Raw genomic sequence first — 54,901 nt, 5'->3', positions numbered from 1 at the left:
CGGCTTGGTTGACGCATGCTGCCAACGGCTCGGTTCACTGCCCCGATCGCCTCTGATAATCCCATCGACTTCTAATGGCATAGCTGCCCCTCTTCTGGCTGAAATGAAGAATATGCGCAAAGCCGGTGGCCCGGTTGGCATAAAAACGTCAGCTAAAATCGTAGCAGCTCAGGCTGAGATGGCAATAAAGCGCCAGGCACGCTCTGCTGCCGGCCGGCAACCGCAGAACGCGCCCGAAAACGGTGGGCTTAAGACGGATTATCTGACCACCATTACCGAAATATTGGCATGGCGAACGATAGCGGCGGCGTTAGATCCCAGCAGATAGGTTTTCACGCTCGGGCGACGCGAACCGATGATGATCAGATCGGCGTCGATCTCTTCCGCCAGTTCCAACACCTGATCGCGTGCAGAGCCGAAGCTGACGGTGTAATTGAGGCGATCCAACGGCAGATCGATTTCCGACATGATTTTCTTCAGTTTATCCACCGCCTTCACTTCCGCCTGATTCTCAAACTCCTTGAGACCGAACGAATAGGCAGTAACAAACGCCGAGGCATCCGGTAGCGCATGGAAGAAATGCACTTTAGCGCCGGACAGCTTCGCCAAATATTCCACATGCTTCAGCGCATGCTCGGTCAACAGATCCTCTTCAATATCGATCGGCACTAAAATAGTCTTGTACATATCACGTCCTTTCTATGTAAACCGGGTGCCTACAGAATACTGCCGCGCACGGCGGCGGTGAATCGCTTTATCACGCTTTTGTGATCGGGGGGTAAATACTGAATAAGGACAGTTCTTAATTTAACAAAATATAAACATCACGCCGATAACGGATAGGGACTTAATTATTTATTACTCAAGATTAAATCAGCTGCAAATAAACCGCTTTGGCGGTGGCGGCGGTCTTATTAGCGACAGAAAGTTTTTTAATCGAGTTGCCGATATGGAAATTGATCGTGCGCTCGCTCACCCCCATCAACAGCGCGATCTCTTCCGCCGTTTTCCCTTCGCTGCACCAGCGTAGGATGTCTTTTTCGCGCAGCGTCAGCACATCTTTTATCGCGTCGTCGTTCACCGAGATCAAGGCTTCACGCAGCGTTTTATGGGCGGTTTGCGCCAGCCAAAGGAAGAAGGTTTCATTTGCCGCCCGCGCTTGCGGCGTTTGCTCGGGTAGCGCTTTGCCGGCAAACGTCAGGATCCCCAGCCGGCCATAGCAATCCTTGACCGACTGCGACCAACCGGCGCACAGGCCGAACTGCGCCATATGCCGCCAAAGCAGCGGCCGCTCGTGATAAAAGCTTTCGTCCCACTGAAACTGCAGCGTGGAATGGTGAGCGCGCTCAATAACCGGATCCTGCAAATACACCCGCTGCCGCCGATAATCTTCGAGATAGTTCGCTGAAAAATTCCCTTCGATCAGCATCTTGGGGCGGCTGGCCGGATAACAGGAAAACACGATGTAGGAGAAATAATCAAACCCCAACGCCTCAGCGCAGGGCCCCAGCTGCGTCAGAAAACGTTCGCGATCGGCCAGGCTGCCAATCACCTCCGCCATGAGCCGTTGAGTGCGGGTATCCATAACGCAGGTTCTCCAGATAGCGATGCCGATTTATCGATAGGTCAGACTCACTATAGAATATCGCCGTCCGGCGTCAGTAGCCGTTTCATATAATAAAAAATACCAACGCTATAACGAAAACAGCTATTCCCCTTAAAATAAGCCTTTTTATTGCGCCGCACAGGAAAACTACGCGAATAGCATAATATCCTCGGCGCGTAAACCTGTCATTTCTACCGTTAGACAGCCAAGGCACCGCCAATTACTTTCCAGACAGGCACCCGGTGCCGCCGTAAATCCAAAGAGATAATAAGCATTTGCGAATTTCGCATGGCATACAGTGACGGGGATTTTCTATGGCAGAAAGTAATGCGGCAATTCAATCGGCTGCGATTATCGGCGCGGGAACGATGGGCAGAGGCATCGCTTATCTTTTCGCGCAAAAAGGCATTCGCACGGTGCTTTATAATCGCAACGGCAATACCCTCAATCAGGCTCGCGAATATATCGCGCAAGACCTGAACAAGAAAGTCGAACAGGGCAAGATCGCGCTGCAGGATAAAGGCGCAGTGCTGGCCAATCTGGTGTTCACCTCGGTGTTTGAGACTATCGCCGACAGCGATCTGGTGATAGAAACCATCGCCGAGCAAGAGCAAACCAAACTTGAGGTGCTGGCGGCCATCGCCGCGGCGGTCAAGCCCGACACGCTGATCGCCACCAATACCTCCTCACTGTCGCTTAACAAGCTGGCAACCGCGGTGACGCACAGCGAGCGGTTTATCGGTTTGCACTTTTTCAATCCCGCGCCGCTGATGAAACTGATTGAAATCATCCCGGCCTACTTTACCGCACGCGCCACCACCGAACGTTGCCGTCAGCTGGTGGCCGCGTTGGGGAAACGCGATGTCGTCTGCCAGGCCACGCCGGGGTTTATCGTCAACCGCATGGCCCGCCCCTACTACCTGGAAGGGTTCCGCCTGTTGGAAGAACACGTGGCGCGCGCCCCGCAGATCGACCGCGCCCTCAAGGCCGGCGGGCACTTTCGCATGGGGCCGCTCGAGCTGACCGATTTTATCGGCCAGGACATCAACTATCAGGTCAGCCGGCAAATCTGGCAGGACATGCAATACGATCCGCGCTATACCCCCGGCCATCTGCAGCGTTCGCTGGTCGATGCCGGTCTGTTGGGGAAAAAGAACGGCCGCTCCTATTTTGCCGCCGAAGAAAACGCCTTACCGGTAACGGCCGCCACCGATGCAGACGTCGAGACGCTGCGCGTTTACGGCGAACACCCTTTTTTTACCCTGTTGCAACAGCGGGCCGCGCTTCAGTGGCCACGGCTGCGCGTGGAGCAACGGCCGGCCTTACCGGGCCTGGGGCCGGCCGTCCAGATCAATGAGGCTTTCACCGTCAGCGTCACCGATGGCCGCACGGCGAGCCAGTTGGCGGAGCTGACGGCGGCGGATGCCTTTGTGGTCGATGTCGCCCTGAACTACGCCGACACGGCGTATCTGGTGGCAGCGCACAACCGCCACGCCTCTGCGGCCAATAAGGCGCTGTTTTTACGCCTGCTGCACACGGCAATCCCGCAGGTTGAATTTATCAAGGACTCCCCGGCGCTGATCGTCGCCCGCGTCCTCAGCAGCCTGATCAACGAGTCGGTGATCATGGTGGAAAGCGGCGTCTGCAGCCGGGAAGACATCGATGTCGCCGCCGTCGCCGGCGTTAACTACGCCGACGGCATTTTCGGCTGGCTCGATAGCCTGGGGGAGAAAAACGTCAGGACGACGCTGAGCAACCTGGCGCAGCTGCTGCACGCGGCACGCTATGCGCCGCATTACACCCTTCTACACGCCGCGCAACCGGCGCTGACGACCACGCCTTAAGGATCCATGATGAGCATTAACGATGACGGCGTTTATCTGATCGACGGCACGCGCACGGCGATTGGCGCCTATGGCGGCAGCCTGGCGCATACCCGCCCCGACGACATGGCGGCAACGATCATTCGCAGTCTGCTGCAGCGCAATCCGGCGGCGGAAGCGAAGCTGGACGAAGTGGTGCTGGGCTGCGCCAACCAGGCCGGCGAGGACAACCGCAACGTCGCCCGCATGGTGGCGCTGCTTTCCGGGCTGGATCCGTCGGTGCCGGCCATCACCCTCAACCGCCTTTGCGCCTCTGGGTTGGATGCGGTGATCTACGCCGCGGCGAAAATCCGCAGCGGCCTTAGCGAACTGATTCTGGCCGGCGGCGTGGAAAGCATGAGCCGCGCGCCCTATGTGCTGAGCAAGGGCGACACGCCGTTCGACAAGGGGGTGAAGCTGTACGACACCACGCTGGGATGGCGCTTTGTTAACCCGCGGCTGGCGGAGCGCTACGGCAGCGATCCGCTCGGCATCACGGCGGAAAACGTGGCCCAACGGCAGCACATCTCGCGCGAGGAACAGGATCTGTTCGCGCTGGCCTCACAGCAAAAGGCCCGCCGGGCGATCGACAGCGGTCGATTGGCGCGGGAAATCACGCCCGTGGACGTGCCGGCGGATCGCAAGACCACGCGTACATTCGCGCAGGATGAGTTCCCGCGCCTCAGCACGCTGCAGCAGCTGCAGGCGCTGAAACCGGCGTTCTCCGCCGGCGGTTCGGTCACGGCGGGCAACGCTTCCGGCATCAACGACGGCGCCGCCGCGCTGCTGCTGGCTTCCGGGCGCTACGTGAAACGCCAGGGGTGGCAGCCGCTGGCGGAGATCGGCGACAGCGCGGCCGCCGGCGTTGAACCGGCGCTGATGGGGCTGGGGCCGATCGCCTCCACCGAGCGCTTGCTGCAGCGCGGTGGGTTCACCTTGAACGACTTCGACATCATCGAGATTAACGAAGCCTTCGCCTCACAGGTTCTGGCGGCGCTGAAACACTGGCGCATCGACGCCCACGACGCGCGGGTCAACCCGAACGGCGGCGCCATCGCGCTCGGTCACCCGCTGGGGATGTCCGGCGCGCGCCTGGTGCTGTCGGCGGCGCTGGAACTACGCGATCGGCAGGCCGGCAACGCATTGGTGACGATGTGCGTCGGCGTCGGTCAGGGGCTGTCATTAAACCTTAAAGCCGTTTAACACAAGGAACATACGATGAGCGTACTGAACATTCTTGAAGAAAAGCTGGCGGAAACCAAAAAACAGGGGCGTTTTCGCGAGTTCCTCAACCTTGAACGCGGCGTGCAGGACAAACCCTGGGCCACCAGCCACGGGCACCACGGTGAGCGCCGCCTCAACGTCTGGTGCTCGAACGACTATCTGGCGATGAGCCACCACCCTAAAGTGCTGCTAGCCACCACCGAAGCGGTTAACCGGGTCGGGCTGGGCACCTGCGGCGCCCGCAGCATTTCCGGCACCTCGGTCTACCACAGTGAGCTGGAAACGCTGTTGGCCAGCGCCTACGGCAAAGAGTCGGCGCTGCTGTTCACCACCGGTTTCGGCGCCAACGACGCCACCTTGTCCACCCTGTGCGACGCCATTCCCGATCTGATCGTGTTCTCCGACGAGCTGAATCACGCCTCGATGATTTACGGTATCCGCTACAGCAAAGCGGAGAAAAAGATCTTCCGCCACAACGACGTGGCACACCTTGCCGAACTGCTGCAGGCCGCCGATCCGGCGCGGCCAAAGCTGATCGCCTTCGAGTCGCTGTATTCCATGGACGGTGACTTCGCCCCGCTGGCGCAGATCGTGGCGCTGGCGGAGCAATATCAGGCGCTGACCTATCTCGACGAGATCCACTCCGCCGGCGTCTATGGAGAACGGGGGCTGGGCTACGCCGAACAGCTGGGCCTGCTGGATAAAATCACCATTATTCAGGGCGGGTTCGGCAAATCTTACGGCGCGGCGGGCGGTTATATCGCCGCGCCCCGCTCGGTGGTGGAGGCGGTGCGCAGCTGGGCTCCGGCATTCGTCTTCAGCACCTCGTCGCCGGCGCCGGTGGTGGCCGCCGCGCTGGCCAGTTTTAAATACAACCTCGAGCATGACACCCAGCGCAAGCACCTGCTGGCGATCGTCGATCACCTGAAAACCGGCCTGCGCTCCGCCGGCATCCCGCTGGTGTCGGCCGACAGCCATATCCTGCCGCTGCGGGTCGGCGATCCGCACCGCAACAAACACATCAGCAAAGTGCTGCTCGATGAGCATGATATTTACGTGCAACCGGTCAATGCGCCGACGGTGCCCGCAGGCAGCGAGCGGCTGCGGGTGACGCCGACCTCGGCGCACTCCCATGCCGACGTGGAGACGTTCCTGGCCGCGCTGGGGCGGGTCTGGGCGGCGAACGATCTGCGGAGGGCGGGATGACGTTAGCGGATTATAACGGCCATCTGGTCACGCTCTGTCTGATGGCGACCGGCACGTTCGCCATCGGCACCGACGCCTTTATCGTCGCCGGCGTGCTCAGCGACATTTCCGACACCTTTGCCGTCAGCCCCGCGCAAGCGGGGCAGTTGATATCGGTATTCGCACTGGCTTATATGCTGTTCGCGCCGCTGACCGCCTGGCTGCTGGGCAACGTCAACCGCAAGCATATCCTGCAGCTGGCGCTGGTGCTGTTCATCGCCGGCAACCTGGCCTGCGCCTGGGCCACCAGCTACCTGCAGATCTCGCTCGGCAGAGTGCTGGCCGCATTGGGAGCAGCCTGTTATACGCCGCAGGCCGCCGCCGCCGCGGTGGGGCTGGTGGCGGAAAAACGCCGCGGCCTGGCCATTTCCATCGTCTATGGCGGCATGACGTTGGCTATTGCGCTCGGCATTCCGTTCGGTACTTTTCTCGCCAAACTGATCGGCTGGCGTGAAATCTTCCTGTTCATCGCCCTGCTGGGGGCGATTGCGCTGCTGGGCCTGTCGTTGGCGCTGCGCGCCATCGCGCCGCCGGGCAAACATTCGCTGAAAGAGCGGCTCGCCCCGCTGCGGCAAAAGGCGGTGCTGACCACGCTGCTGATCACCTTTTTCGCCGTTTGCTCGGAACACATCGTCTATAGCTACGTCAGCGTATTGCTGAAAAACACCCAGTTCGGCCCGCAGGCGATCCTGCCCCTCGCGCTGCTGGTGTTCGGCATTGGCGCGGTGATCGGCAACTTTGTCTCCGGCGCGTTAACCGATGCCCTCGGCAGCAAGTTCGTGCTGCTGTTTTCCGTGGCGATCCAGACGCTGTCCCTGTTTCTGCTGGCCTTTTATGTCACTTCCCCCTGGTGGGTGCTGGCCATCTTCCTGGTCTGGGGCATCACCGGCTGGATGTACCTGGTGCCGATCCAGCATCACCTGTTGTCGCTGTCGAAACGCTTTGGCGCGCTGACCGTGTCGCTCAACAGCTCGGTGCTGTACGCCGGCATCGCGGCGGGCGGCATGCTGGGCGGCCTGACGCTCTACGCGCTGCCGGCCTATTACCTGCCGCTGTTTTCGCTGCCGCTCGGCGCCATCGCCCTGCTGCTGACACTGCTGTTTTTCCGGGGAGAGACCGGCAATGAGTAAAGCCCTTCCGGTGCTTTATGAGCGCCATGGCGAGCAGGTTGCGGTCATCACCCTCAATCGGCCGGAAAAAAAGAACGCCATCAACCTGCAGATGGCCGAGCTGATCCGCACTTACCTGCGGCAGGCGGATAACGATGACTCGGTGCGCGCGATCGTTCTGGCCGGTCAACCGGCGGTATTTTCCGCCGGCATGGATGTCGACGCCTTCCGTCAGGGCGAACTGCCCATCGTCACGCCGGAGGGGTTTGGCGGGCTGATCCATGCGCAGATCGTCAAGGTGATCATCGCCGCCGTTGACGGCATCGCGTACGGAGGCGGCTTTGAGCTGGCGCTGGCGTGCGATCTGATCGTCGCCGGCCAGAACGCGCGCTTCAGTTTCCCCGAAACCGGGCTCGGGTTAGTCGCCGCACAAGGTGGATGCGCGCGCTTGCCGGCGCGCATTTCCCCCTATGTCGCACTCGACTGGCTGCTGACCGGCAGAACCGTCGGCGCACGGGAGGCGCTGTCACACGGCGCCATTTCCCGTATCAGCGAGGGGCGGCCCGGGAAGAGGCGCTGCGCATCGCCGAACAGATCGCCGCAAAAGATCTTGCCGCCAGCCAAACGGTGAAGGCCATCGTGCGCCAGGGGCTGGCACGGCAAGAAGCCCCCTCATTCGCTTTTCAACAAGGCCCGGTCGAGCGCCTGCGCCAGGCTGCCGCCCGCCGATAATTCTCCCGCCGGTTCGCCTGAACCGGCATTTCCCGCTTTTCCGCCACCGCTCATTTTACGCAGCCCGCCTCTTGGCGCTGGGCTACACTGCCGTTAGCCCTAATGCGCTGATAAGGAAAAACAATGCGCCTTTTGCCTCTGCAGACCCCCAGACTTCGCCTGCGCCCGTTCACCGCCGACGATCTGCCCCACTTTACCGCCTACCGCAGCCACCCGGACGTGGCGCGCTACCAAAGCTGGAGCGACTACAGCGCCGCCGATGCGCAGGCCTTTTTCGCACGGCAACGGCGGCTCGAATTCAACCGTGACGACAGCTGGTTTCAACTGGCGGTCGAGCGCCGCGAGGACGGCGCGTTGCTCGGCGATATCGCGGTGCATTTCTTCGATGAGGGGCGCCAGGCTGAACTGGGCGTGACCTTCGCGCCCAGCCACCAGCGTCAAGGGCTGGCGCGCGAGGCGCTGAACGCCGTCATCGCCCTGCTGTTCGGGCCGCTGGCGAAGCACCGTATTACCGCGGTGGTGGACGCGCGTAATCTTGCCGCCGCCACGCTGTTCGGCAAACTGGGTTTTCGGCGCGAGGCCCATTGGCGGCAAAACGTGTTTTTCAAAAGCGCGTGGGGCGACGAATTCGGTTTCGCTCTGCTGCAAAGCGAATGGCGGGAGAATGCAAAGCATGACGCTGCTGAATAAATACCTTGGGCAATACCAGTTCTCGGAGCGGCATGCGATCGCCATCGCCGCGCCACAGGCGCGGATCCTGGCGGCCGTGGCCGCTTACGATCCCAAGCACGACCGTTTTTTCCGCAGCATGATAGCGCTGCGCGAATTGCCCGCGCGGCTGATGCCCCGCAATAAACCCAGCCCGCCGCCGTTTGGCCTGCATAACTTTTGCCTGCTTGAGCAAGATGACAGCGCGTTGGTCTATGGCCTGATCGGCCGCTTTTGGCAGGCTGAATACGGTCTGGAGCAGGTCGCTGACGGGGCGGGCTTTCTGGCCTTCGTTAAGCCCGGCGTCGCCAAACTGGCGCTGGGTTATGTCGTGAGCCCTCTGCCGGACGGCCGCTGCCGCCTGGTGACGGAAACGCGCATCTTCTGCCCCGACGACGCCAGCCGGCGGCGGTTTACCCCCTATTGGTATGCGATTCGCCTGGTCAGCGGGCTGATACGCCGCCGTATGTTGCGCGCCATTAAAACAGTCAGCGAAAAGCCGACGGTGAATCATTCACCAGGCTGATTTATTTAAGAGCATTCTTAGAGAATGAAAATCATTATCAGCCTATTTTTTAATCACAACAAGATAGTAGTGAGAAGCCATTGACCCCGCCCCCTGCGGGGATTTTTTCGCCTATTTATCACCTGTTTCAGGAAATACCTGCATAAACAGGAAGGTGCAAGGCTTGCGCTGATGCTGGTTGATCTGCGGCACCAGTCGGGTGAAATGCTCGGTCTGGCAATGCGCATCCAGGGCGGCGCGATCCGGCCAGCTTTCGATAAAAATAAAATGCCCGGGATCCTGCTGGTCGATACACAGCTCATAACTGATGCACAAAGGTTCCTGCCGGGTTTTCTCCACCAGCTCGCGATACCATGGCATAACGGTTGCAATGTGTTCCGGGTGGATAAAATCTTCAGCGATGACCTTCAGCATGTAGCGCTCCTGTATTTTGTTTTGCCGCGTTTCACCTTATATCCCCCCCTCACGAGATGAAAGCGCCTTTCTCCGGGTCTACCACCGGGTTGCCAATTCGGTGATAGCGCACACAGATCGCGATCAAAGCGCTTGAACGCGCCATAGCCCTGTGTGAACTTTTAATTAACAAGAAAGCAACACACCATTCACCGTGGTGATGTCTGCACCAACCTGCCGACTCGATACGCGGCGCTTTTTTCGCCCCTAAAGGCCTGACCATTAGTCCTTTAGACCTTTAAGGCTCACGAAAAAATCCGTGGTTACCGCCGTGTTGCGGGCAACGGCATCAGGACGGTCCTGTGACCGACGTTTGTCATTCTCAGAAGAGAGGTTATCGCCAGTGAATCACGCCACCTATGCCGCTCCAGCGCTCAACGCCGCCATCCGCAAAACCTGGCGCAGACTGGTGCCCTTGATGTTCGCCATGTACTTCATCGCCTTTATCGACAGGGTTAACGTCGGCTTTGCCAAGGACGCGATGGCCATCGATATCGCGCTGTCGCAATCCGCCTTTGCCCTGGGCGCCGGGATATTTTTTGCCGCCTATGCGCTGTTCGGCATCCCGGCCAACCTGCTGATGAACCGCTGGGGCGCCAAACGCTGGCTCAGCGCCACCACCGCGCTGTGGGGGGCGCTGTCGGCCTGTACCGGGCTGGTGACCAACGAACAGCAGTTTATCGTCTTGCGCTTTCTGCTGGGGATCGCCGAAGCCGGCTTTTACCCCGGCATCCTGCTGCTCGCGTCGATCTATTTTCCCAATAAGGTACGCGCCTCGGTCATTGGCATTTTCGTGCTCGGCGTGCCGGCGGCCCTGACGCTCGGCTCGCCGCTGTCGGGAGCCTTGCTGGAGATGCACGGCGTGCTGGGCAAACCCGGCTGGTTCTGGATGTTCGTGCTGGAGGGGCTGCCGGCCGTCGCCCTCGGCGTCTTCGCCTTTTTCTATCTCGACGATAGCCCGCAGCAGGCCCGCTTTCTGACCGAGGAAGAGCGTGCGGCGCTGGTGGCACAGTTGGCCGCCGAACAGCAGCAGACCGAAACCAGCAGCGTCAAAGCGGCGATGAGAAGCGGCAAAGTTTGGCATCTGGCGTTGATCTACGGCACCCTGCAAATCGGCGTGTACGGCCTGATGTTTTTCCTGCCGTCGCAGGTCGCCTCGCTGATGGGCACCCATCTCGGCTTCAAAGCCTCGCTGGTGGCCGCCATTCCCTGGGCGTTCTCCGCGCTGGGCGTCTATTTCCTGCCGCGCTTTGCCGACAGAAACACCGCCAGAAGATTACCGATCGCCGTCGGCTGCATGATCGCGGCGGCGCTGGGGTTGGTGGTCTCTTCCTATGCCGGCCCTTTGCTCGCTATCGTCGCCCTGAGCTGTTGCGCAGTCAGTTTCCTGGCGGTACAGCCGATTTTCTGGACGTTTCCCGCTCAGGTGCTCACCGGCCCGGCGCTGGCGGCCGGCATCGGCTTTTGCACTACGCTCGGCGCCGCGTTCAGCTTTTTAGCCCCGCTGATCCGCACCGAGGCGGAACAGCGTTTTCACAGCCCGCATGCCGGGCCGCTGGTGCTGGCCGCTTTCTCGCTGCTGTGCGCCGCGCTGTTGTGGGCGCTCAGAAACCGGCGCGCCGAGGTGAGCAAGCAAGACGCAGAGATTGCCGGATAGCGGCGCGTTATTTAACCCTTATTGAACCTGCGGATGGGACACTGGCACTCAGTCCCCTCGCCCGCAGGTGTTAAATGGATGAATTGACGCACATTATCGCCAAATACAGTCCGGAGCCGGAGATGTTGCTGCTGCTGATTTTCCTGTTTGCGCTGGGTAAATCCGTGATCTTCGTTTCCTCCATCCTGCCGCCCGCTTCGGTCACGCTGCTGATGGGCATCGTTGCGGGCAAGCACGCGCTGCCCCTCGGCGCCGTTTGGGCGGCCATCGCCCTCGGCGCCGCGCTGGGATCGATCTTGTCGTTCCACTGTGGCGCGCTGCTATGCCGCCGCGATCTTGGCCGCCGGCTGCCGGCACGCTTTCACGCGCCGCTGCGCAAAGCCCAGCGCGCCTTGCAAAAGAGAGGGCTACCGCTGCTGTTCGCCTCGCGTTTTTTGGCGGTGATGCGCTATACCGTACCGCTGATGGCCGGCATGCTGAAACTGCCGCTGGGGCGCGTCTATGCCACCGCCGCGCTCTCGGCTACCGCCTGGGCGCTGATCTTGATGTCGGCTGCGCATATATTCCCCGTACCTTGACCTGAAAGATTCTTGGGCAAATGTTCGGCCCATGCGCCGACGTTGCGCCAGCGCACAGCCTCTCTTGCCGTATAAACTGCGGTGCAACATCGCAGTTTGCGCCAGATCACCTTTCTGAACATCAGTCGAAAAATGCGAATTTTTTTGCAGAATGCGCGCTTAAAACGGCGCAATGAGGAAACAAACAGAGAAAAGTCCGAGCGTAACACGCTGATTTGGTTGGCGGGTCGTACAGAGTTCGAACCTGTGACCCATTGATTAAAAGTCAACGGCTCTAGCGACTGATCGAACAACTCAACGCGCTAAACTGTCTTACTCGCCGGCGCCGCTGTCGAACGCTTACACCCATTACTTTTTCTCATGCGAATTTTACAACCCTTTGTTTAATCAACGAGATAAGCCGCATAAGGTCTGTTAATCCCACGTTTTGAAGAGTAATCTTCCGCTCCCTGAACGTCCGATTTGCCTCCTCCGTGTAAAGATTGATCGACTTTTATCCCGCGTATAAATGTTGTAAACATGTTGCACAAAGGTGGCGTTATTGCACTACCTTACTAAAGCCGGACCAACCGGATAAATGTATAAAAAAGAGCCACTTCAGAGCTCGCGACTTCACTAATGACAGGTAAAACAGGACATCATCAGATGGTAGATCACTCTAAAATAGCGACTGACGCGACGCCCGCTTCAGAAGATCATCTACGGCGAAACCTCACTAACCGACATATTCAACTGATCGCCATCGGCGGCGCCATCGGCACCGGTCTGTTTATGGGCTCCGGTAAAACCATCAGTCTGGCCGGCCCTTCGATCATCTTCGTGTACATGATCATCGGCTTTATGCTGTTCTTCGTGATGCGCGCCATGGGCGAGCTACTGCTGTCCAACCTGGAATACAAATCGTTCAGCGATTTCGCCGCGGACCTGCTCGGCCCGTGGGCCGGTTTCTTCACCGGCTGGACCTACTGGTTCTGCTGGGTGGTCACCGGCATCGCCGACGTCGTGGCGATCACCGCCTACGCCCAGTTCTGGTTCCCCGAGCTGTCGCAGTGGATCGCTTCGTTGCTGTGCGTGCTGTTGCTGCTCGGCCTTAACCTGGCGACGGTGAAAATGTTCGGTGAAATGGAGTTCTGGTTTGCGATGATCAAAATCGTCGCCATTGTCGGGCTGATCGTCGCCGGGTTGGTGATGATCGCCATGCAGTTCCAATCGCCGACCGGCACCGTGGCCTCATTCACCCATTTGTGGAATGACGGCGGCATGTTCCCGAAAGGCATCAGCGGCTTCTTCGCCGGCTTCCAGATTGCGGTATTCGCCTTCGTCGGCATTGAGCTGGTGGGCACCACCGCCGCGGAAACCAAGGATCCGGAGAAATCGCTGCCGCGCGCCATCAACTCGATTCCGATCCGCATCATCATGTTCTACGTGTTCGCCCTGATCGTCATCATGTCGGTGACGCCGTGGAGCTCCGTGGTGCCGGACAAGAGCCCGTTTGTTGAGCTGTTCGTGCTGATCGGCCTGCCGGCTGCGGCCAGCGTGATCAACTTTGTGGTGCTGACCTCAGCCGCCTCTTCCGCCAACAGCGGCGTATTCTCCACCAGCCGCATGCTGTTCGGGCTGGCGCAGGAAGGCGACGCGCCGAAATCGTTCGCCAACCTGTCCAAGCGCGCGGTGCCGGCCAACGGCCTCACCTTCTCCTGCATCTGCCTGCTGGGCGGCGTGGTGCTGATTTACCTGATCCCGAACGTGATGACGGTCTTCACCCTGGTGACCACCGTATCGGCGATTCTGTTCATGTTCGTCTGGACCATCATCCTGTGCTCGTACCTGGTCTACCGTAAACAGCGCCCGGCGCTGCACCAGAAATCGATCTACAAGATGCCGGCCGGCAAACTGATGTGCTGGGTGTGCATGGCGTTCTTCGTGTTCGTGCTGGTGCTGCTGTCGCTGCGCGAAGACACCCGCCAGGCGCTGATCGTCACCCCGCTGTGGTTCATCGTGCTCGGCCTGTCTTACGTGTTCCTGCGCAAGAAGAAAACCGCGTGATGCAAAAGGGGCGGATATCTCCGCCCCTTCCTGCTTTCTATGTCTCTGCGCTAATCCGCTTCCGTCGCCACCGCCGCTTTATCCCTGCGCCGCACGCGCAGCTCGCTGACCACCACCCCGATTACAATCAACGCGCCCCCCAATAACGCCACGCCCGGTAAACGCTCGCCGGCCAACCGCCCGACGATGCCCGCCCAGACCGGTTCGCCGGCGTAAATCACCGTGGCGCGTGTCGGCGAAACGCTGCGCTGCGCCCAGTTCATGGTCAGCTGAATCAAGGCGCTGGCCAGCCCCAGCCCAATAGCGCTGTACAGCAGGTAATCCGAATACGGCGGCGGCGACTCGCCGGTCGGCGCCATCATCAAAAAGGAGGCCAGCGAGGCGGTCGCCAGCTGCACAATGGTCACTCGGCGGATATTGACCTTGCCGGCGAAGGCGCCGATCAGAATGATCTCTGCCGCCATGCCCAGGGTGCCGGCCAGCGTCAGAATTTCACCGAGGCTCAGCGTCATGTCGGTGCTGCTCGGCGCCGCCAGCAGCATCAGGCCGGTGAAGGCCAGCAGAATGCCGATCCACGACATGATGCCGGGGAAGCGCCCCAGCACCAACCATTGCAACAGAGGCACGATCGGCACGTACATGGCGGTGATAAACGCCGATTGGCTGCTGGTGATGGTCTGCAGGCCGACGGTTTGCATGCTGTAACCGAACATGATCGCCAGCCCGATCAGCATGCCCGCCTTCAGTTCATACCGGGTCAGGCCGCGCAGCACGCGCAGCGAAAACAGCGTCAGCGCCAGCGTGGCGGTGGCGAAACGCAGGCCGACGAAAAAGAACGGCCCGCTGACCTGCATCGCGTGATGCACCGCCAAAAAGGTGCCGCCCCAGATCATGGTGATGAAAATCAACACCGCTTCCGGCAAGCGAATTTGCGGAACCACGGCGGAAATAAAGGATTTTTTTGCTGCTGACACCGGCTTGCCCTTCCTGCTGAGTGCAATATAATGCACAGATCCTGCCAGTATGAGATAAAGTCCGGCGATGAGCAATACGGCGCATAACGCAAAAACCGATCCCCCCAAGGTGCTGCAATACCTGAGCAGCAATCTGCGCGGCTACCGCCAACGGGCGGGCCTGAGCCAGATGGCGCTGGCCGAGCTTTCCGGCGTCAGCCGCCGCATGCTGGCGGGCATCGAGGCCGGCGATCGCAACGTCAGCCTGGCGGTGCTCGACAAGATCGCCGCCGCCCTGGCGATTTCTTTCACCGATCTGATCCAGGCGCCGGAAGCGCGCGGCAGCCATCTGGTGGGCGAGTTGGCCTGGCAAGGCGCGCAGCCGGGCAGCCAGGCGCTGTTCGCTGCCAGCGTGCCGGCGCGGCAACGGGCCGAGCTGTGGGAATGGACGCTGATGCCGGGCGAGCGCTATGACTCTGCCCCGGACGCCGAAGGCTGGAGCGAAATGATCTACGTGATTGCCGGTACCCTGACGCTGGAGCTGGAACAAGGCACGCTGACGCTCAGCGCCGGCGCCGCACAAACCTTCAACAGCGATCAACGCTACGCTTACGCCAACCACGGCAAGCTCCCCCTGCGCTTTATCCGCAACGTCGCCTTCTGACTGCCCGCCGGCCCGCGCCGGCACGCTGGCAGGAACAGCGGCTGGCCCACAAGCTGCGGCGCTTGCCCTGAATCCGCCATCCGACAAAACCAAGTTCGCCATTCGCTTCTATGCTTATCAAGGGTTTTTGTTAATCATCTGAGCGGGAGTACGGAACATGACGAAAGTGTTGGTGCTTTATTACTCAATGTACGGCCATATCGAAAGCCTGGCGCAGGCGGTGGCCGAAGGCGCGAATCGGGTTAACGGCGTGGACGTGACGATTAAACGCGTGCCGGAAACCATGACGCCGGAGGCCTTCGCCAAAGCCGGGGGCAAACAACATCAACAGGCGCCGGTCGCCACCCCGCAAGAGTTGGCGGACTATGACGGCATTATCTTCGGCACGCCGACCCGCTTCGGCAATATGGCCGGGCAGATGCGCACCTTCCTCGATCAGACCGGCGGTCTGTGGGCTTCCGGCGCGCTGTACGGCAAGGTAGGCAGCGTCTTCTCCTCCACCGGCACCGGCGGCGGCCAGGAACACACCATCAGTTCCACCTGGACCACGCTGGCGCATCACGGTTTCATCATCGTGCCGATCGGCTATGCGACGCCGGAGCTGTTTGACGTTTCGCAGGTGCGCGGCGGCACCCCGTATGGCGCCACCACCATCGCCGGCGCCGACGGCTCGCGCCAGCCGAGCAACGAAGAGCTGACCATTGCCCGCTATCAGGGCGAGCACGTGGCAAAAATCACCGCCAAGCTGAAAAGTTAAGCCCCCTCCTGCGCCTGTGATTCAAAGGGCCGCGCATTCGCACGGCCCCATCTTGTTGCCGACCCGCCGCAAGGTTAGAATGCCCCTCCCCCGGCCATTCAGCGTCTGAAGGCCAGGCCCGAATTCGTTCTGCCCGTCGCTCATCCGCTTTCAGCCCGAGGACGGGCGTTCTGTTTTTTGCGCACAGCGAAGGGAATAAGTCAGTGTCTAAAGATTTTGATGAACTAATAAGAGACATGGATCTTATTATTGAAAATGTAGACAGCTTCAAGGCTCTGGCTCCGCGCGCGCCCGAGCCGGCTCCGGCCCCGCCGCCGCCGGTTCATCACTACGACTCGTTCTGCGAGAACATCGCGCTGAAAGTGGTCTTGAAGGTGCTGCTGTCTTCGGTGGACAAAATAGTCAAAGTGCAGATCGCCAACAAGGTCGAGCAGGAGATTACCCAGATCGAACAGCAGGTGGTGCGCGCCGGCGGCGGCCCGGTGTCGCCGGACGATCTGGCGCAGATGACGCACTATGTGCGCCGTACGGTCAACGACCTGCTGGAATAACGCCCCCGCCATACTTATTAGGCGATATGAATTTTTACGTTATTTTTATATCGCCTGCTTTATGCTTGATACACTTCAATAAATTGACGCATTGTCGGCAGGCATTCCGAGCAACAGTATGGTCAGAACCAAACAGATCCTGGTCGTTATTCATCTTTGCAGCTTTTTGGTCCTTCTTTACAGCCTTTCAATGATCCCGCCCCTGCTGATGGGGCTGTTGTATAAAGAAAAAAGCGCCTTCTCATTTTTCTATACCCTGGTGGTGGCCGCCACGCTCGGCGGATTGGGCTGGTTCAGCACCCGGCAGTCGAAAGTGCAGCTGCGCACCCAGGACGGTTTTCTGATCATCGTGATGTTTTGGCTGCTGTTTTCCGCGATCAGCGCCCTGCCGCTGTGGTTGGATGACACGCTGAACGTCCGGCTGGTCGACGCGATGTTTGAGGGGGTCTCCGGCATCACCACCACCGGCGCCTCGGTGCTGAATGACGTCTCGAACGTGCCCAAATCGTTCCTCTATTACCGTTCCCAGCTCAATTTTATCGGCGGCCTCGGGGTTATCGTGTTGGCCGTGGCCGTGCTGCCGCTGCTGGGCATCGGCGGCGCCAAACTTTACCAGTCGGAAATGCCCGGCCCGTTCAAGGAGGAACGCCTGACGCCACGCCTGGCCGATACCTCGAAAAACCTGTGGTTGATCTACCTTGGGCTGGGGTTGGCCTGTACCGTCGCCTTTCGTCTGGCGGGCATGCCGTGGTTCGATGCGCTGTGCCACGGCATTTCCACCGTGTCGCTCGGCGGATTTTCCACTCGCAACGAAAGCCTGGGGTACTATGACAGTTCGGCGGTGGAAATGGTCGGCGGCATTTTCTCTATTCTGGCGGCGGTGAACTTCACGCTCTATTTCATTGCCGTCGGCCGTCGCAGCCTGAAACCGCTGTACCGCAGCCCCGAGCTGCGCTTTTTCCTGTTGATTCTGGCCATCGTCGTGGCGATCGTGTGTATCGAGCTGTACCGCTCGGGCATGTACGGCGTCAAAGACGCCTTCGTGCACGGCTTTTTCCTCACCAGTTCGATGATGACCGACAACGGCCTGGCCATCGCCGATTACACCCGGATCCCGTCCCACACCATCATGCTGCTGCTGGCGGCGAGTTTCTTCGGCGGCTGCGTCGGCTCCACCTGCGGCGGCATTAAAGCGCTGCGCTTTCTGATCATGTACAAACAAAGCCGGCTCGAGATCAACCAGCTGGTGCATCCCAACGCCATGTACACCATCAAGGTCGGCAATGCGCCGATCCAGGATCGGACGCTGCGCTCCGTCTGGAGCTTCTTCTTCCTTTACGTACTGTTCACCTGTCTGTTTATCTGGCTGCTGAACTTGATGGGCTATGATCTGGTCACCGCTTTCGCCACCGTCGCCGCCTGCATCAACAATATGGGGCTGGGGTACGGAGAAACCGCCGCCGGTTTCGGCACGCTGAACGACGCGGCGAAATGGCTGATGTGCGCCGCCATGCTGCTCGGCCGCCTCGAGATCTATCCGATGTTGATCCTCTGTTCACGCGCGTTTTGGCGTTTTTGATAGTCCGAACGGCGTACAGGGCGCCGTTCCGCTCTGCCAACGCTGATACATTCACAACATGAATGTGTTGCATTGTTGTATTCGTTTCACTGCGATAAGTTTAATTCACTGTAAATATATACAGTGTTTTTTTGACTTATTGAGGATATGAATATGCGTTTTAACAACAAGATGTTGGCCCTGGCCGCCCTGCTGTTCGCCGCGCAGGCGTCGGCCGACACGCTCGAATCCATCGACAACTGCGCGGTCGGCTGCCCGACCGGCGGCAGCAGCAACGTATCGATCGTGCGTCACGCTTATACGTTGAACAACAACAGCACCACCAAGTTCGCCAACTGGGTGGCCTATCACATCACCAAAGACACGCCGGCCAGCGGCAAGACGCGCAACTGGAAAACCGATCCGGCGCTCAACCCGGCGGACACTTTGGCGCCCGCCGATTACACCGGCGCCAATGCGGCGTTGAAGGTCGATCGCGGTCATCAGGCGCCGCTGGCCTCGCTGGCGGGCGTTTCCGACTGGGAGTCGCTGAACTACCTGTCCAACATCACGCCGCAAAAGTCCGATCTGAACCAGGGCGCCTGGGCGCGGCTGGAAGATCAGGAACGCAAGCTGATCGATCGCGCCGATATCTCCTCGGTCTATACCGTGACCGGGCCGCTGTATGAGCGCGATATGGGCAAACTGCCGGGCACCCAGAAAGCGCACACCATCCCCAGCGCCTACTGGAAAGTGATTTTCATCAACAACAGCCCGGCGGTGAACCACTATGCCGCTTTCCTGTTCGATCAGAATACGCCGAAGGGCGCCGATTTTTGCCAATTCCGCGTGACGGTGGACGAGATCGAGAAACGCACCGGTCTGATCATCTGGGCCGGTCTGCCGGACGACGTGCAGGCCTCGCTGAAGAGCAAGCCCGGCGTCCTGCCGGAATTGATGGGCTGCAAAAACTGACGAAAAAACCCGCCGCGGCGGGTTTATTTTTCATACGGGCGCCGGCGGTTTATTCCGCCAGCGCCTTTTGCGCCGCGGCCAGTTCACGCTGCCGGGGCGACGCCACCGCGTGATCGCGCGCCAGCAGCGTATACACCGTCGGCAACACAAACAGGGTGAACAGCGTGCCCACCAGCATGCCGGATACGATCACCAGCCCCAGGCCGAAGCGGCTGGCGGCGCCGGCGCCGCTGGCGAACAGCAGCGGAATCAAGCCGAACACCATCGCCCCGGTGGTCATCAACACCGGCCGCAGGCGAATTTGCGCCGCCTGCAAAATCGCGGCGCGCCGCGTCAGCCCCTGATGCATCTGCAACTCGTTGGCGAACTCCACCATCAAAATGCCGTGCTTGCTGATCAGCCCGATCAGGGTCACCAGCCCGACCTGGGTATAGATGTTCATCGTGGCGTAGCCCAGCGCCAGCGGCAGCAAGGCGCCGCAGATCGACAGCGGCACGGTGATGAGGATGATCAGCGGATCTTTCAGGCTCTCGTACTGCGCCGCCAGCACCAGATAGATGATCACCAACGCCGCCAGGAACGCGAATGCCAGCGCGCTGCCTTCCTGGGTATATTGGCGCGAATCCCCCTGCCAGTCGTGGCTAAACTCGGCCGGCAGCGCATTGGCCTGCCGTTCGAGGAAGGCCACCGCTTCGCCCATCGAAACGCCGGGCGCGGGAATGGCCTGCAGGGTGGCGGCGTTCTGCTGGTTGAACTGGATCAGCTTGTTCGGCTCGACCTTAACGTCCACCGACACCACGGTGGAGAGCGGCACCAGCGTATTGTCCTGCGTGCGGACGTACTGTCGCGCCAGCGCCTGCGGCGTCAGCCGCTGTTCGCGCAGGCTCTGCGGGATCACGTCATAGGCGCGGCCGTCCATGCCGAAGCGGTTGAGGTAGTTTTCCCCCACCAACACCGCCAGCGATTCGCCGATGTCGCTCATGCGGATCCCCAGACTGTTGGCCTTGGCGCGATCGATATGCACCTCCGCCAGCGGGTTGTTGTAGTCCAGATCGCTGTCCACCACCATAAACAGGCCGCTGTTTCTGGCGTTCTGCTTCACCTCTTCCAGGGTGCGATACAGCTGCGGGTAGTCCTGCGGCGTGCGCAGCACCATCTGCACCGGCAGCCCGCCGGTGGAGCCCGGTAAAGCGGGCAGCTGGAAGGCGAAAATGCTGGTGCCTTCGACGTCGTTCACCGCCCGCTGCAGATCGGCCTGCACCGCCGACGCCGAGCGCTGGCGCGCCTGCCACAGCGTCAGGTTGATGCCGCCGATGCCGGACGCCGTGCCGTCGCTGCCGTTGATGATCCAGCGGCTTTCGGTTTCCGGCATGCGGTTGTAAACCTCGTCCAGCTTGTAGGCAAAGCGTTCGACATAGTTCAGGTTGGCGTGCTGCGGCGCCTTGATGGCGGTCAGTACGATGGCCTGATCCTCGGTCGGCGCCAGCTCGCGCTGCGGCATCAGGTACAATAGCGGCAGGCTGATCATCACCAGCAACGCCAGCGCGCCGGTCAACCAACGGTGGCGCAGCGAAAAATCCAGCGCGCGCGCATAGCGCCGCGTCAGACCGCCGAAGAACCACTCGGCGGCGTGCGCCACGCGCCCTTCGCTCTGTTTGGCCGGCAGCAGGAGCGAGCTCATCACCGGCGACAGCGTCAGCGCCACCACGCCGGACACCACTACCGCCCCGGCCAGCGTCAACGCAAACTCGCGAAACAGCGCGCCGGTCAGCCCGCCCATCAGGCCGATCGGCGCATAGACCGCCGCCAGCGTCAGGGTCATGGCGATCACCGGCCCCGCCACCTCGCGCGCGCCGATCATCGCCGCCGCCAGCGGCGTTTTCCCCTCTTCGATATGACGATGCACGTTCTCCACCACCACGATGGCGTCGTCCACCACCAGGCCGATCGCCAGGACCATCGCCAACAACGTCAGCAAATTGACGCTGAAGCCGAAGGCCAACATCAGCCCGGCAGCGCCAAGGATCGACAGCGGAATGGTCACCACCGGGATCAACACGGTGCGCAGCGACCCCAGACACAGGTAGATCACCGCCACCACGATCACCAGCGCTTCGAGCAGGGTATGCACCACTTCATCGATCGAGGCCTGAATAAAGCGCGCGGTTTCGAACGCCAGCGCCATCTTCACGCCCGGCGGCTGCATCTTGTCGATCGCCGGCATCAGGTGGCGAATGCCGTCGACGATCACCAGCGGGTTGCCGGTCGGCGTAGGGAAGACGCCGAGGAACACCGCCGGTTCGCCATCCATCAGGGCGCTGGTTTCCGTGGCCGCGGCGCCCAGCTCCACAGTGCCGACGTCTTTTAAACGCACCAGGCCATTGCCGTCGTTGCGCACCACCAGATTGCGAAATTCCTCAACGCTGGTGAGATCGGTATTCACCCGCACGTTGGCAACCACATACTGCCCTTTCACCTTGCCCGGCGCCGCCTGGTAGTTGTTGCGCCGCACCGCGTCGGCCACGTCGGCGGCGGTCAGGCCGCGGCCGGCCAGCCGATCGCTGTCCAGCCACAGGCGCATCGCCATTTTTTGCCCGCCGAACACTTCCACCTTGGCGACGCCGTCGATGGTGGTGAACATCGGCTCCACCACCCGCGTCAGGTATTCGCTCAGCGCCGGCGTGGACAGCGTTTTACTGGAAAAGCCGACATAGGCCACGGCGGTGGCCTCACCGGCGGAACGTTCAATCACCGGATCGTAAGCCTGCTCCGGCAGCTTGTAGCGCACCTGATTGACCTTGGCCATCACTTCGGTCAGCGCCTGGGTCGAATCGCGGTTCAGCGCCATGCGCACCGTCACCACGCTGCGCCCCTGCACCGAAGAGGAAGAAAGGTAGTCAACGCCCTCAACGGAGGATACCGCCTGGGCGATCGGCTGCGTGACAAAGCCCTGCATCAGCTCGGACGACGCGCCGGGATATTCAGTGCTGATGGTGATGGTCGAGTTTTCCAGCAGCGGGTATTGGCGAATCGGCAACTTGCTGAGCGCCAGCGCGCCGAACAGCAGGATCAGGGTGCTGACCACCAGCGCCAGCACCGGCCGGCGCACGAACAGATCGGTAAATGTCATCGGTCTCTCCTCAGGAACCGGCCTGGGCGGCGTTCAGGGTATCCTGCGCCACCGGCTCGGCCGCCATGCCGTCGCTCAGCTTGAGCTGGCCCGAAGTCACCACCCGATCGCCTTCCTGCAGGCCATTGACGATCTCGACGCGCCCGTCGTTGCGCTCACCCACGGTGACCGAAACGCGCTTGACCGTCATGCCCTTTTCACCCTGCTGGGCCAGAAACACGGTATCGCCGTACGCCGTATAGGTCAGCGCCGTTTCCGGCACCGTCAGCACCGCCACGCGCTGCTGCTGCGTGACGCGAATGCCGGCGTACATGCCGGCCTTCAGCAATCCCTCACGGTTGGTCAACGTCGCCTGCACCTGCACGGTGCGGGATTTGCCGATCATCGGGTCGATAGCGGTAATGACGGCGGGGAAAGCGCGATCGGGATACGCCCCAACCTGCACCGACACCGCCTGGCCTGGCGCCAACCCGGCGCTGCTTTGTTCGTCCAGCGAAAAGTTGACGCGCAGCGTATCGGCGTCCACCAGGTTCGCCACCGCCTCGGCGGCGTTAAGATATTGCCCTTCATGCACGCGGCGAATGCCGATGACGCCGGAAAACGGCGCGCGGATCGCCTTCTGCGCAATTTTGGCCTGCGTTTCCCGCACCGCGCCAAGCGCCATATCCCGCTCGGCCAGCGCATCGTCCAACTGTTGCCGCGCAGTGGCGTTGAGGTTCATCAGTTTTCGCATGCGCCCCAGCAGCAGATCGGCGTTGCGCAATTGCGCCTGCAGACGCACCAGCTCAGCCTGTTCGACCGCATCGTTGAGCTGCACCAGCAACTGCCCCTGCCGCACCGTTTGGCCGGATTCAAACAGGATGCGCGTGATGCGGCCGCTGGTTTCCGCCGCCACCTCCACCTGGCTGGCCGCCTCCAGCTCGCCCACGCCGGCGTAGCTGCGCGCCGCCTGTTCACGCAGTGCGGGCGCCAGCGCCACTTTCACCGGCGGATAGGCCGGTGCGCCTTCGCTTTGACGCGCGGTGGAACGCATCGCTACCGCAGCGACGACGAGTACCGCCAGCAGCGCCGCAATAATGAGATATCGTTTCATCATGCAGCCTCACGCGTGTTGGCCAGACGTTGACGCAAACGGCTGGCGATGGCCGTCACCCACAGCCCGCCGATCACCGTGATGTGTTCCAGCGCGAAGTAGAGAGAAATCTGCATATTGGGAGCGGACATATTCCAGAAGGTGTGGACGATCGCGATAGTCAGGATCAGAAACACCGACAGCATGCCGGCGCCCAGCCACACCCACCGGTTCAGCAGGATCAATACCGAACCTGTCAGCAGCACCGCCGCCGACGCCAGGTTGAACAGCCAGGCCGGATGCAAACCGGCGGCGCGCATCTCCGCCAGGCTCCCTTCGATGTCGAACAGCTTGGCGAGCCCCGACGAGATAAAAATCACCATCAAGCACAGACGTGCTAGCAGCCAAAGCCAATAACTGTCCAGAGCGGTGTTGATAAAGCGTTGCATAACGGTTTCTTCCTGATTTTACAGCCAAAGCCATCCTTCTCCCCAATAAGACGGGGGCAGGTCTCGAGAGATGCCGGTTGCCAAGCCCGGCAGGCTGAACTATAAAACCTCAGGTTAACTTGAGGTCAAGTTGAGGAAGATAAAATGGCAAGAAATGAACCGATTGACGCCAATCGGCTATTGACCGTCGGGGAAGTGGCGAAACGCAGCGGCGTGGCGATATCCGCGCTGCACTTCTACGAGAGTAAAGGGCTGATTCAGGCGACGCGCAACGCCGGCAATCAGCGGCGTTATCCGTCGGTGGTATTGCGCTATATCGCGGTGATCAAGATCGCACAGCGCGCGGGCATTCCGCTGGAAGAGATCCGCGCCGCGCTGAGCCGTTTCCCCATCGGCAGCAAGCTGACCTCAGAACAATGGGGAGTGCTGTCCTCCGCCTGGCGCAAAACGCTGGATGAGCGTATTCAACGGCTGACGGTGCTGCGCGACCATCTCGATAGCTGCATCGGCTGCGGCTGCCTGTCGCTCGCCGACTGCCCGCTGCGCAACCCGAACGATATATTGGGCCGGCAAGGAGCCGGCGCGCATATTTTCGAACACCCGGATGGGCAGTGACAGGCGGCTAGGCAACCGGCATCATCGAGAGGCGGCGATTGGCTTCGGCGAATACCGCGACGCTGTGATCGATAAACGCCCGCACCGGCGGCAACAGGCCTTTGCCGCTGGTGAACACCAGATGCACAATGCTGCTCGGCGCACGCCACTGTGGCAGCAGACGCAGCAGTTGACCCGTTCGCAATTCGTTGGCACACAAATGGATCGGCAAAAACGCGACGCCCATCCCGGCAATCGCCGCACTATGCAACGTGCTGTAATCCCCGCAACACAGCCGGGGGACGTGTACGAAAGTACGTTGATTGCCTGCAATATCCTCGAATTCCCATCGATCGCGATCCAGCCACTCCCCCATCGACAACGTCGGCAAGCTGGCCAGCTGTTCGAACGACTGCGGCAAGCCGCCGGCTTTCTCCACCAGCTGCGCGCCGGCGACCAAAATACGTTGCCGTACGCCAAGATCGCGTTTAATCAATGATTGATCCTGGTCGAAATGACTCGTAATGCGAAACGCCACATCGATCTTTTCGTTGATCAGATCCACATGGCGCTCATGGATCAACAGTTGTACGCGCACGTCCGGGTAACGCGCCATAAACCCCAACAGCAGATGGGAATTATAATACTGCATCAAACCGGGCGGCGAACTGATGCGCAGGCAGCCGCTCACTTCGTCGCGCGCACGGGCGACAATGGCATCGGTCGCCTCCAACCGCTCGATAATCGCCTCACACTGACGATACACATCGCGGCCAATATCCGTGACGCGGAAACTGCGCGTCGAACGTTCGATTAACCGCGCACCGTAACTCGCCTCCAGACGAGCCACGCGTTTGCTGAGTTTGGATTTGGCTTCGCCGCTCGCCCGCTCGGCTGCGGCGAAACCACCATGTCGCACCACCAAAGCAAACAGTTGAAGATCGTTCAAATCCTGCATGCCCCCTCCTTATCGTTTCCAGTTTGGAAACGATGCATTACGCTTTCAGGCACTACCGCGCCGGCACCTCGCTGCTTATCCTTTAGCATAACGAAACAAAAAGATTCAACCATAGCAAAGAACAAGCGTATTGCGCTTGGGGAGAACATCATGAAGAACGTCATGTTGAAAACGATGCTGCTAGGGGCTTTTGTCTTTTCAGGCGCAACAGTCGCGGCAACGCAAATCAATAGTCAACAGGCGGACGCCCTGACGCCGCGCCAGGTGATTACCGTTAGCGGTGCCGCGAATCTGAGCGATGCGGAAAAGATGTTGGCGGACAAAACCGCCAAGGCTGGCGCCCGTTACTACAAAATCATCGCGATCGTAGGCAATAACAAGCTGCACGCCAGCGCGATGACTTATCAATAACCAACCCCGGCAGCGGCGGCTGCCGGTTTTTTTGCACCCGCCCATTCATCAGGGATAAATAATGTTCAGCGTGGCCGAGGTGTTGATTTCACCCTGCGTCACGCCATCGCGCTGATAAGGGTAATAATAAGCGCCCATGCCGATGATAAAGTGACTGTTCAGGCTGCCGCCGGCAGCGACGTGAAACAATGAGGTGGCGCTGCCGCGATCGACATTGGAGGGCGACAGTACCACCGGCGAGCTCGGCATATCGCGTTTGACCAGGCGCAGCCCCACCCCTTGCGCGCCGCCCGCGTTGGCATTGGTCAGCACGCTGGCGTCGGAGGCCAGCAGGTTATTGCTGGACAGGAACATCTCGACGGCGCGATCGGCGATGCCTTCCTGCTGCATGTTCTGGCAGCTGATGTTCAGCGAGAACGGCGTGTAGCCGGGTTGGTTGTTATTCAGCACCTGCGCCACGCCCATTTTCGGCAATCTGACCGTCAGGCCGGCGTTGTCGAAACGGCAGGTGGTGGTTTTGGGCGCGTATTTGATGTTCATCGGCTGGCCGTACATATCGCGTTCGTCATAAGGCCAGTTGCCGGTCAGGAGCCAACTGAGTATTTTCCCGACTTGCTGCAACAGCCAAATCGGCAATTCCCATATCTTTATGCCGGTAATGTCCGAGACCATCAGCGCGTCATCCAGCATCAGCGTATCCCCCGGCACCACACGGCCATTTTTGGGCTTCGATTCTAATGAGTAGCGCACGGTCATCGGCGTATTTAACTCGGCGGCGGAATGTTCGCCGCGCTTTGACAGTTCACGATCGCCAATCTTATTGACGATTTGCGCGCGTATCCACTGCGTGCCGTTGTTAAAACCAAAAATAGCCGCATTCTTATTATCGGGCGACAGCTTGAGCGTATAGGTAAATTTGCTCTTTGAAGAACTGCAGTCGAAAGTGCCGACATATTGGGTGCTGTATTGCTCCTCCCACACCGGGGTGTTGGCATTCAGCTTATCGGAGAGATCGACATTCAAAGCCGGTGCAAATGAGATCCCTTTGCCAAAACAGGTGGCATAGCTATAGCCGCTGAACAGCCCGGACAGCAGCAGCAAAAAAATCAGCCTGATCATAGGTTCGGTTATCCTGTATTAGCGGCAAACGCCGGGCGACGCGTCGAGCGCCAGAGTCGGTTTGGCGATGCGGCAACGGCCGTCGCGCAGTTGCACCGTCAACGCCGTTGGCGGCTGTTCGACGCGCAGGTACAGCACGCTGGCCTGGCCGACAAAGCCTATCGACCGGCCGTTTTCATCCAGCACTTCGGCGCCGAACGGCAGCGGTGCGCCATCGGCGCGCTGCGCCCGCAGCTGGAATGGCTGACGTTGATCGGTTTCGAATTTCAGGTAGCTGACCGCGCCGTAGTAAGGCACGTGGTTGGCGACGTTGCCGCTGATTTCCGCCCCGCTGCTGTGGCCGGTATCCGACAGCGTGACCGAGTTTTGCCGGTATGGCGTGGCATAGGGCACCAGCGCCAGGCCCTGGGCGTTGGTCACGATGCTTTCGTCGCCGTTGACCATCAGCCCTTCGGCCTGCGGCGCCTCGACCACCGTCATGGTGTTGCCGATTTCGTTCGACGCCAGCACATGCCAGGGGATCGCCACCAGGCTGCCGCGCGCGCTGAGGCCGCTCTGGCGATAATCGTTGCCTTCGCTGTAGGAGACGCCAAGCGTCGAGACACGGGTACGGTAGGCCGCATTGACGCCGGCCATGTTGTCGCCGCCGCTGCGATTGCTGCCGTTCAGCGAGTAGCTCAGACGGTTGGACTCCAGCGCGTTGCCGCTCAGGCTGACCGTGCTTTGCTGATAGTGAGAGTCCGTCGCCGACAGGCCGGTGCTGAGGTAGGCGTTGTTCTCGAACACCGACAGCGGCAGGCTGAACGACAGGTAATAACGCGTCTCTTCCTCACGCTGGCTGTTGCGCACCCGGCTGGCGGAAACGGAGTAGCTGACGCGCCCCAGATTGTTGGAGTATCCCAACTGGTATTCGCGGCTTTTCGCGTTGGCCGTCCAGTAATCGCGCTGGGAGCCGGAGAAGAACAGCGTGCCCCACCCTTCGTTAAGACGCTGGTTCAGGTTAAGCGTAAAGGTATTTTTCGGCCGGGCGGACCGCAGCGCATCCCAGGTGTTCATATCCAGTTCGGACAAACCCTCCTCGTCGCGCCAGCGGTCAAACTGCCGTTCCAGCTGGCGGTAACCGTCATTAGAGTAAATGGCGTCGGTAAAGCTGTAGTAACCGCGGGTGGAGTAACGGTAGGCCGCCAGCGTGAAGTTGGTCGCGGTGGCATCGAGAAATTTACTGTAGGCGATACGGAAGCTCTGCCCGCTTTCACGGCGGTTTTTCAGACGGGTATCGGCATGCGTCAGGTCGATGGACACCGCCCCTATCGGCAGGTTCCAGCCGCTGCCGAGCAGCCAGGCCTGATAGTCGTCGCTCAAAATGCTGCCGGCATAGCCGGTTACCAGGTTGTTGAAACCGTACTGCAGGGTGCCCTGCACAAAGCCGGGATCGTAATCGGTATTGCTTTCGTTCACCTTGCCGGCCAGCACGCTGTATTGGCTGACGCCCTGTTTCAACATGTTGGGTACGGCGGAAAACGGCACGCTGAACGACTGTTCACGCCCATCCGCCTCTTTGACCGTCACCCACAGATCGCCCGCCGAGCCGGTCGGCTGAATACTGTCGAGGGTAAAGGCACCCGGCGGCACGTTTTCCTGGTAGATCACGTTGCCGTTCTGCACCACTTTCACCAGGGCGTTGGTTTGCGCCACGCCCCGCACGATCGGTGAAAAGCCCTGCTGCGAGTTGGGGCGCATGCTGATGTCCGACGCCAGCGCCACCCCGCGGATGCGCACCGAGTCGAACAGATCCCCCGGCGAATAAAAATCGCCGGCGGTCAGGTTGGATTTGATGTCGGCGAAGCCGCGCTGCAGATAGCGCGTGTTGTTCTGCCAGTGGCTCCCCCGCCCGCTGCCGTGGCGAAAGCTGCTGCTGTCGCGAAATTGCCAACCGGCCAGATTGATCCCGGATTCCAGCCCGGTATAAAAATCGTCGTTGTTGCTGCGATTGCCGTCGCCGCGCGCCTCGGCGTGGTAGTACGTCGCGTTGTAGGCCAGCGTCAATGCGGAGATGCCGCGATTCCAGAAGGCCGGATCCACGTATCCCGCCTCCGATCGGTTGACCCGCGCCTGCGGCACCGTCAGCCGCAGGCTCAGCGCGCCGACGTCCATATCGAACCGACCGCCCTGCACCAGCGTGGCGATCGACAGCGTCGTCTGGGGCGCCTGAGGCGCCGGCAATTGACTCAGATCGATGCCCAGCCGCTGCGCATCCTGGTAGTCGATTTGGATATCGTCGCGTTGGGTGCCAAACAGCAGCGCATAGCGCCCTTTCCAGTCATGGTTGACATACACATCGATCTCCTGCCGGCCGGCAGGCATGTCATTATTGAGGTAAAAACGCGAGAGATCGGAATCGCGCGATTCGCCGGCCAACAGCGACGTATCGAACGTCACCGCCCAGGCCGTATCCGGCAACAAGAATGAAGAGGCGGTCAGCAGCGAGAGGACTTTTTTATTCAGCTTCATTGTTGTTCTTTCAGGTTAGTGTGCGGTGATGGCTTTAGACTTGTAAGCCCCCAGATCGTCGATATACATCAGGTCATAACGGGCGTTTTTGCTGACAGCTCGTTTGCTGGCGGCAAACTGGGTGGAAAACGGCGCGACCATCAGCGAATCAACCAGCAGATGCTTGTCCGCACCCTGACCTATATTCGCTACCGTAATGAAATACGGGCTTTTATTGATGACGTTGAAGCCTTTACCATTGGCTTGCAGCGTCAGTTCTTCCAACGCATTTTCCACGCCGCGGGTTAACGCCTGCGGGCGGTAGAACAGTTTGATGCGCGACTTGATCGCCAGCTGCAACGTATTGGTGCCCTGCAGGTTTTCCGGCGTCGGCGGGATATCCAGCACGTTGAGGTAGAACACCGATTCACGATCCGCCGCCAACGCGGCGCCAACTTTCTGAATACGCAGCTGCTGCCCGCTGTTGCCGTTCACTTTCACCACCGGCGGCGACAGCAAAAACGGCACATTGGCGGTTTCCGGGGTGGAATTGATATCGCCGTCGTCGATCCAGGCCTGAACCAGCGAGGGGTCGGTACCGTTATTCAGCAATTGGACAATCACGTCCTTGTTGTTTGCTGGATAGATCACCCGCGTGCCGTTAACCACCACATTGGCCTGCGCGCCAACGGAACCCAGCAACAGCGCCGCTATCATCATGTATTTTTTCATCGTTCCCCCGGGTGGCCAGGCCCTATCAAGGGCCTGGCTGTCAGCGCGATTACAGGTAAGAAATGGTGTAAGTCACGTTGGAGCTCAGAGCGCCCACTTTTGCCGCTTCGGCGTTGGTTTTGTAGTAGTACGCGTCCAGCGTCAGGGTTTCTGAATCCGGCGCCTCTTTGTCGCCCATGATGTCGGTGACATAAGGCACGTTCAGCTGGATCGGGGTGGAAGAACCGGTTTCCGCCAGAGAGAAGCCTACGTTCTTCGCGACGGAAGCGTCGTTCTCGTTGACCGAGTTGTTCAGCAAATATTTGCCGTCGGTGGAGATGTTATCCGCGGAGGAGAAGTAGATTTTCAGCGGGGTGCCTGCGGTACCGGCCGCCGGCGAACAGCCGGAGAAGGTCAACGAGAAGGACTTCTTGTTCTTGGTGATTGGCCCGACGGTGTTACCCGCGTCGGTCACCGAGATCGGGCTCAGTGCTACGGTGAAATCCGCGCTCTTGCCGCCGTTAATCGTACAGGTGGTGTCGGTAATGGCGCCGGTAAAGTTAATCACGCCACCGGCGGAATTGTCTTCAGCAAAAGCCACAGGCGCAGCGACCGCGGCCGCCATGATTGCAACAGAAAGCATCTTCTTCATCATGAGATAAAACTCCATAACAGTTTGGTTTGAGAGAATAAATAAAAAGCAGCCGCTGCTGGCGGGATGAAACAATCCCTCCCCGTAATACAGAGGCAAAAGGGTGAACACATTCCTGTTTTTATAAAATCAAGCCATAGCGTTATTCATCAGCCGATAATAAAAGCGACAAAATAACGAACTCCTAGATAACCGCCGAGAAACCGGATGAAATGTCCAATAAATTGTGCACCCGATTCTTCAATCCCATTTTGCGTAATGCACTGCATTTCTGCGTGCTGACCGTTTTTACGCTTTTATCAAGCATTCGGGATACCTGGGTCACCGTATAGCCGAAAGAAAGCAAATGAAGCGTTTCCACTTCACTTTCAGTCAGGCAAATTTTCGTATTGCGGGCCGCCCCACCCTCAACGTTTCCATTTAATGCAGAATGCTGCGCAATATTAGCCAGCAGCAAAGACAATTCCTTATTCATGTCGGGAACTCGCACTCTTTTATCGAGCACCACCACATCACGCGTGACAGAACGAAATAACAGACGACGCTTCTCTTCTGTCGTCAAAAAAATTTTCACGCCATGAATAGCAGACAATAACGCTGCCGCCATGCTGAAACGCAACAGGCTTTTTATCGCATCATCGACGATCAGAATATCGTGGCAATTTCGCCCCATGGCCAAAGGCAGATCGTCGTAGTAAGCAATAACGTGATCCTTATGAAAAATCCTTGGCGCCAATATCCTTTTCATCGCCTCTCTGAAAAAGATGTTTTCAGATACGATACCGATACTGAGCATACTTCCTCCATCCATGGCTAAAGACAACGGCGATGCCTTGCACTAAATACCTGCCGTTTTCTTGGAAAAATCGCATTGCCGTTTGGGAGCCATCAATAAGCGCCCGGCACATAAGCAGGCGCCGTAAAACACTAAGATAATTCTGCATCAAATCATTAACAACAGGAACATTATTTTCATTAACGCAAATTTTAATTATTATAATCTAACAAATTAGATATTTTCAGAATTTAATGCTATTAGGTGCAATAAAAAGAGCAATGCACCATGCATTCTGTTCGTCGAAGAAATAAAAATCCCCCTGAATTATTTATGTTTCCCACCCAGAACCTTGACCTGACCGACGTTTCACTAAATACTAGCCGCGACCTGGAAGCCTATACCATTATAAAAACCTGAATACATGAAATATATTATCGACCTCTGCGTGCTCTATGACGCAAACGCGTGTCGTCTCCAACTCATTGATAACGATGAGTCATCGATACGGATATCCAATCCGGCCTCGCGCCTGTTAATTGAAATGCTGACTCATCCGAATATCCCATTGAAACGTGAGATATTGATAAAAAAGGTATGGGAAGAGTATGGTTTTTCAGGCTCATCGATCAGCCTCAATGTAGCCGTCAGTGAAATAAGGAAAGCGTTCAAACTGCTGGGGAGAGAAACCTCCCCGATAAAGACCCTGGCGAAAGTCGGTTTTTGCTTTACCGCCATGATTGATATTTACCCATCACCGCAGGCAACCGTTAATGAAACGCCCCCTTCTGCCGCCTCAGTACCGCTTTCGTCTTTCCCGTCGGTTGCCGAATCACATAACACGCCGCCGCAGAAACAGGTAAATATTCGCGCTATTGCCGCTATCTGCGGCGCATTTATTCCGCTGTTGTTTGTCGCGGCGTTCTATCCTGTTGAACCGCCTGATCAACCCAGAGAAAATTTAATCTCGTTAGGGAAAAAAGACCGCTGCACCTTGTATTCTCTGGATGCGGACAAGCATATTGATGACGAACTGGAAAAGCGCATGGTCAACCAGGCGCTAGAAGAGAGCGGTGTGGATTGTATAGCCAGTAAAGCGGACATCTATTTTTCCTCCGTAAAACACACGTTGACTTATAACACCTTCCTCGGTGTGTGTTATCTCGGCTCACAAGATCGATATACCCAGTGTGTTACCTACAAAATTCTCAACGGAAAATAAATGGCCGCATTGCTCAACCCCAAAATGCTGACTATCGGATTTTTGGCAGTGATTCTCTTCATTGTGCTGTTTCGCGTTTTAACCCCCGCCGCGCCTGTGCATATGAATTGCCAGGCCGATACGATCACTAAAAAACGATTAGCTTCAGGCGATGACCTGGAATTAAAAGTGACGGGCAGTTTATTCATCTATGACGAACATCATGCCATGATCGTGCAGCGTGGGGACATCACCGTGAGAGGCAAAACCTACAGCCTGGATAGGAAAATAAACTTTGATATAAAGAGGTTAGATGACGGGTTTTACATGACCACCCACCGAGAAATCAGCAAAACGCCCGACGACAACGCGCCGGATGAGCTGACCCAGGAAATCCCCATGATCTCTCTCGGCATTAAGAACGGCGTTTTTTCGATGCGTAAAGCTCGGCAGGATGCGTACATCGTTCATGGCGTGCTTTTCCCGGTAACGCTATGCCGTTAACCTGAGAACAGAATGCCATAGAGAGACAGCGAAGGATCGCAACGGGGCGCGCTTATGGCAAACGCGCCCCAGATACCGATTGGGGAGGAAGGGCTATTTTACCGACATATCCGTACGGACGATGCCATGGTTTTTCATCACCTCTTCCATGGTGAGGTTCTCATCATACGGCGTATCGTCCACCACGACGTCTTGCGGGCGCACATAAGGTTTGGTTGCGCGTTTGAACATCCACCACCACACGAATACCAGGAAAGCGCCGGACTTCAGAAAGATCATGGTCCATAGGGCGACTTGATACCAGTTCATCTCTGTCTCCATAAGAGCATTAAGCGAAATCGATAAGGCGGCGTTGTTTATCACCCCGGCGGTGCCTGACAGCAGCAGGCATCCGAGCAGCCAACCTTGATGACCGCATAATCTCACCGATGCGTAGCCCTTATCAATAGCCGATCGCGTTTCCTGCAAAAGCGCCTCGGTTTCTGCGCACGCAAAAACAAAAACCCCGTGCTCAGAGAGCACGGGGTCAGAATGTATGGCGGAGGAGCAGAGATTCGAACTCTGGAACGGTTTCCCGTCGACGGTTTTCAAGACCGTTGCCTTCAGCCACTCGGCCACCCCTCCGCAACGACGCGCACTATAAACAGACCTCATTCGCTTGTAAAGCCCGGGCGCGTTCAACCGCGCGAAAAATCGGCGAAGACGCAGCAAACGGCGAACAAACGCGCGTCCGCTCCTCCCTGCTGTTGCAACAATGATAACTAAGGGTAAAGATTGGTAAACAAACTTTAATCAAGCGCTTGCGCTGCCTATCATCGGGATTATTTTGTGATGGCTTGATAAGAGAGAGCATTATGGACCGCATTGTCGTCTCATCTTCTTCGCGCGACTCGCTGCTCAGCACGCATAAAGTCCTGCGCAACACCTATTTCCTGTTATCCCTGACGCTGGCTTTCTCGGCGCTGACCGCGACCGCCAGCACGATGCTGGGGCTGCCGGCGCCGGGCTTGCTGCTGATGCTGGTTGGTTTCTACGGCCTGATGTTCCTGACCCATAAACTGGCCAACAGCCCGGCAGGCATTCTGGCGGCGTTTGCGCTGACCGGTTTCATGGGGTATGCCCTCGGCCCCATTCTCAGCTCGTTCCTGAACGCCGGCGCGGGCGATCTGATCATGCTGGCGCTGGGCGGCACCGCAGCGGTGTTCTTCTGCTGCTCAGCGTATGTGCTGACCACCCGTAAAGACATGTCATTCCTGTCCGGCATGATGATGGCAGGTTTTGTGGTACTGCTGGTGGCGGTGATCGCCAACCTGTTCCTGCAGATCCCTGCCCTGCACCTGGCCATCAGCGCGATGTTCATCCTGTTCTCCGCCGGCGCGATCCTCTGGGAAACCAGCAACATCATTCACGGCGGCGAGACCAACTACATTCGCGCCACCGTTAGCCTGTACGTGTCGCTCTACAACATGTTCATCAGCCTGTTGAGCATTCTGGGCTTCGCCCGCAGCAACTGATCGCACGTTACACCAGCTTTCCAGGCCCCGCTCCGGCGGGGCTTTGTTTTTTGCGGCTGAAAAAATTTGCTAAACTGGCGGCCGTTCCGAATTATCCGTTATCGAGGCAGTATGTTGGAGTTTGAAGGTCAGGTTATCGACACTGACGCGCAGGGGTATCTGAAAAACAGCGCCGACTGGCATGAAGGGCTGGCGCCGCTGCTGGCCGCGCAGGAAGAGATCGTGCTCACCGAAGCACACTGGGAAGTGGTGCGCTTCGTGCGCGACTTCTATCAGGAATTTAATACCTCACCGGCTATCCGCATGCTGGTCAAAGCGATGGCGCAGAAATACGGCGAAGAAAAAGGCAACAGCCGCTATCTGTATCGCCTGTTCCCGAAAGGGCCGGCCAAACAAGCCACCAAAATCGCCGGATTGCCGAAACCGGTAAAATGCATTTGACCGCTCTGCCCGCCGCGCCGCTGCAGGCGAGCGTTTAATAACGAATGCCAAACCCGCTGTAATCTGCCAGGCCCTGCGGCTCCACCAGCACACGTTCGACGCGCGCGCTGCGCGGGCCGCCCTGTTTCAACCACTCCAGAAGCTTGTCCACCTGCGCCTGTGTGCCGCAGGCCACCACCTGAACACTGCCGTCATCGAGATTGCGCGCATAGCCTGTCACCCCCAACGCCTCGGCCTGCCGCTGGGTGGAATAGCGAAACCCAACCCCCTGCACCACGCCATACACATACGCAGCAATGCAAACTTGTGTCATAATCGCCCCCTGTTATCTTGTCTAAAGAATAAGTATGTATTGAGTATAGAAACTCAATCAAAAGATAAAGAGGCAAGGAGCCAGAGGACAACAACTTCTATAATAGAGGCTTACGTAAAAGTAGACGGCCGAGCTCCCTCGGCCGGGGCAGACTTGCTATTTTTCGGCGGGTAGCCAGTTGGCCCTTTCCCCGTAAAAGAAAGAGTCGATAAATCTGCTTTTGCCACGCAAGCGGATAAATATGATGACCAGAGCGAAAATAATGGCCGTTACGCTGAGATAAAAACCTAACGTATCCTTATCGACCATTGCTCCGACAAGCAAAATGGGTAACACATGCCAAAGATAAATAGGTAGAGATACCTGCCCCATTTTGACCACAAAGCCCTCAATTCTCAGCTTCAGGCGTTTACACAAACTCACCATCAATAGCAACAACGCAGCATTAAAGGCAAACCATGAGGCGGCATCCAGCAGTGCCCCGTTCGGTTCATAGTACCCTAATATGCCTACGACCAACGCGATAGCGAACAACGCCAGCGGGTTACCGTGAAAATTCTTATCCCCGACCAGGAAACCTAATAAAAAGAAGGAGTAGTAATAATAGAAACGCTTATCACCAATGAATTTCAGCCAGGCATATTGGTTTTCCAGCGTGTCGGCGTAACAGTACCAGACAATAGATAACACAGCGGAAGTGAACAGAAAGAAACCAATTAAGAAATTACTCTTGTAAATGACCATAGTATATAGCACGAATATGATCACTGCTGGGATATATCAAAGATGATAGTAGGGGTAAAGAAATAGACCGATGAACTGCTTTAAACCTACTTCTTCTGAGGAGTAAAGAGAATAAACGCTGTAAACAACGAATGCCAACATATAAGGAATTATCATGCGCCACTGATACTTTTTCAGCACGCTAATCACGCCGCCATCAAGAAAATAACGCCGAACAAAGTAGCCCGTCACCCCTAGAAAAAGCGGCATATGGAAATAATATATTGCCCCACGCAAACCGACATCAGCACTGCCTGGCAATAAATGTCCCACGATGACGAGCAAGATAAGCAACCCTTTCAAAAAATCAAACGACAAGCTTCTTTCTTTAGACATTTAAGAAAAATCCTAATATCTGCATAATAAACATCAGGTGCTCAATAACAGATTAAGTTAAGATTTTTGTCAATGCGAAAAAACCTAAAATTCACAAAAAACCTACAAAAAGCTTACATTCCCATCTGCCCGGAGATAGGCTTTCTTCCGTGAGGCGAACCTCAGCCTGAAATCAATCACTATGAGATTTCACAAAAGACAATAACAATCAAGTAGTTAAAAACAAAACGGTAATCTTCAATCCACACTCTTGAATGATGGGCCCTGCTTGCTCACAAGAAAGCGTACCGTCGGCCAGCCGTAGTGGGTAAACATACCACCGGGCAACCAAGCGGCAGCACTATTCCTATTTCGAGTAAAGCCATCTGCTCTATCGTCGATGATGTGAGAGGTGTCAATGACTTTTATTTTTCAAGCTATCGAGGGATGATGTAATGTCAGAAAAATCAACCAACTTGCGAACGACTTTCGTTTTAAAACGATCATCATATTCAACCTGAGCACTCTTTACCTTTAATAATCTATCAATCATTATGTCGGCTTGCTCGCCGTCGAATCCAAAAGAACGGTTACCGTAAAACCGCTCGCCGTTAATCGACACAGCACCTGAGTTTGGGTTCGCAGTAGGTGGAAATGAAATTTTATAATGCCCAGCCTGAACCGAAATCTTTAATACCCCATCACTTATAGCGTTTTCATCATCACTAAAAACCCACTCGTTAGCCAATACTGTGTGAGTCGTCATAAAAAAAATGAAAAACAAAAAGAATCTCACTGGTGCACTCCCTTCACTTTATATTACAAAAACAGCCTAAAATACTCTTAACAAGAATAAATATATCACTCTGTAGCCTTATGCCATATAAAGCATAATCCACTGTCAAACATCCAATCCTGCAGGTAAAAAAGCGCCTTCACGCACTGATCAACATGCTTTCATCTCTGACATGCTATAATACACCTTTTTAAGCTGCCATTTCTTCAGTTTGAAGGCTGCACTTTCTCTCTCTTCGGTGCGACGCCCGCAGAGATAACGCGATACAATCCGAGCCAACGCGGTAGTGAACGCTGTCAGATTCAGCTATGATGACGAACTTATTTTGGCAAACGCTGAATCCAGCCAATTAACCCATTGAATAAAAAGTAGTTTAACCATGCGCTTACATCTCGCCAAAGGACGTGAAAAGTCCTTACTCCGTCGCCACCCTTGGGTGTTCTCCGGCGCCGTTCAACGCGTTGAGGGCAAAGCCCACTCCGGTGAAACCATTGATATCCTCGACAGCCAGGGTAAGTGGCTGGCACGCGGCGCCTATTCGCCCGAGTCGCAGATCCGCGCACGCGTCTGGACCTTCCAGCAAGATGAAGAGATTAACATCGATTTCTTCATTCGCCGCCTGCAGCAAGCGCAAAGCTGGCGCGATTGGGTCGCACAGCGCGACGGTCTGGACGGATACCGCCTGATCGCCGGCGAGTCCGACGGCCTGCCGGGCATCACTATCGATCGCTTCCAGAATTTCCTGGTGCTGCAGCTGCTGTCCGCCGGTGCCGAATACCAGCGCCCGGCCCTGCTTTCCGCCCTGCAGCATTGCTACCCGGAATGTTCGATCTACGATCGCTCCGACGTTGCGGTACGTAAAAAAGAAGGCCTGCCGCTGGCGCAGGGCCCGGTGCTGGGCGATCTGCCGCCGGAACTGCTGCCGATCACCGAACACGGCATGAAGCTGCTGGTGGACATTCAGCAGGGGCACAAAACCGGTTTCTATCTCGACCAGCGCGACAGCCGCCTGGCGGCGCGCAATTACTCCGCCGGCCGTCGGGTGCTGAACTGCTTCTCCTACACCGGCGCCTTCGCCGTTTCCGCTTTGATGGGCGGTTGCGCGCAGGTGATCAGCGTGGATACCTCGCAGGCGGCGCTGGATATCGCCAAACAGAACGTCGAGCTCAACAAGCTGGATCTGAACAAAGCGGAGTTCGTTCGCGATGACGTGTTCCAGCTGCTGCGCAACTACCGCACTCAGGGCGAAAAATTCGATCTGATCATCATGGATCCGCCGAAATTCGTCGAGAACAAGAATCAGTTGGCCAGCGCCTGCCGCGGCTACAAAGACATCAACATGCTGGCGCTGCAGCTGCTGAATCCGGGCGGCATTCTGCTCAGCTTCTCCTGCTCCGGCCTGATGCCGACCGACCTGTTCCAGAAAATTTTGGCCGACGCCGCTGTAGATGCCGGACGTGATGTACAATTTATAGAGCAGTTCCGACAGGCTGCCGATCACCCGGTGATCGCCACATACCCTGAGGGGCTGTATCTGAAAGGATTCGCTTGTCGGGTGATGTAACTTGAAATGCGCTGCCCTGCCCCCATATATGAGCAAGGCATTGTTTCTCAGGAGGTCATCATGATTGCCAGCAAATTCGGTATCGGACAACAGGTTAGGCATAAACTGCTGGGGTATTTGGGCGTCGTGATCGATATCGACCCGGAATACTCTTTGGAACAACCCAAAGCTGACGAAATAGCGGCGAACGATGAACTGCGTTCAGCCCCTTGGTACCACGTGGTGATGGAAGACGAGGAAGGCCAACCGGTACACACCTATCTGGCGGAAGCGCAGCTGGATAGCGAAGCCCAAGAGGCACACCCCGAGCAACCATCGCTGGATGAACTGGCGGAATCCATCCGTCACCAGCTACAGGCGCCACGCTTGCGCAATTGACCGCGCCAAGACCTGAGAAACCCGAGAGGGCCCGGCATCGCGCCTGGCCCTTTTTATTTAGCGCTCCAACCCTAAGCGCGGGATTTCGATTTTCGGACAGCGATCCATCACCACACGCAACCCGGCCTGTTGCGCCAGCGCTGCCGCCTGCTCGTTAATCACCCCTATCTGCAGCCAGAGCGCCCTGGCGCCGATCGCTATCGCCTCTTGCGCCACGCCGTAAGCCGCTTCTGAATTGCGAAACACGTCAACCATATCCACCGGCTGCGGGATAGCGGCCAGCGTAGGGTAAACCTGCTGCCCCAGCAGCGTCTGCCCCGCCAGTTTTGGGCTGACCGGGATCACCTGATACCCTTGCGCCAACAGATACGCCATCACCCCATAGCTGGGCCGCGATGGGTTATCGCTGGCACCGACCAGCGCGATAGTTTTCACCTGTTGCAACAGCTCAACAATCTCTTGATCTTGCATCTTCAACTCCCGTTTATCACTGCGTCACTTTCCATTTCGAGTGTAACCGATCGGCATTCGTTCGGTTAAACGCAACGCAAGGGAAACTTCACCGCAATCTTATGGTCAGAGGCTGTCGCGGTTCAGCTGCGCATGGTCATGTCTAATCGCGATAAAATATGTAAAAATGTAAACAAAATACCCGATTGAAAAATTTTGACACAACCTATGCCGTGTTCAACACTTAGCGTTACGCCACTTTATAAGGAGATAATGATGAAATTTGGTCTGGTGGTTGCGGCGTTGCTCAGCATCAGCATGCCTGCCGCGGCTACGACCCTGAAACTCTCCCCGGACATCGACCTGCTGGTGGTCGACGGCAAGAAAATGACAGGTTCGTTGTTAAAAGGCGCCGACAGCCTTGAACTGGATGGCGGGCAGCACCAGTTGCTGTTTAAAGTGACCAAAACCGTACGTTCCGGCCAGCATACGCAGGCCTATGCTTCCTTGCCGCTGGTTGCCACCTTCAATACGCAAAAGATCAGCCAGGTGGCGATCGAACTGCCACGCATCGAGAACGATCGTGATGCGCAACGCTTTGACAGAACGTTGAATTATCTGGTGGTCGATAAAGACGGCAACGCCCTGCCGTTCAGGCATGATGTGCTGCATCCCGACAGCGTCACCTTCAATACCGATTTGGAAAAGGTGATGACCGATTACAACCGCCAGAACCGCCCGGCCTCCGTTCCGAGCTTTGTTCAGGCGAACGCGGGCAATGCCTCAGCCCTCGCGTTGGCCGGCGCGCCGATAAACGCCCCGACGGTGACGTTGAAAGGTGAAAACGTGTCGGAACAAATGCTGCAATACTGGTTTCAACAGGCCGACAAGGAAACACAGAAGCGTTTTCTGCGCTGGGCCAATAAACAACCGATTCGCTGATCCCTCCCGGCGCCTTTCCCCGTAAAGGCGTCTTTTCTTCGCATTTTCAAGCGCAAACGCTAGGCAGTGAAAAACAGTTTCAGTAATCTGTCGCACATTCCCCGATTAGCGAAGGACACCGAGATGGAATTGACCACCCGCACTATCGCCGCGCGCAAACACATTGCGCTGGTGGCGCACGATCACCGCAAACAGGCCCTGCTGGAGTGGGTAGAAAGCCACAAGACCATTCTGGCGCAGCACCAGCTGTACGCCACCGGCACTACCGGTAATCTGATCCAGCGCGCCAGCGGCATTCCCGTCACCAGCATGCTGAGTGGCCCGATGGGCGGCGATCAGCAGGTTGGCGCACTGATTGCGGAAGGCAAGATAGACATGCTGATCTTCTTCTGGGATCCGCTGAACGCGGTGCCGCACGATCCGGACGTGAAGGCGCTGCTGCGGCTGGCGACCGTATGGAATATTCCGGTGGCCACCAACCGCTCGACCGCCGACTTTCTGATCGACTCTCCGCTGTTCAAAAGCGAGGTGGAGATCGCCATCCCCGACTATCAGCGCTACCTGCAAGACCGCCTGAAATAGTCCTCGCGGCCTGGCTGCCGCCAGGCCCAGGCTTACGGTTTTTTCTGCACCGGTACGCCAAGATCCTGCAGGTGTTCAACGAACACCGAAGGACGTTCACGATCCTGCAACAGCCACACCTGATGTTTAGCGCGCGTCAACGCGACATACAGCAGACGGCGCTCTTCGGCATCCGGGAAATCCTCCGGCTGCGGCAGCAGCACCTCTTCCAATACCGACTCGCGCGCCACGGCGGGGAAGCCGTCACGCCCATCATGCAAACCGGCGATGATGACGTATTCCGCCTGCTGCCCCTTGCTGGCGTGGATGGTCATAAATTCCAGATCCAGCTTGGGCCAGCGGGTGGCCGCCTTCGCCAGCGCTTCCGGTTTCAGATGATGGTAGCGCGCCAGCACCAGGATGCGCTCATCCGGCTTGGCGTAGCCGCTCAGTTTATCCAGTAAGGGCTCCAACTGCTCGTGCGGCAGGATCGCCACCGACTTTTTATTGCCCTTGCTCAGGCTGTTGAGCGGTTTTTTCAGCTGGTGCGGGTTCTGCTGCACGAACCGGTTGGCCACCTCGCCGATACGTTCGTTGAAGCGATAAGTGGTGTCCAGCGCGCACTGCGCCCCTTCGCCGAAGTGGGTGGCAAAAGCCGTGGTTAACGTCAACTCTGCGCCGCTGAAGCGATAAATCGCCTGCCAGTCATCCCCCACCGCAAACAGGCAGGTCTGCTTGTTCTGCCGACGCAGCGCCGCCAGCAACAGCGCACGCTGCGGCGAGATATCCTGAAACTCATCGACCAGAATATGTTTCCACGGGCTGACGAAGCGCCCCTTGTCGAGAATGTTGACCGCCTGATGAATAAGGCCGGAGAAGTCCACCGCTCCTTCCTCTTTCAAGGCGCTTTTCCAGGCTTTCAACAGTGGCGCCATCAGCCGAATGCGTTTCGAAAACAGATCGCGGATTTCTTCATCCGCCTGCTCAATCATTTCCGCCTGGCTGCCGCCGTGCATGCGCATCAGCCCCAGCCAGCGTTCCAACCGGCCCGCCAGCCGGTCCGCCAGGCGTTTATCCTGCCAGAAGTCGCCTTCCGGCACGTCCCATTCCAGCTCCTCGGTCAACCATTGACGCCACCCCTTCGCCTGGGCTTTTTTCTCTGCACATTGCTCGCGCCAATGGGCAATCAGCAACGCTTTGCGCGCGCTGGCATCGGTTTCCAACCGGCTGATGGCCGGGGTTTTGCGGCTGCCTTGTTGAATGATCTGCAGCGCCAATGCATGGAATGTTTTGGCCTGAATACCGACATCGCCCAAACGTTCTTTGATGCGATCATTCATCTCACTCGCAGCCTGACGGCCGAACGCCAACAGCAAGATTTGGCCCGGCTCCGCCTCCTGACGGCGCAGCAGCCAGCCGGCGCGCGCCACCAGCACCGACGTCTTGCCGCTGCCGGCCCCCGCCAATACCAGGACGGAATCCTCGCCGTTGACCACCGCACGGCTCTGAGAGTCATTGAGCGGTGAGCTCTCGACGGTCTGGAAGAAGTCGTGATGTTGCTCCAGCATGCGATCGGTCCACTGCCGGTTGCGTTGGTCGACACTGCGTTGCCCTTGCTGCAGCCATTGCAGACACAGATGGTAATCGGCCCGGCAGTTATCGAATTCCTCCAGGCGCGCCACCGGCATTGGCAGCGCGGAGAAGGCTTCACGGATTTGCTGCTGCAGTTTGCCCAGCTCAGACTTTTTGAACCATTTATCTTGCTGCTCAATGCGCTGAATCTGTGCCACCTGTTGTTGCAACACGCCGGCACTGACCTCACTCATTTCGGCGCTCCACTGCTGCCACGCCTGCTGCAGATAGTGATAAAAACGCTGCGTTTCCTGCCACTCGGTGCCGTGCAGTCGCACCACTTTTTCGTCCGGCAATTCAAATTCCAGCTCGCCCCAGACGATACCGCGCTTGCACCTGACCTGAATCAGTTGATTGAAGGGGATCAGGTATTCATGTTTTTCCCCGCTCACCTCAACGCCAGCGTGCAGCAACCGCACGCGGTTATAAGGGTGCTGAGCCAGGTGTTTCCCCAGCGATGTCGCTTTAAGTTCCATATCGTCGCGCCATGACTATGTTGAGATTAAATAACGGATATCTGCCAGTTTACCTGCGATAAGCAGTGGCACTCTAGCGCTAAAAAAAGGGTAGAATAGATTTTGCGTTTTTATCGTGAATACGCCCGCATCGCGGTTTGGCCAACATTAGAGCAGAATGACGTCTATGCGTACTGTACTGAATATTCTTAATTTTGTGTTGGGCGGTTTCTTCACCACGCTGGGTTGGCTCATCGCCACGGTGTTCAGCGTGCTGCTGGTCATCACGCTGCCGCTCACCCGCTCCTGCTGGGAAATCACCAAGCTGTCGCTGGTGCCGTTCGGCAATGAGGCAATCCACGTCGATGAGCTCTACCCGGAAAAAAGCAATGCGCTGCTCTCCGCCGGCGGCTCACTGCTCAACGTTATCTGGCTGGTGCTGTTCGGCTGGTGGCTGTGCCTGTCACACATCGCCGCCGGTATCGTGCAGTGCGTTTCGATCATCGGCATTCCGGTCGGCATCGCCAATTTCAAAATTGCCGCCATCGCGCTGTGGCCGGTGGGGCGCCGCGTCGTCTCGGTAGAAATGGCTCAGCAAGCGCGTATTGAGAATGCTCGCCGCCACTATCATCAGCGTTAATTTTTTCTCCGTTTGAGGAGTTTTTCGTGCGCTCTTTTGCACCCGCAGTACGTCGTTACACCTATAACAGTAATCTGCTGTATCACCTGCGCATCCTTATTGCGCTGATCGGCACCACCGCCGTTCCCTGGTGGCTGGGCATTCCCAAGCTGACCATCCCGCTGACGCTGGGCGTGGTGGCAGCGGCCCTGACCGACTTGGATGACCGCCTGGCCGGCAGGTTACGCAACCTGCTGATCACGCTGGTGTGCTTCTTTGTCGCCTCAGCTTCAATCGAGCTGCTGTTCCCCTATCCCTGGTTGTTCGCCCTTGGCTTAACCACGTCAACCTGCGGTTTTATCCTTCTGGGCGCCTTGGGGCAACGTTACGCCACCATCGCCTTCGGCGCACTGCTGATCGCGGTTTACACTATGCTCGGCACCGCCATGTACGATGCCTGGTATCAGCAACCGCTGCTGCTGGTGATCGGCGCGCTGTGGTACAACCTGCTGACGCTGGCGGGCCACCTGCTTTTCCCTATCCGGCCACTGCAAGAGAACCTGGCGCGCTGCTACGATCAACTGGCCAACTATCTGGATGCCAAAGCCAACCTGTTCGATCCCGACGCCGAACGCGACGCCGACCTGCCATGGATGGATGTTGCGATGGCCAACAGCGCGTTGGTCGCGTTGCTTAACCAGACCAAAGCCTCGCTGCTGACGCGCCTGAAAGGCGATCGCGGCCAGCGCGGCACCCGCCGTACCTTGCACTACTATTTTGTCGCGCAGGATATCCACGAACGCGCCAGCTCTTCCCACGTTCAGTATCACGCGCTCAGCCGGCAATTCCGCCACAGCGATATTTTATTCCGCTTCCAGCGTTTGCTGAGCATGCAGGCGCGCGCCTGCCGCCAACTGGCACAATCGATCCTGCTGCGGCAAAAATACCAGCACAACCCGCGTTTTGAGCCGGCCTTCAGCCGCATTCAGGAGGCCTTGGCGCGCATCGCCGAAACCCAGGGCAATTCAGAACAAACCAAGGCGCTGGCGCACCTGCTGAAAAACCTGCATGCGATCGATGCGCAGCTGGCCAATATTGAGTCAGAGCAGACGCTGGCAAGCGGGCAAGCGGAAGAGAACAGCCTGGCCGACGATCGCTTAACCGGCTGGAGCGACATCCGCCTGCGCATCAGCCGCCATTTGACGCCGCAATCGGCCCTGTTCCGCCACGCGATCCGCATGTCGGTGGTGCTGTGCGTGGGTTACGCTTTCATCCAGTTCACCGGCATGCAGCACGGTTACTGGATCCTGTTGACCAGCCTGTTCGTCTGTCAACCGAACTACAACGCTACCCGCCGACGCCTGGCGCTGCGCATCATCGGCACCCTGGCCGGTATCCTGATCGGCCTGCCGATCCTCTATTTCGTGCCTTCACTGGAAGGACAGCTGGTGTTGATCGTCATCACCGGCGTTCTATTTTTCGCTTTCCGCACCGTCCAGTATGCCCACGCCACCATGTTCATCACGCTACTGGTCTTGTTATGCTTTAACCTGTTGGGTGAAGGATTCGAAGTAGCCGCCCCGCGCGTTTACGACACCTTGTTGGGCTGCGCCATCGCCTGGGCGGCGGTCAGCTTTATCTGGCCGGACTGGAAATTCCGCCAACTGCCGGCGGTGGTGGATAAAACCCTGAATGCCAACTGCCGTTATCTGGACGCCATTCTGGTGCAATACCACCAGGGTAAGGATAACGGCCTCGCCTACCGCATTGCGCGGCGAGATGCCCACAACAGCGATGCCGAACTGGCTTCGGTCATCTCCAACATGTCCGCCGATCCCAAGGCCGACAAGGAATTGCAGGAAGCCGCCTTCCGCCTGCTTTGCCTAAACCACACTCTCCTGAGTTATATCTCGGCGTTGGGGGCGCACCGCGAGCGGCTGAATACCCCTGTCACCCTCGATCTGCTCAATGATGCCGTGTGTTACGTGGACGGCGCCTTGCATCAGGAAGAACGGAACAGCCAGCGCATTGCGCAAGCGCTGGAACAGCTGGCGGAGCGCATTCGCAGAGCCGTTCCGGAACCTGAAAGCAAAGAGCAGTTGGTGTTGCAACAGGTGGGGTTGATGCTCGAACTGCTGCCGGAGCTCACCGCACTCCACGCCCAAATCAATAAGGCAATCTAATTATTCAGGGCTCGCTCGATGGGCCCTGAAGCACTGGCTCATGCCCATGGCGGCGCATCGCCATCGTATGATCGAACCAGCGCACCAGTTCGTTGCGCAATTCGGCCGGCAACGCCGCCTGATGATAACCGGCTATCGCGCCGCCCAGCGACAGCAGCACGCGCAGCCCCAGATTGGTCTGCTGTTGCAGCAGGCGGAGATAGCTGCGTTTAGCGCCTTGCAGCCGCAGGTCATAGGCGTTGCGGATACCCGCTCGCCATAGCAAGCGCTCCATGTTGACATCGATATTCGGCAACGCCTTCAATCGACCGTGATCGCCGGCCTTAAGCCGCTGCTCTCGACGCGCTTCCCTGACGGCCTGCCAAGCCAGCCCCACCAGCTCGTTGCGTTCCCGCCACAGCGACTCGTCAACCCAGTAATAACGCAAAGTGATGGGCACTCCACGCTTGGAATAGACCATATTGACCATCCCTCTGGCGCGAAAAGCCGGTTCCATGCTCGCCGTAGCCCGCAGGTACAACTCTCCTTCCGCTATCACTGCAAACATTACCCCCTCGGCCAGCAGGCCGTAGCCGCCAAACTGTGACCGCGTGGTGATGGCGCCCAGCGCCGCGAAGCAATTTTTAGCCTGTGCGATCCTTCGTATCGACATCCTTTTCATAGCGTTTCTCCTTTTTAGGTTCCGGTCGGATTATTTCTCTTATCAATGAAAAGAGTAACGTGAACAACTAATTAGGAAAATACGCACTATCCACCCGCATGCCAATCACAAAAAACACCGGTACAAAAAATGATCGCAATTATGCGAGCCGCTACGAAAATTTGGGTTGATCTTATCCCAAATCAGGGATACTGTATAAACATACAGTAACACGACGGGCGGGAACTTTATGCGTACTCAATCACTCTACCAACCTCATTTCAGCCAAGGCTCTTTTACAGCGCGCAATGTTGAGAAGAACACGGATGTCGGCAAAGAGAATGGCTTGATCAGTGAACTTGTTTACAACGAGCGCCAGCCCGCAGTGGCTCAATTGCTGTTGCCCCTGCTGCTGCAACTGGGCAAGCAGTCTCGCTGGCTTCTGTGGCTGACACCGCAGCAAAAATTAAGCAAGCAATGGCTGCAGCAATCCGGCCTGCCTATAGATAAGATGGTGCAATTGAGCCAAATCAGCCCGGTGAATACGGTCGAGGCGATGGAAAAAGCGCTGCAAACGGGAAATTACAGCGTGGTTCTTGGCTGGTTGCCCGAGCTAACGGAGGAGGATCGTCTAAGATTAAGACGTGCGGCAGAATTGGGTAATGCCTATGGGTTTATCATGCGGCCTCAACGTGACATTAACCCGACTCACGGACACTGTTCCACCCTAAAAATTCACTCTTCTTTGTATCATTAAGTAAATTTAGGATTTTTCCCATCATTTTCGCACCCCATAAGCGGAACCTTTGCGGTGGAAGGCACAAAGCTAGTCCGGCTGCGGTTTGGCAAGTAAAAACGCCCAAGGAATTGCCGTTTTTTTAGGCTAAGAATGTTAGCAAATATGTACGATTCCGCGTTTTTTTTTAGAGCCTTATCACATCACACTTGTAACTTTCGCGCCACGTTGTAGACTTTACATCGCCAAGGTTGCTCTATAACGTCAGAAAAACTGGCGAGTAACAAACGAGGGCTTAAACCTTGGCGAAGGAATTTAACCAAGGGCTTAAAACAGCTTTAAAGCTCATTGCCTATTTGGATGATAACGAGGCGCAAAATGAAAAAGACAGCTATCGCATTAGCAGTGGCACTGGCAGGTTTCGCTACCGTAGCGCAAGCCGCTCCAAAAGATAACACTTGGTACACCGGTGCTAAACTGGGCTGGTCCCAGTACCATGACGTTGGCTTCTACGGCAACGGTTACCAGAACGGTATCGGCAACGGCCCTACCCACAAAGATCAGCTGGGTGCCGGCGCGTTCCTGGGCTACCAGGCAAACCAATACCTGGGCTTCGAACTGGGCTATGACTGGCTCGGCCGCATGCCTTACAAAGGCAGCGTGAACAACGGTGCTTTCAAAGCGCAGGGCGTTCAACTGGCCGCTAAACTGAGCTACCCAATTGCTGACGATCTGGACATCTACACTCGTCTGGGTGGTATGGTATGGCGTGCAGATTCCAAAGCTAACTACGGCCGTACTGGTCAGCGTCTGAGCGACCACGACACCGGCGTTTCTCCGCTGGCTGCTGTTGGTGTTGAATACGCACTGACTAAAAACTGGGCTACTCGCCTGGATTACCAGTTCGTAAGCAACATCGGTGACGCAGGTACCGTTGGCGCGCGTCCAGACAACACCATGCTGAGCCTGGGCGTTTCTTACCGCTTCGGTCAGGATGACGTAGTTGCTCCAGCACCAGCTCCGGCTCCAGCTCCAGTTGTTGAAACCAAGCGTTTCACTCTGAAGTCTGACGTGCTGTTCAACTTCAACAAGTCTACTCTGAAAGCAGAAGGCCAACAGGCTCTGGATCAGCTGTACAGCCAGCTGAGCTCCATGGATCCTAAAGACGGTTCCGTAGTTGTTCTGGGTTACACCGACGCCGTTGGTTCTGACCAGTACAACCAGAAACTGTCCGAACAACGTGCACAGAGCGTTGTTGACTACCTGGTCTCCAAAGGCATCCCGTCAGACAAAATCTCTGCACGTGGTATGGGTGAAGCAGATGCAGTTACTGGCAACACCTGTGGCTACAAATCTGGCCGCGCTACCAAAGCTCAGATCGCTTGCCTGGCACCAGATCGTCGCGTAGAGATCGAAGTTAAAGGTATCAAAGACGTTGTAACTCAGCCTCAGGGCTAAGTTTACTCGCCTAATAAAAACCCCGCATAGCGGGGTTTTTTTTCGTCCTATTGTTGAAACCAAGCGCAACAAAGGCGCGCTCACGCACTTACTTGGGATCTTTGCCAAGAATCGCCTTCAAATCTTCTTTCAACGACGACATCTGGTTCGCATACTTTTCTTTGCGTTCAGCGTCTTCGATAAGCTGCACGACGGTTTCCGACAGCGTAACGCCACGTCGGCGCGCCAAGGCAGCCAAACGTTGCCAAACCAAAAACTCCAGATCGATAGATTTCTTACGCGTATGCTGATGTTCTGCGTTAAAATGACGTTTGCGGCGGGCGCGGATCGTTTGTTTCATCCGGTTATCCAGTTCCGGATTCATGTGAGCGGCAATCCATGCAAGTACCTTTACCGGCTCATTTTCCAGCTTCAGCAGCTCGTTAACCGCCTCCTGAGCAGCGCTGTTTTCAATGTAGCGGGTAATGAGTTCCCCTTCCCGATGCTTCTTCACCAGGTACTTCCATTTCCAACCGCTCTCCAGATTTTCCAGTTGCTGATATTTCATCTTGAGCTCTTCAGTGACCGCGTAACTTCAAATAAGCATAACAGCTTTGCGCCAAATTTCCCCGGCAATTAAGCCGTCTTTTAGACTGTTTTTTGCACAGTCACCGCGCGATGTCAAACTCCCTGATGCCAACTGGCACTCCGCATGTATCAAGCCGCCGTTATTCTTGTATAATCGCCCTTTCCCTTTTTAACGATTGCATCTAACACTTTGACCAATAACCGACTTGAATGGCAATCTTTATTGCCGGACGTAACGCCTTATCAGGCGATATTTGATACCGCCGCTCAGTTGGCACCCGTGCCCTTTTCCGCCATTCAGCCTCGGCTGGAAAATGCCCTGACGCTATTTTGCCACCCCCAATCGCCACCGCGTTTCATGCTGTTGAAGGCGCAAGAAACACGAGAGTATCTGGAACTGATCGCTCACGCCGTCACGCCACTGCTGCCGAAAAACACGGCATGCCGCGGCAGCCACTATGTCATTCAGGATGGCAAAGTCAGCGTAGAGCCGGCCAGCCGTGGCGATGAACCTTTTGCCGCCGGCGGCGCTTGCCTGTTCCAGGAGTGGGTTGAGCCGGAGCAACTGTTTGGCTGCGTACGGATCCACAATGGCGACATCACCCTGCAGCCGGGTCTAGTGCACCAGGCCAACGGCGGCATTCTGATTCTGTCGGCCCGTGCCCTGTTGGCTCAGCCGTTGCTATGGCTGCGGCTGAAGCAAATGATCGGCCAACGTCAGTTCCATTGGGTTTCGCCCGACGAAACCCGCCCGCTGCCGGTAGCCATTCCGCCAATGCCGCTGGAGCTGCGGCTGATTGTGGTCGGCGATCGCCACGGCCTGGCCGATTTTCACGATATCGAGCCGGAACTGAGTGAACAAGCGGTCTACGGTGAATTCGAAGACGATCTGCAGCTGACTGAAGTTGATGATATGGCGCAGTGGTGCGGCTACGTCAATGGCGTGATTGCCGACCAGCAGTTGCCGATGCTGGCGAGCGACGCCTGGGCGCCGCTGATCGTTCAGGCCGTGCGTTACAGCGGCGACCAGGGCATCTTGCCACTCTCGCCGGTTTGGCTTGGCCAGCAGCTGTCCGAAGCCGCACTGTATGCCGAAGAAGATCGCATTACGGCCAAAGCGTTTGAAGCGGCGTTAAATGCCCGCGAATGGCGTGAAAGCTATCTTGCCGAACGTATGCAGGATGAAATCGAGCTGGGCCAGATTCTGATTGAGACCGAGGGTGAAGTAATCGGGCAAATCAACGGCCTGTCAGTCCTGGATTATCCCGGCCATCCACGCAGTTTTGGCGAACCGTCGCGCATCAGTTGCGTTGTGCACCTCGGCGATGGCGAGTTCACCGACGTCGAGCGCAAAGCCGAGCTGGGTGGCAACCTGCACGCTAAAGGCATGATGATCATGCAGGCGTTCTTGATTGCCGAACTGGATCTGGATCAGCAGTTACCCTTCTCCGCTTCCATCGTCTTTGAGCAATCTTACGGTGAAGTAGACGGCGACAGCGCCTCGCTGGCTGAACTGTGCGCGTTGATCAGCGCCCTGTCACAGCAACCGATCACCCAGCAGATCGCCGTCACCGGCTCCGTCGACCAATTCGGCAACGTACAGCCGATAGGTGGCGTTAACGAAAAGATCGAAGGTTTCTTCGAGGTTTGTTTACGCCGCGGCCTGACGGGCAAACAGGGCGTCGTATTGCCCGCGACCAACGTGCGCCACCTGTGCCTGCGCCAGGATGTCGTCGACGCGGTACGCGAAGGGCAATTCCATCTGTGGGCGGTAGAGAGCGCGGCGGAAGCCTTGCCTTTGCTCACAGGTTGCCTCTACTCTGACGAACAACAGCCGAACTTGTTGGCGGCCATTCAGGAACGGATTGCGCAGGTGAGCCTGCAGGAACGTCGTCGTCCGTGGCCGCTGCGCTGGCTCAACTGGTTCAACCACGGCTGATCGGACTTGTTCAGCGTACACGTGTTAGCTAACCTGCGTCCTTCATTAAAATAAGGCTTACTGAGAACATGGTAGATAAACGCGATTCCTATACGAAAGAAGACCTCGAAGCATCCGGCCGTGGCGAGCTGTTCGGCGCCGGTGGCCCACCGTTGCCGGCAGGTAACATGTTGATGATGGACCGCGTGGTCAAGATGACCGAAGACGGCGGGACTCACAACAAAGGTTATGTGGAAGCGGAGCTGGATATTAATCCGGACCTATGGTTCTTCGGTTGCCACTTTATCGGCGATCCGGTCATGCCAGGCTGCCTGGGCCTGGATGCGATGTGGCAGCTGGTCGGTTTCTACCTCGGTTGGCTGGGTGGCGAAGGCAAAGGCCGCGCGCTGGGCGTCGGTGAAGTCAAGTTTACCGGCCAGGTGCTGCCAACCGCGAAGAAAGTGACCTACCGCATTAACTTCAAACGCGTCATCACCCGCAAGCTGATCATGGGCGTCGCCGATGGCGAAGTGCTGGTTGACGGCGAAGTGATCTATACCGCCACCGATCTGAAAGTGGGCCTGTTCAAGGACACCACAGCGTTCTGATCACGCAGAGGAGAAGGCGGCCATCGTCTTCCTCTTCGCATGCCATCACGCCCAGCGTGATGGCATTTCTTTCACTTCTCGTTTAAAGACTACTCACCTCCTTTAATTGCCCGCTGCCGAAACGTTTTTCCCCCCTGTCTCCACCCTATTCCTACCCGAACGCAGGCCAGTTGAGCGAGGCCTCTCCCCGCAGCCCGCACCGACGCGATAGCGGTTTTTTGCATCCGGTCATTTTCTTGCCCCTCAAAATCGCCTAGTATAGCCATCATGTAACTACAATAAATGTATCCACAAAGAGGCGATATGCAAAAAACCCGCTTTAGCGATACACCTTGCCCCGTCGCACGTTCGTTAGATCGCGTCGGAGAATGGTGGAGCATCCTGATCCTGCGTGATGCCTTTCAGGGGTTGTCCAAGTTCGACGAATTCCAACAAAGTCTGGGGATTTCACCCACTCTCCTGGCTCGACGCCTGAAGGATTTAGTGGCCCACGGCATTCTGCATAAGCAACGTTATCAAACGCGGCCGGTTCGCTATCAATATCTGCTCACCGAACGCGGCAACGATTTTCTTCCCGTACTGGCAGCTCTCTCACAATGGGGCAATCGCCATTTGATCGACGGTGACATTAGCGCCTTGTTAGTCGACGGCCGCACCGATCGGCCGATCCAGGTCCAGTTGATCAACGTCGAGACCCAACAGCAGGTGCCGCCGCAGTTTATTACGTTGGCACCGGGGCCTGCGGCAAATGACGGCATACGTCAACGCGCCGAACTGATGCGGCAGCGGCGCCTCGCTGATTTATCCGAACTCACCAAGGAGCAGTCATGAGCAATCGTCGTATCGTTATTACCGGCATGGGCGCCGTTTCACCGTTAGGGTGCGGCGTGGAGACCATCTGGCAACGTTTATTAAAAGGAGAGTCCGGCATTCGGGCTTTGCCTGACGAGATCATTGCAGATTTGCCGGTCAAGGTCGGGGGGCAAGTCCCCGAACTGGCGCAAGATGCCGAGGCGGGATTCAACCCAGACGCGTCCGTCGCCCCCAAGGACCAAAAGAAAATGGATCGCTTTATTCTGTTTTCCATGGCGGCGGCGGATGAAGCCGTTCGTCAGGCCGGCTGGATAGCCGATACGGAGGAAAAACAAGAGCGAACTGCCACCGTCATCGCCTCGGGCATTGGCGGCTTTCCGGCCATTGCCCAGGCGGTGCGCACTACGGACAGCCGCGGCGCCAAGCGCCTGTCGCCATTCACCATCCCCTCTTTCCTGGTCAATCTGGCGGCCGGTCACGTTTCCATCAAGCATCACTTCAAAGGCCCGATTGGCGCACCGGTCACCGCCTGTGCGGCCGGCGTGCAGGCCATTGGCGACGCGGTGCGTATGATCCGCAATGATGAGGCCGATATCGCCCTGTGCGGCGGTACCGAAGCGGCTATCGACACCGTAAGCCTGGGCGGATTCGCCGCCGCGCGCGCCATGTCCACCGCACCGGCCGAGTTGGCGCGACAGGCCTCCCGGCCTTTCGACAGCGCCCGGGACGGTTTTGTCATGGGGGAAGGCGCCGGCATGCTGGTGATTGAAACGCTGGAGCATGCGCGGGCGCGCGGCGCTACGCCGCTCGCGGAAATCGTCGGCTATGGCACCAGCGCCGACGCCTACCACATGACCTCCGGCGCTGAAGACGGCAACGGCGCCTATCGGGCGATGAAAATCGCGTTGAAGCAGGCGAATGTCGCCCCAGAAGAGGTTCAGCATTTAAACGCGCACGCGACTTCGACACCCGTAGGCGATTTAGGCGAAATCAATGCCATCAAGCACCTGTTTGGCACCGCCGGGACTGTCGCCGTGACCTCGACGAAATCAGCGACTGGGCATCTACTCGGCGCCGCCGGCGGGCTGGAAACCATCTTTACCGCCCTGGCTCTGCGCGATCAGATAGCCCCTGCAACGCTGAATCTGGACAATCCCGATCCGGCAGCGGCAGGCTTGCATCTGGTCGCGAAACGGGCTGAATCGATGGACATGACCTACGCCTTATCAAACGGCTTTGGCTTTGGCGGCGTGAATGCGAGTATTTTACTGAAACGCTGGCAGGACGAATAAACGGCACAAACAAAAACCTCCGCCAAGGGCGGAGGTTATTCCTTTTATTTGACAGGGAGCCGCTTAAGCGGTCACAGCCCTGTCTTCCATGGCTTCTCGCCAACCTCCCAGCCATTGAGACCGGGCGTCCACCGATGATTGGTAGGGACAATGTTCCCTGGAACGCCCTAAAATACCTGCCTGATACCCTCTCGAATGCGCCCTTTCCAGACGATCGCGTTTCTGTCTCTTCATGCCTCGTTTCCCTCATTTTGGTCTGGTGGAAAGAAAACAATGGCTGCTTTTTGCGCAGCCACGAGTAATCAATAGCGCTAAAAGAAGAGAAGATCAATGCGCAAAATTCACGCCAATGTCATATTTGTGAGCTACGCCCGAGGAAAGTGCTAAGTGGCTGATCTGCCGGGGAAGGGTTTAACTTTTTGAAATTAAATAGAAATCCCTGCCAGCGAAAAAAAACGAATTTTCACGCTGACAGGGATTAGACGATTTTAGACCAAATTATGACTAAATGCCGCCCATCTGTGCTGCGATAGCCTGAGCTTCCTGCTGCCAGCCCTGCGCCAGGGTGCGCACCAGGGCATCATAGCCGTCCTCGCCCTGTTTCAATTCCAGGCTGAAAGGCCGTTTGATCAAACGCCCCTGGCGGTTCAGCA

At 57.5% G+C, this 54,901-nt stretch carries 56 protein-coding genes, 2 tRNA genes and 1 pseudogene (1 of these 59 cut by a window edge); 33 read left to right on the top strand and 26 right to left on the bottom strand.

All coding sequences use genetic code 11. From position 1 onward, the window contains the following. The 3 genes from ACK3CV_RS09545 to ACK3CV_RS09535 all read right to left on the bottom strand — a co-directional run. Positions 1 to 81: the start of a hypothetical protein gene (locus tag ACK3CV_RS09545; protein ID WP_033637942.1), read on the bottom strand. 600 nt of this gene lie to the left of the window's left edge; 81 of the gene's 681 nt are visible here — the first part of the coding sequence; its start codon is at positions 79 to 81; the stop codon falls past the left edge of the window. 177 nt (positions 82 to 258) lie between these two features. Continuing rightward, on the bottom strand, positions 259 to 687 hold the full coding sequence (locus tag ACK3CV_RS09540; protein ID WP_033637941.1) for a universal stress protein: 429 nt from the start codon (positions 685 to 687) through the stop codon (positions 259 to 261). Between the two features lie 181 nt (positions 688 to 868). Then, a complete protein-coding gene (locus ACK3CV_RS09535) occupies positions 869 to 1,585 on the bottom strand; it encodes a LuxR family transcriptional regulator (RefSeq protein ID WP_033637939.1) in 717 nt (238 codons plus the stop codon). Positions 1,586 to 1,920: 335 nt separating this feature from the next. Here ACK3CV_RS09535 and ACK3CV_RS09530 point away from each other — a divergent pair, with 335 nt between their 5' ends. The 7 genes from ACK3CV_RS09530 (at position 1,921) to ACK3CV_RS09500 (ending at position 9,012) form a co-directional block, all read left to right on the top strand. Continuing rightward, positions 1,921 to 3,450, top strand: a complete 1,530-nt coding sequence (locus ACK3CV_RS09530; protein WP_033637938.1) for a 3-hydroxyacyl-CoA dehydrogenase NAD-binding domain-containing protein — start codon at positions 1,921 to 1,923, stop codon at positions 3,448 to 3,450. 9 nt (positions 3,451 to 3,459) lie between these two features. Next, a complete protein-coding gene (locus tag ACK3CV_RS09525; RefSeq protein WP_164140807.1) occupies positions 3,460 to 4,671 on the top strand; it encodes an acetyl-CoA C-acyltransferase in 1,212 nt (403 codons plus the stop codon). Between the two features lie 15 nt (positions 4,672 to 4,686). Continuing rightward, positions 4,687 to 5,898 carry a 5-aminolevulinate synthase gene (hemA, locus tag ACK3CV_RS09520; RefSeq protein WP_033646541.1) on the top strand — a complete coding sequence of 404 codons (1,212 nt, stop codon included), beginning with the start codon at positions 4,687 to 4,689 and terminating at the stop codon, positions 5,896 to 5,898. Further along, on the top strand, positions 5,895 to 7,067 hold the full coding sequence (locus ACK3CV_RS09515; protein ID WP_103772761.1) for an MFS transporter: 1,173 nt from the start codon (positions 5,895 to 5,897) through the stop codon (positions 7,065 to 7,067). The genes hemA and ACK3CV_RS09515 overlap by 4 nt, the downstream gene beginning before the upstream one ends. Next, on the top strand, positions 7,060 to 7,677 hold the full coding sequence (locus tag ACK3CV_RS09510) for an enoyl-CoA hydratase-related protein (protein WP_239504621.1): 618 nt from the start codon (positions 7,060 to 7,062) through the stop codon (positions 7,675 to 7,677). Before ACK3CV_RS09515 ends, ACK3CV_RS09510 begins: the two co-directional genes overlap by 8 nt. Before the next feature lie 224 nt (positions 7,678 to 7,901). Further along, positions 7,902 to 8,468 carry a GNAT family N-acetyltransferase gene (locus tag ACK3CV_RS09505; protein WP_164140805.1) on the top strand — a complete coding sequence of 189 codons (567 nt, stop codon included), beginning with the start codon at positions 7,902 to 7,904 and terminating at the stop codon, positions 8,466 to 8,468. Then, the gene (locus tag ACK3CV_RS09500) at positions 8,452 to 9,012 is read left to right on the top strand and encodes a hypothetical protein (RefSeq protein WP_103774024.1); all 561 of its coding nucleotides are present in this window, start codon (positions 8,452 to 8,454) and stop codon (positions 9,010 to 9,012) included. Before ACK3CV_RS09505 ends, ACK3CV_RS09500 begins: the two co-directional genes overlap by 17 nt. A 111-nt stretch (positions 9,013 to 9,123) precedes the next feature. On the opposite strand, the gene ACK3CV_RS09495 is transcribed toward ACK3CV_RS09500, so the two are convergent. Further along, entirely contained in the window at positions 9,124 to 9,426 is a 303-nt protein-coding gene (locus ACK3CV_RS09495; RefSeq protein WP_033637930.1) for a putative quinol monooxygenase, read from the bottom strand. Positions 9,427 to 9,808: 382 nt separating this feature from the next. Here ACK3CV_RS09495 and ACK3CV_RS09490 point away from each other — a divergent pair, with 382 nt between their 5' ends. Next, complete coding sequence (locus tag ACK3CV_RS09490) at positions 9,809 to 11,122, top strand: MFS transporter (RefSeq protein WP_033646546.1); 1,314 nt, start codon at positions 9,809 to 9,811, stop codon at positions 11,120 to 11,122. Between the two features lie 74 nt (positions 11,123 to 11,196). Further along, complete coding sequence (locus ACK3CV_RS09485; RefSeq protein WP_164140803.1) at positions 11,197 to 11,700, top strand: DedA family protein; 504 nt, start codon at positions 11,197 to 11,199, stop codon at positions 11,698 to 11,700. Between the two features lie 220 nt (positions 11,701 to 11,920). On the opposite strand, the gene ACK3CV_RS09480 is transcribed toward ACK3CV_RS09485, so the two are convergent. Further along, a tRNA-Lys gene (locus ACK3CV_RS09480) sits at positions 11,921 to 11,996 on the bottom strand. 349 nt (positions 11,997 to 12,345) lie between these two features. Between ACK3CV_RS09480 and cycA the strand changes: the two genes are divergently transcribed. Next, the gene (cycA, locus tag ACK3CV_RS09475; RefSeq protein ID WP_033637927.1) at positions 12,346 to 13,746 is read left to right on the top strand and encodes a D-serine/D-alanine/glycine transporter; all 1,401 of its coding nucleotides are present in this window, start codon (positions 12,346 to 12,348) and stop codon (positions 13,744 to 13,746) included. Between the two features lie 50 nt (positions 13,747 to 13,796). Here cycA and ACK3CV_RS09470 read toward each other — a convergent pair whose 3' ends face one another. Further along, entirely contained in the window at positions 13,797 to 14,720 is a 924-nt protein-coding gene (locus ACK3CV_RS09470) for a DMT family transporter (protein ID WP_033654203.1), read from the bottom strand. A gap of 67 nt (positions 14,721 to 14,787) precedes the next feature. On the opposite strand from ACK3CV_RS09470, the gene ACK3CV_RS09465 reads away from it, so the two are divergent. From ACK3CV_RS09465 to ACK3CV_RS09445, 5 genes are all read left to right on the top strand, one after another. Then, a complete protein-coding gene (locus tag ACK3CV_RS09465; protein WP_164140801.1) occupies positions 14,788 to 15,363 on the top strand; it encodes a helix-turn-helix domain-containing protein in 576 nt (191 codons plus the stop codon). Between the two features lie 157 nt (positions 15,364 to 15,520). After that, the gene (wrbA, locus tag ACK3CV_RS09460; RefSeq protein WP_033637924.1) at positions 15,521 to 16,120 is read left to right on the top strand and encodes an NAD(P)H:quinone oxidoreductase; all 600 of its coding nucleotides are present in this window, start codon (positions 15,521 to 15,523) and stop codon (positions 16,118 to 16,120) included. A 236-nt stretch (positions 16,121 to 16,356) separates the two neighbouring features. Beyond that, positions 16,357 to 16,671 carry a hypothetical protein gene (locus tag ACK3CV_RS09455; protein ID WP_033637923.1) on the top strand — a complete coding sequence of 105 codons (315 nt, stop codon included), beginning with the start codon at positions 16,357 to 16,359 and terminating at the stop codon, positions 16,669 to 16,671. A gap of 118 nt (positions 16,672 to 16,789) precedes the next feature. After that, complete coding sequence (locus tag ACK3CV_RS09450; RefSeq protein ID WP_033654205.1) at positions 16,790 to 18,250, top strand: TrkH family potassium uptake protein; 1,461 nt, start codon at positions 16,790 to 16,792, stop codon at positions 18,248 to 18,250. A 153-nt stretch (positions 18,251 to 18,403) separates the two neighbouring features. Beyond that, positions 18,404 to 19,204: a DNA/RNA non-specific endonuclease gene (locus tag ACK3CV_RS09445; RefSeq protein WP_015377376.1), complete on the top strand. Its 801-nt coding sequence runs from the start codon at positions 18,404 to 18,406 to the stop codon at positions 19,202 to 19,204. A 49-nt stretch (positions 19,205 to 19,253) separates the two neighbouring features. Here ACK3CV_RS09445 and ACK3CV_RS09440 read toward each other — a convergent pair whose 3' ends face one another. Genes ACK3CV_RS09440 through ACK3CV_RS09430 form a run of 3 tightly spaced genes read right to left on the bottom strand, consistent with a single transcriptional unit; the run spans position 19,254 to position 23,855 of the window. After that, positions 19,254 to 22,334 carry a MexW/MexI family multidrug efflux RND transporter permease subunit gene (locus ACK3CV_RS09440; protein ID WP_164140800.1) on the bottom strand — a complete coding sequence of 1,027 codons (3,081 nt, stop codon included), beginning with the start codon at positions 22,332 to 22,334 and terminating at the stop codon, positions 19,254 to 19,256. 10 nt (positions 22,335 to 22,344) lie between these two features. Beyond that, complete coding sequence (locus tag ACK3CV_RS09435; protein WP_033646555.1) at positions 22,345 to 23,430, bottom strand: efflux RND transporter periplasmic adaptor subunit; 1,086 nt, start codon at positions 23,428 to 23,430, stop codon at positions 22,345 to 22,347. Then, the gene (locus tag ACK3CV_RS09430; RefSeq protein WP_033654208.1) at positions 23,427 to 23,855 is read right to left on the bottom strand and encodes a DoxX family protein; all 429 of its coding nucleotides are present in this window, start codon (positions 23,853 to 23,855) and stop codon (positions 23,427 to 23,429) included. Before ACK3CV_RS09430 ends, ACK3CV_RS09435 begins: the two co-directional genes overlap by 4 nt. 144 nt (positions 23,856 to 23,999) lie before the next feature. Here ACK3CV_RS09430 and soxR point away from each other — a divergent pair, with 144 nt between their 5' ends. Then, entirely contained in the window at positions 24,000 to 24,470 is a 471-nt protein-coding gene (gene soxR / locus ACK3CV_RS09425) for a redox-sensitive transcriptional activator SoxR (protein ID WP_033637918.1), read from the top strand. A gap of 7 nt (positions 24,471 to 24,477) precedes the next feature. Here soxR and ACK3CV_RS09420 read toward each other — a convergent pair whose 3' ends face one another. Continuing rightward, a complete protein-coding gene (locus ACK3CV_RS09420) occupies positions 24,478 to 25,407 on the bottom strand; it encodes a LysR substrate-binding domain-containing protein (protein ID WP_049195819.1) in 930 nt (309 codons plus the stop codon). A 150-nt stretch (positions 25,408 to 25,557) separates the two neighbouring features. Between ACK3CV_RS09420 and ACK3CV_RS09415 the strand changes: the two genes are divergently transcribed. Next, the gene (locus tag ACK3CV_RS09415; protein ID WP_033637916.1) at positions 25,558 to 25,818 is read left to right on the top strand and encodes a YdgH/BhsA/McbA family protein; all 261 of its coding nucleotides are present in this window, start codon (positions 25,558 to 25,560) and stop codon (positions 25,816 to 25,818) included. A 48-nt stretch (positions 25,819 to 25,866) separates the two neighbouring features. Here ACK3CV_RS09415 and ACK3CV_RS09410 read toward each other — a convergent pair whose 3' ends face one another. The 5 genes from ACK3CV_RS09410 to ACK3CV_RS09390 form a co-directional block, all read right to left on the bottom strand. Continuing rightward, entirely contained in the window at positions 25,867 to 26,937 is a 1,071-nt protein-coding gene (locus ACK3CV_RS09410) for a fimbrial protein (RefSeq protein ID WP_086579586.1), read from the bottom strand. An 18-nt stretch (positions 26,938 to 26,955) separates the two neighbouring features. Next, positions 26,956 to 29,448 (bottom strand): fimbria/pilus outer membrane usher protein, encoded by a 2,493-nt coding sequence (locus ACK3CV_RS09405; protein WP_060418418.1) that lies wholly within the window; start codon positions 29,446 to 29,448, stop codon positions 26,956 to 26,958. 15 nt (positions 29,449 to 29,463) lie between these two features. Then, positions 29,464 to 30,159: a fimbrial biogenesis chaperone gene (locus ACK3CV_RS09400; RefSeq protein WP_033637911.1), complete on the bottom strand. Its 696-nt coding sequence runs from the start codon at positions 30,157 to 30,159 to the stop codon at positions 29,464 to 29,466. Positions 30,160 to 30,208: 49 nt separating this feature from the next. After that, on the bottom strand, positions 30,209 to 30,793 hold the full coding sequence (locus ACK3CV_RS09395) for a fimbrial protein (RefSeq protein ID WP_033637910.1): 585 nt from the start codon (positions 30,791 to 30,793) through the stop codon (positions 30,209 to 30,211). Between the two features lie 181 nt (positions 30,794 to 30,974). Beyond that, positions 30,975 to 31,586 (bottom strand): response regulator transcription factor, encoded by a 612-nt coding sequence (locus ACK3CV_RS09390; protein WP_164140798.1) that lies wholly within the window; start codon positions 31,584 to 31,586, stop codon positions 30,975 to 30,977. Positions 31,587 to 31,989: 403 nt separating this feature from the next. On the opposite strand from ACK3CV_RS09390, the gene ACK3CV_RS09385 reads away from it, so the two are divergent. Further along, complete coding sequence (locus ACK3CV_RS09385) at positions 31,990 to 32,787, top strand: winged helix-turn-helix domain-containing protein (RefSeq protein ID WP_060425599.1); 798 nt, start codon at positions 31,990 to 31,992, stop codon at positions 32,785 to 32,787. Continuing rightward, on the top strand, positions 32,788 to 33,270 hold the full coding sequence (locus ACK3CV_RS09380) for a FidL-like protein (RefSeq protein WP_033646562.1): 483 nt from the start codon (positions 32,788 to 32,790) through the stop codon (positions 33,268 to 33,270). A gap of 93 nt (positions 33,271 to 33,363) precedes the next feature. On the opposite strand, the gene ACK3CV_RS09375 is transcribed toward ACK3CV_RS09380, so the two are convergent. Together ACK3CV_RS09375 and ACK3CV_RS09370 are read right to left on the bottom strand one after the other, a co-directional pair. After that, a complete protein-coding gene (locus tag ACK3CV_RS09375; protein WP_016928277.1) occupies positions 33,364 to 33,579 on the bottom strand; it encodes a hypothetical protein in 216 nt (71 codons plus the stop codon). A gap of 227 nt (positions 33,580 to 33,806) precedes the next feature. Beyond that, a tRNA-Ser gene (locus ACK3CV_RS09370) sits at positions 33,807 to 33,894 on the bottom strand. A 230-nt stretch (positions 33,895 to 34,124) separates the two neighbouring features. Between ACK3CV_RS09370 and yccA the strand changes: the two genes are divergently transcribed. Together yccA and tusE are read left to right on the top strand one after the other, a co-directional pair. Beyond that, the gene (yccA, locus tag ACK3CV_RS09365; RefSeq protein ID WP_117286946.1) at positions 34,125 to 34,784 is read left to right on the top strand and encodes an FtsH protease modulator YccA; all 660 of its coding nucleotides are present in this window, start codon (positions 34,125 to 34,127) and stop codon (positions 34,782 to 34,784) included. Positions 34,785 to 34,895: 111 nt separating this feature from the next. Beyond that, complete coding sequence (tusE, locus tag ACK3CV_RS09360) at positions 34,896 to 35,225, top strand: sulfurtransferase TusE (RefSeq protein WP_004928095.1); 330 nt, start codon at positions 34,896 to 34,898, stop codon at positions 35,223 to 35,225. 34 nt (positions 35,226 to 35,259) lie between these two features. Here tusE and yccX read toward each other — a convergent pair whose 3' ends face one another. The 3 genes and pseudogenes from yccX to ACK3CV_RS09345 all read right to left on the bottom strand — a co-directional run bounded on the left by yccX (position 35,260) and on the right by ACK3CV_RS09345 (position 37,432). Then, a complete protein-coding gene (gene yccX, locus ACK3CV_RS09355; protein WP_033646563.1) occupies positions 35,260 to 35,538 on the bottom strand; it encodes an acylphosphatase in 279 nt (92 codons plus the stop codon). Between the two features lie 156 nt (positions 35,539 to 35,694). Next, a pseudogene (locus tag ACK3CV_RS09350) lies at positions 35,695 to 36,657 on the bottom strand (acyltransferase family protein). Positions 36,658 to 37,051: 394 nt separating this feature from the next. Then, entirely contained in the window at positions 37,052 to 37,432 is a 381-nt protein-coding gene (locus ACK3CV_RS09345) for a hypothetical protein (RefSeq protein ID WP_033637903.1), read from the bottom strand. Positions 37,433 to 37,811: 379 nt separating this feature from the next. Between ACK3CV_RS09345 and rlmI the strand changes: the two genes are divergently transcribed. Both rlmI and hspQ read left to right on the top strand, forming a co-directional pair. Continuing rightward, the gene (gene rlmI / locus ACK3CV_RS09340; RefSeq protein WP_033637902.1) at positions 37,812 to 38,996 is read left to right on the top strand and encodes a 23S rRNA (cytosine(1962)-C(5))-methyltransferase RlmI; all 1,185 of its coding nucleotides are present in this window, start codon (positions 37,812 to 37,814) and stop codon (positions 38,994 to 38,996) included. A 60-nt stretch (positions 38,997 to 39,056) separates the two neighbouring features. Continuing rightward, positions 39,057 to 39,374 carry a heat shock protein HspQ gene (hspQ, locus tag ACK3CV_RS09335; protein WP_033637900.1) on the top strand — a complete coding sequence of 106 codons (318 nt, stop codon included), beginning with the start codon at positions 39,057 to 39,059 and terminating at the stop codon, positions 39,372 to 39,374. A gap of 57 nt (positions 39,375 to 39,431) precedes the next feature. On the opposite strand, the gene ACK3CV_RS09330 is transcribed toward hspQ, so the two are convergent. Next, positions 39,432 to 39,845 carry a CoA-binding protein gene (locus tag ACK3CV_RS09330; protein ID WP_033637899.1) on the bottom strand — a complete coding sequence of 138 codons (414 nt, stop codon included), beginning with the start codon at positions 39,843 to 39,845 and terminating at the stop codon, positions 39,432 to 39,434. Positions 39,846 to 40,100: 255 nt separating this feature from the next. On the opposite strand from ACK3CV_RS09330, the gene ACK3CV_RS09325 reads away from it, so the two are divergent. Next, positions 40,101 to 40,766 carry a DUF2057 family protein gene (locus ACK3CV_RS09325; RefSeq protein WP_033637898.1) on the top strand — a complete coding sequence of 222 codons (666 nt, stop codon included), beginning with the start codon at positions 40,101 to 40,103 and terminating at the stop codon, positions 40,764 to 40,766. Positions 40,767 to 40,889: 123 nt separating this feature from the next. Then, complete coding sequence (locus tag ACK3CV_RS09320) at positions 40,890 to 41,348, top strand: methylglyoxal synthase (protein ID WP_015377363.1); 459 nt, start codon at positions 40,890 to 40,892, stop codon at positions 41,346 to 41,348. A gap of 32 nt (positions 41,349 to 41,380) precedes the next feature. On the opposite strand, the gene helD is transcribed toward ACK3CV_RS09320, so the two are convergent. Then, entirely contained in the window at positions 41,381 to 43,435 is a 2,055-nt protein-coding gene (gene helD / locus ACK3CV_RS09315) for a DNA helicase IV (RefSeq protein WP_164140796.1), read from the bottom strand. Positions 43,436 to 43,601: 166 nt separating this feature from the next. On the opposite strand from helD, the gene ACK3CV_RS09310 reads away from it, so the two are divergent. Together ACK3CV_RS09310 and yccS are read left to right on the top strand one after the other, a co-directional pair. Further along, positions 43,602 to 44,054, top strand: a complete 453-nt coding sequence (locus tag ACK3CV_RS09310; RefSeq protein WP_033637896.1) for a YccF domain-containing protein — start codon at positions 43,602 to 43,604, stop codon at positions 44,052 to 44,054. Positions 44,055 to 44,080: 26 nt separating this feature from the next. Continuing rightward, positions 44,081 to 46,216: a YccS family putative transporter gene (gene yccS, locus ACK3CV_RS09305; RefSeq protein ID WP_033646568.1), complete on the top strand. Its 2,136-nt coding sequence runs from the start codon at positions 44,081 to 44,083 to the stop codon at positions 46,214 to 46,216. 4 nt (positions 46,217 to 46,220) lie between these two features. Here yccS and ACK3CV_RS09300 read toward each other — a convergent pair whose 3' ends face one another. Further along, positions 46,221 to 46,877, bottom strand: coding sequence for a TfoX/Sxy family DNA transformation protein (locus ACK3CV_RS09300; RefSeq protein WP_033637895.1), 657 nt, complete (start codon positions 46,875 to 46,877; stop codon positions 46,221 to 46,223). Between the two features lie 229 nt (positions 46,878 to 47,106). Between ACK3CV_RS09300 and sulA the strand changes: the two genes are divergently transcribed. Next, positions 47,107 to 47,613, top strand: coding sequence for an SOS-induced cell division inhibitor SulA (gene sulA, locus ACK3CV_RS09295; protein ID WP_164040278.1), 507 nt, complete (start codon positions 47,107 to 47,109; stop codon positions 47,611 to 47,613). Between the two features lie 357 nt (positions 47,614 to 47,970). Next, entirely contained in the window at positions 47,971 to 49,050 is a 1,080-nt protein-coding gene (gene ompA, locus ACK3CV_RS09290) for a porin OmpA (RefSeq protein ID WP_033638719.1), read from the top strand. 88 nt (positions 49,051 to 49,138) lie between these two features. On the opposite strand, the gene matP is transcribed toward ompA, so the two are convergent. Then, positions 49,139 to 49,597, bottom strand: coding sequence for a macrodomain Ter protein MatP (gene matP, locus ACK3CV_RS09285; protein ID WP_004928138.1), 459 nt, complete (start codon positions 49,595 to 49,597; stop codon positions 49,139 to 49,141). A gap of 210 nt (positions 49,598 to 49,807) precedes the next feature. On the opposite strand from matP, the gene ACK3CV_RS09280 reads away from it, so the two are divergent. The 4 genes from ACK3CV_RS09280 (at position 49,808) to fabF (ending at position 54,248) form a co-directional block, all read left to right on the top strand. Next, the gene (locus ACK3CV_RS09280) at positions 49,808 to 51,556 is read left to right on the top strand and encodes an AAA family ATPase (protein ID WP_033646573.1); all 1,749 of its coding nucleotides are present in this window, start codon (positions 49,808 to 49,810) and stop codon (positions 51,554 to 51,556) included. A 68-nt stretch (positions 51,557 to 51,624) separates the two neighbouring features. After that, positions 51,625 to 52,143 carry a bifunctional 3-hydroxydecanoyl-ACP dehydratase/trans-2-decenoyl-ACP isomerase gene (fabA, locus tag ACK3CV_RS09275; protein WP_004928144.1) on the top strand — a complete coding sequence of 173 codons (519 nt, stop codon included), beginning with the start codon at positions 51,625 to 51,627 and terminating at the stop codon, positions 52,141 to 52,143. Between the two features lie 303 nt (positions 52,144 to 52,446). After that, on the top strand, positions 52,447 to 52,974 hold the full coding sequence (locus ACK3CV_RS09270; protein ID WP_033637890.1) for a winged helix-turn-helix transcriptional regulator: 528 nt from the start codon (positions 52,447 to 52,449) through the stop codon (positions 52,972 to 52,974). Further along, entirely contained in the window at positions 52,971 to 54,248 is a 1,278-nt protein-coding gene (gene fabF / locus ACK3CV_RS09265; RefSeq protein WP_164040276.1) for a beta-ketoacyl-ACP synthase II, read from the top strand. The genes ACK3CV_RS09270 and fabF overlap by 4 nt, the downstream gene beginning before the upstream one ends. A 63-nt stretch (positions 54,249 to 54,311) precedes the next feature. Here the strand turns inward: fabF and rmf are convergent, their stop codons facing one another. After that, positions 54,312 to 54,482, bottom strand: a complete 171-nt coding sequence (rmf, locus tag ACK3CV_RS09260; RefSeq protein WP_004928150.1) for a ribosome modulation factor — start codon at positions 54,480 to 54,482, stop codon at positions 54,312 to 54,314. A gap of 270 nt (positions 54,483 to 54,752) precedes the next feature. Next, a partial coding sequence (locus ACK3CV_RS09255) for an ABC-type transport auxiliary lipoprotein family protein (RefSeq protein WP_170310547.1) occupies positions 54,753 to 54,901 on the bottom strand: 149 nt, incomplete at its 5' end.

The organism is Serratia sp. TSO36, from assembly GCF_057808395.1.
Note: the sequence above shows the minus strand (reverse complement) of the source record. Positions and strands in the feature narration are given on the sequence as shown.

What these genes read in the sequence shown, in the direction of transcription:
- ACK3CV_RS09540 (WP_033637941.1), bottom strand. Translation starts at nt 687, where the DNA reads ATGTACAAGACTATTTTAGTGCCGATCGATATTGAAGAGGATCTGTTG.
- ACK3CV_RS09535 (WP_033637939.1), bottom strand. Translation starts at nt 1,585, where the DNA reads ATGGATACCCGCACTCAACGGCTCATGGCGGAGGTGATTGGCAGCCTG.
- ACK3CV_RS09530 (WP_033637938.1), top strand. Translation starts at nt 1,921, where the DNA reads ATGGCAGAAAGTAATGCGGCAATTCAATCGGCTGCGATTATCGGCGCG.
- ACK3CV_RS09525 (WP_164140807.1), top strand. Translation starts at nt 3,460, where the DNA reads ATGAGCATTAACGATGACGGCGTTTATCTGATCGACGGCACGCGCACG.
- hemA (WP_033646541.1), top strand. Translation starts at nt 4,687, where the DNA reads ATGAGCGTACTGAACATTCTTGAAGAAAAGCTGGCGGAAACCAAAAAA.
- ACK3CV_RS09515 (WP_103772761.1), top strand. Translation starts at nt 5,895, where the DNA reads ATGACGTTAGCGGATTATAACGGCCATCTGGTCACGCTCTGTCTGATG.
- ACK3CV_RS09510 (WP_239504621.1), top strand. Translation starts at nt 7,060, where the DNA reads ATGAGTAAAGCCCTTCCGGTGCTTTATGAGCGCCATGGCGAGCAGGTT.
- ACK3CV_RS09505 (WP_164140805.1), top strand. Translation starts at nt 7,902, where the DNA reads ATGCGCCTTTTGCCTCTGCAGACCCCCAGACTTCGCCTGCGCCCGTTC.
- ACK3CV_RS09500 (WP_103774024.1), top strand. Translation starts at nt 8,452, where the DNA reads ATGACGCTGCTGAATAAATACCTTGGGCAATACCAGTTCTCGGAGCGG.
- ACK3CV_RS09495 (WP_033637930.1), bottom strand. Translation starts at nt 9,426, where the DNA reads ATGCTGAAGGTCATCGCTGAAGATTTTATCCACCCGGAACACATTGCA.
- ACK3CV_RS09485 (WP_164140803.1), top strand. Translation starts at nt 11,197, where the DNA reads ATGGATGAATTGACGCACATTATCGCCAAATACAGTCCGGAGCCGGAG.
- cycA (WP_033637927.1), top strand. Translation starts at nt 12,346, where the DNA reads ATGGTAGATCACTCTAAAATAGCGACTGACGCGACGCCCGCTTCAGAA.
- ACK3CV_RS09465 (WP_164140801.1), top strand. Translation starts at nt 14,788, where the DNA reads ATGAGCAATACGGCGCATAACGCAAAAACCGATCCCCCCAAGGTGCTG.
- wrbA (WP_033637924.1), top strand. Translation starts at nt 15,521, where the DNA reads ATGACGAAAGTGTTGGTGCTTTATTACTCAATGTACGGCCATATCGAA.
- ACK3CV_RS09455 (WP_033637923.1), top strand. Translation starts at nt 16,357, where the DNA reads ATGGATCTTATTATTGAAAATGTAGACAGCTTCAAGGCTCTGGCTCCG.
- ACK3CV_RS09450 (WP_033654205.1), top strand. Translation starts at nt 16,790, where the DNA reads ATGGTCAGAACCAAACAGATCCTGGTCGTTATTCATCTTTGCAGCTTT.
- ACK3CV_RS09445 (WP_015377376.1), top strand. Translation starts at nt 18,404, where the DNA reads ATGCGTTTTAACAACAAGATGTTGGCCCTGGCCGCCCTGCTGTTCGCC.
- ACK3CV_RS09440 (WP_164140800.1), bottom strand. Translation starts at nt 22,334, where the DNA reads ATGACATTTACCGATCTGTTCGTGCGCCGGCCGGTGCTGGCGCTGGTG.
- ACK3CV_RS09435 (WP_033646555.1), bottom strand. Translation starts at nt 23,430, where the DNA reads ATGATGAAACGATATCTCATTATTGCGGCGCTGCTGGCGGTACTCGTC.
- ACK3CV_RS09430 (WP_033654208.1), bottom strand. Translation starts at nt 23,855, where the DNA reads ATGCAACGCTTTATCAACACCGCTCTGGACAGTTATTGGCTTTGGCTG.
- soxR (WP_033637918.1), top strand. Translation starts at nt 24,000, where the DNA reads ATGGCAAGAAATGAACCGATTGACGCCAATCGGCTATTGACCGTCGGG.
- ACK3CV_RS09420 (WP_049195819.1), bottom strand. Translation starts at nt 25,407, where the DNA reads ATGCAGGATTTGAACGATCTTCAACTGTTTGCTTTGGTGGTGCGACAT.
- ACK3CV_RS09415 (WP_033637916.1), top strand. Translation starts at nt 25,558, where the DNA reads ATGAAGAACGTCATGTTGAAAACGATGCTGCTAGGGGCTTTTGTCTTT.
- ACK3CV_RS09410 (WP_086579586.1), bottom strand. Translation starts at nt 26,937, where the DNA reads ATGATCAGGCTGATTTTTTTGCTGCTGCTGTCCGGGCTGTTCAGCGGC.
- ACK3CV_RS09405 (WP_060418418.1), bottom strand. Translation starts at nt 29,448, where the DNA reads ATGAAGCTGAATAAAAAAGTCCTCTCGCTGCTGACCGCCTCTTCATTC.
- ACK3CV_RS09400 (WP_033637911.1), bottom strand. Translation starts at nt 30,159, where the DNA reads ATGAAAAAATACATGATGATAGCGGCGCTGTTGCTGGGTTCCGTTGGC.
- ACK3CV_RS09395 (WP_033637910.1), bottom strand. Translation starts at nt 30,793, where the DNA reads ATGATGAAGAAGATGCTTTCTGTTGCAATCATGGCGGCCGCGGTCGCT.
- ACK3CV_RS09390 (WP_164140798.1), bottom strand. Translation starts at nt 31,586, where the DNA reads ATGCTCAGTATCGGTATCGTATCTGAAAACATCTTTTTCAGAGAGGCG.
- ACK3CV_RS09385 (WP_060425599.1), top strand. Translation starts at nt 31,990, where the DNA reads ATGAAATATATTATCGACCTCTGCGTGCTCTATGACGCAAACGCGTGT.
- ACK3CV_RS09380 (WP_033646562.1), top strand. Translation starts at nt 32,788, where the DNA reads ATGGCCGCATTGCTCAACCCCAAAATGCTGACTATCGGATTTTTGGCA.
- ACK3CV_RS09375 (WP_016928277.1), bottom strand. Translation starts at nt 33,579, where the DNA reads ATGAACTGGTATCAAGTCGCCCTATGGACCATGATCTTTCTGAAGTCC.
- yccA (WP_117286946.1), top strand. Translation starts at nt 34,125, where the DNA reads ATGGACCGCATTGTCGTCTCATCTTCTTCGCGCGACTCGCTGCTCAGC.
- tusE (WP_004928095.1), top strand. Translation starts at nt 34,896, where the DNA reads ATGTTGGAGTTTGAAGGTCAGGTTATCGACACTGACGCGCAGGGGTAT.
- yccX (WP_033646563.1), bottom strand. Translation starts at nt 35,538, where the DNA reads ATGACACAAGTTTGCATTGCTGCGTATGTGTATGGCGTGGTGCAGGGG.
- rlmI (WP_033637902.1), top strand. Translation starts at nt 37,812, where the DNA reads ATGCGCTTACATCTCGCCAAAGGACGTGAAAAGTCCTTACTCCGTCGC.
- hspQ (WP_033637900.1), top strand. Translation starts at nt 39,057, where the DNA reads ATGATTGCCAGCAAATTCGGTATCGGACAACAGGTTAGGCATAAACTG.
- ACK3CV_RS09330 (WP_033637899.1), bottom strand. Translation starts at nt 39,845, where the DNA reads ATGCAAGATCAAGAGATTGTTGAGCTGTTGCAACAGGTGAAAACTATC.
- ACK3CV_RS09325 (WP_033637898.1), top strand. Translation starts at nt 40,101, where the DNA reads ATGAAATTTGGTCTGGTGGTTGCGGCGTTGCTCAGCATCAGCATGCCT.
- ACK3CV_RS09320 (WP_015377363.1), top strand. Translation starts at nt 40,890, where the DNA reads ATGGAATTGACCACCCGCACTATCGCCGCGCGCAAACACATTGCGCTG.
- helD (WP_164140796.1), bottom strand. Translation starts at nt 43,435, where the DNA reads ATGGAACTTAAAGCGACATCGCTGGGGAAACACCTGGCTCAGCACCCT.
- ACK3CV_RS09310 (WP_033637896.1), top strand. Translation starts at nt 43,602, where the DNA reads ATGCGTACTGTACTGAATATTCTTAATTTTGTGTTGGGCGGTTTCTTC.
- ACK3CV_RS09300 (WP_033637895.1), bottom strand. Translation starts at nt 46,877, where the DNA reads ATGAAAAGGATGTCGATACGAAGGATCGCACAGGCTAAAAATTGCTTC.
- sulA (WP_164040278.1), top strand. Translation starts at nt 47,107, where the DNA reads ATGCGTACTCAATCACTCTACCAACCTCATTTCAGCCAAGGCTCTTTT.
- ompA (WP_033638719.1), top strand. Translation starts at nt 47,971, where the DNA reads ATGAAAAAGACAGCTATCGCATTAGCAGTGGCACTGGCAGGTTTCGCT.
- matP (WP_004928138.1), bottom strand. Translation starts at nt 49,597, where the DNA reads ATGAAATATCAGCAACTGGAAAATCTGGAGAGCGGTTGGAAATGGAAG.
- fabA (WP_004928144.1), top strand. Translation starts at nt 51,625, where the DNA reads ATGGTAGATAAACGCGATTCCTATACGAAAGAAGACCTCGAAGCATCC.
- ACK3CV_RS09270 (WP_033637890.1), top strand. Translation starts at nt 52,447, where the DNA reads ATGCAAAAAACCCGCTTTAGCGATACACCTTGCCCCGTCGCACGTTCG.
- fabF (WP_164040276.1), top strand. Translation starts at nt 52,971, where the DNA reads ATGAGCAATCGTCGTATCGTTATTACCGGCATGGGCGCCGTTTCACCG.
- rmf (WP_004928150.1), bottom strand. Translation starts at nt 54,482, where the DNA reads ATGAAGAGACAGAAACGCGATCGTCTGGAAAGGGCGCATTCGAGAGGG.